Raw genomic sequence first — 55,485 nt, 5'->3', positions numbered from 1 at the left:
ACGGAGATAGTGCGAGGCAGCTCTTTGTCGCGGAGGGCGGGCCCGCGTATCCTGGTTAGACGTAGGCGACGAAGGACATCATTCCCGATGCAATGTGATAGAAGTGATGGCAGTCAGCGGCCCGGATTGCTGGCGTCGAACACGACGCTCACGCTCCCCATCGGTGGCACGAGAACGGTGTCCCGCACCGCGCCGTTGAAGGCCTTTCCGCCTATGTCGACGACCTGAAAATGATACCCGTGGAGATGCATCGGGTGCGACATCATCGACATGTTGCGACTTCGACCCTTTCACCTTCGCGGATGCCGGCCGTCCGCACGATCAGAGGCGCGGCAAGCTTCGTGGGCGATGCCTTGGGACACTCCCTGCGGATGCTGTTCTTCGAAGTCGACTTCCGTTGAAAAAGAAAGCCTGGCTCCGATGCATCAGCGACAGGCTATATCGGGACGCGATACCCGGCGATGCGCTTGGGAGGAACGGCATCGCATAACTGTCGTATAATGCACAATTGCCCAAAAATAAAGCATAATCACACGTGCATAATCAGTCGGCAAGAAGCCTGCCAGGTCGCAGCCGGAGGTAGGTGAGTGATTGCAGCCGGTAATTCCATCTAACTGGGATTGTTTTTGGAATCCCGACCTAGCACAGGCGAAAGAACACTCAAGTTTGGGGCGCGCGCGGACGAAACAACCATTGCAGACAATTTGCCACCTTCACTTTGTGCTGCTCCGCCGCTCGATATCAGCGGTCACTGCGGCCGCCTCCCTACCGATCTCCCTGAGCAGGCCGGTGACCGGATTGTGGAAACCGACGAGATAAAGGCCGAGCTCGGCGGATTGGCGAGTGATGCCGCTCTTGCCGGGCCGCAATGCCGCCGGCAGGAACTTCTCGAAACCCGGCCGGTAGCCGGTGGCGAGGATGACGCTGTCGAACTCCGCGTGCCTGCCGGAAACGAAAATGGCACCGCGCTCGGTGAAACGCTTGATGTCTGGTGCCACCTTGATGTCCCCGGACTTGATCGCTCTCACCGTGCCGACATCGATGACCGGGATGCGTCCGGCGTTGACCTGCTCAAGAATGCCCTGCTGCGGCCTGGCGATGCCGTATTTTTCGAGCTTGCCCAGCGCGAGGTCGAGGATGATGGGGAACAATCTGTCGTTCACCGCTTGCGGCAGCGATTGGGTGGCGATAGCGATGTTCTGGATCGGCACGCCGAACAGCTGGCGCGGCACGATGTGGATGCCGTTTCGTACCGACAGCGTCGGGCGAGCGCCGCACTCGGCAAGGTCGAGCGCAATCTCGGCGCCGGTGTTACCCATCCCGACAACCAGCACCGACTGGCCGGTGAAGGGCGCGGCCTCGCTGTAATCAGCGCTATGCAGCCGCCTGCCCTTGAAAGCCTCGATCTCGGGCAGGCTGGGAACGAAGGGCTCAGAATTTTTGCCGCTCGCGACCACAACGTGGCGCGCGGGGAAAGTGTCCCTTTCGGTCTCGACCAGGTAGCCGCCGTCCTCGCGGCGGATGGAGTTGACTTTTTCCCCGAAGCGCGGTCGGAGCTCGAAACGCTCGGCATAGTCGTCGAGATAGGTGACCAGCTTTTCGCGCGGCACGTAGCGCGGATAGTCTTTCGGGAATGGCACGTGCGGCAGTGAGGAGGACGCCTTCACCGTATGCAGGTGCAGCCGCCGGTAATGGCGCCGCCAGGCAGGCGCGATCTCATGCGCCTTCTCAAGGATTAAGAAATCGAGCCCCGCCCGTCTTAGGCAGGCGCCGACCGCGAGGCCAGCCGGCCCGGCGCCGACAATGACGACATTGGTATCCACTCGATGCTCGCTCCCAGGATGGAGGCTATTTCGACACTGGCTCGGTGACAAGTGGACGGACGCGCCACATTAACTCGACCGTCTGCGCCGGCCAGCGGGTTTCCATGTTTTCGCCGAAGTTTTTTTTAGCGCGGCGACCGCCGCCTCGTAAGCGCCGCCTCTTTTAAGCGGTACTGATTTCCTGCGCGGCATAGTTAGTGGAGGATCATGACCGACGGCTTCTTGAGAGGTGGCCTCGCGACCAGCGCCACTTAGCCCTCGCCTTGTTCGGGATGGATGGAAGGGTCGGTGGGAATACACTTGGGGAAACTTAGGAATGTAAATTAGCGGCACGGAGACCCCCGCCACAAAAACCCATGCATAAACGACAATGGCAAGGTTGGGCATGCTCACTAGTTCCGCCTACAGGTGCGGATCTGTGCCGCACGGTGTTGGTCAGCAACCAGGAATTCACCGGCCAGCGTCGGCGTCGGCATTCGACCAGAATGACGGGGTGGCCATGGCGGCCAGCGAGGCGGTTCTGGTTCAGGCGAGCGCCGCGACCAAAGTCCACCCCGTCATGAAAATCAGGAGGAGCGAGCCGACTGTCCAGAGCTTGGCGCGCATGTCGTGAGTCTGTGCCGAATAGTAGGCCGCGAAGTGCAGTAATCTGGAGACGACATAGCCGTAGAGCAGCAGCCGCGCCAGCCACAGTGAAGGTTCGGTCAGCACGAAGAGAAAACCGGCGACCAGGAAGAAGGGGATGTTCTCCAGATCGTTCTGGTGTATGCGCCGGATACGCTCGACCCGCTCGTTGGGCTCAAGCTGCCTCGGGTCCGGATTGGGGTTGAGCGGTGTCTTGCGTAGATCCTCAGGCGAGCGGAAGCCGCCCTTTTCCCGCATCATGCGCCAGACCGTCAGCCACGACATGGCGACCGCCTTCAGGATCATCAGGCTGGCCGCGGTGGCGTAGGTCGCCAGTAGCGGATTTTCTAGGTTCGGCAAATCCATCAAGGCTCTCCGTCGCGACAGTGCTGGTCATCCAAGCCGCTTACCCGTCAGCGCTCAAGGCGGCATAAAGGGCGGTCAATGGTGGCCTGATCATCCGCGCAATGACGCGGCGTTCATCCAACTCAAGTGTACAAAAAGAGCGGCCTCCTTGGCCAATTTGTCTCTATTGTATTTGAAAATGGAACCTTCACGTCAGAGCAGGAAACGGTCGTTCGCGAAGACGTGAAAAAGAAGCCGATTGCTTCGGTCATTCTCCCAGGAGTGAAGCTGAATGTCGGCTCGACGGTTCCCGAGATAGTGGAACTGCACACGATCGACGCGCCGGACATCACCTACCGCTATGTCGTCGTTGACAACCGGCCAGTGCTGGCGGACCCAAGTACCCGCACTGTGCGGGTTCTCAACTAGCCCTGTCAACGCCGTCACTCCATTTGGGAAGGGACAGCCGCCCACCGCTCGAACCTACCGTGGCTGCAGCGGTCACACCCAAGCGGGCAGCAAGACTGGCGCCACCCGTAGCGACCTCACGCAACCACGAGATAAATAGGCACTCGTTGGCAATTCCTGCCCGCCGCGAGTGCGGGCCGACGCCCCTCGCTCCACGCCAAGCTCCCATAGGAACCGAGGGTTTACAGCTCCTTGAAGTCGGGGTTCGTCGAACAATCCGAACTGCGCCCGTATCAAAGGAACAAGGATCATATTCGCTGGTTTGAAGTTCAATGGATCGGGCTCGCGTCTGATCGAAGAGGAGGCGCAAATGATCGACGACCCAAAGGACCGCAGACCACAACAACAGGAAGGTTTCTCACCGTCCGAGGAGGGCGGTCGATACTCGGAAGGTCTTGGAAACCGCTCTGCCGGGTGCCTGGATGAAAGCCAGACGAATGAAAACTCAGCCGGTGATGAGCAAGCCAATCAAGCGAAAACAGCCGCAATGCGGGCCGTGGATGAAGAAAAGAGCGCGCTGGCCCGCCAACTGCGCGGTCTAGCAGGCGCCATGGAAAAGGTCGGATCCGAGCTTCGCCAGTCGGAACAACCGGCGCTTGGGCGGTACACGCAGCACATTGGGCAGTCGATCGGACGGTTGGCGCGCGATTGTGAAAACCGAGAACTGGGCGAAATAGCGGCTATGGCGGAAGATTTCGGGCGAAAGCAGCCTCTGGCCTTTCTCGGAATCGCAGCAATTGCTGGACTGGCGGCAAGCCGATTCCTGTCTGCCTCGGCCGAACGATCCCACATCACCCCGAATGTTGCCCAACCGAATTCCACCGCGACACACGGCAAGGAAGGCGACTGGGACTTTGAAAAGGAATTGCGCGATGCTTGACCCTCGTGATGACCGCTCCTTATCCGACCTCATGACAGGATTGGTGACAGACATAGCCGGGCTTTTTCGAAAGGAAATCGATCTCGCGAAGGCCGAGGCAGGCGAGAATCTAAATCGGGCTATCGGCAGCATCGAGACGCTTGTCGTTGGGCTTATCTTCGCAATAGCGGCCGTGGGTGTACTCTTGGGCGCGGTCGTGCAAGGGCTGGGCGCCTTCCTCATTGCGCAAGGAATGCAGGAAGCGAACGCTGATGCCCTATCAGCGGCCGTCGTCGGTCTCGTCGTGGGTCTTCTCGCATGGGTGATGATCTCGCGTAGCCTCGCCAGGCTCGGAAACCGCAGCGTGCGCTTCGACAAAACGACGGCGTCCCTCCATCGTGACCTCGAAGTGGCTAAGGAGACAGTACGATGACCGTGGACACGCATTCGCCTGCTGAGTTGCAGCGCGAGATCGAAGCCGATCGCCAAAGGATCGAAGAAAAGCTTCACGCCATCCAGGAACGGATGTCGCCTGGCGAATTGATGGATGAGTTTCTTGACTATGCGAGGAGGAGCGGAGGAGCGGAATTTCTCAAGAACCTCGGCGGCGCGATGAAGTCGAACCCCATTCCGGTAGCCCTGACGGGCATCGGCCTTGCGTGGCTGCTTGCGGATCCTGCGTCCCGTGCACCTCAAGCTTCGGCCCCCGATAACGGTGTAGACAGCTATCCACTCGCTTCCGTGAGCGGAAGTCTTCGGCGTATTGGGCCGGTCGAGGCAAGTTTTGGAGAACGATACAGCCATTTCGAAGATCAGGGAGGCAGTCGCTTTCGCGCCCGAACCGATGCGGCCGGCTACAGGGCCGGTCATTTCGTGGATCCGAGTGGCGCCGTCTATCGCGGCTTCGCCGACGCATCCGGATCACCGATCGAGGACATCCGTGATGAAACGGGAAGGTTGTTCGACGAAGCCTCCGGCTGGGGGTCGGCTACCTGGCGAGAGATGAAGGGCGCAGCAAGCGGCATTTCCGAAACGATTGCAGAAGCCGGCCGCTCGGCGGCGGACAGTGCTCGAGGTGTCCGCCAGATCGCTCAAACTCAAGGAGCACAGCTGAACGCTGCCATTCTCAAGAACTTTCGCGACCAGCCTCTCGTGGGTGGCGCGCTTGCGTTTGCGATCGGTGCAGCCATTGGAGCAGCGCTGCCTGCAACGGCGCTGGAGGATGTTACCGCCGGTGCGGCCTCGGACCGCGTGCGCGACCATCTCGCGGCTACGGCGGACGCCGCCGCCGAAGGCGCGATCGAAGGTGCCAAGGGAGCCTTGGACGAGACCCGCAGAACGACGCCAGGCGAGACGCCTGATGGATGAAGCCCGACCGGGTCATCCGGCCGGCCCATTTCGATGATGACGAGATAGGTGCTGCTGGAAGGGGCCACCGAAGAAGCGCCGAAAATTCGGACCGGCAACGCTCAGCTCGTACTGCTCACGCTCTTGCGGCAACCGTGGCCGGAGTGCACAGGCGGCCCATATATTCCTCAGATCCAATCGGGCTAGGATACCATTTCGCACCCATGGCGTTCGCAGCGGTTGCGATGATTGCATTATAACGCAGAGCTGAACGCCATCCCTGGCAGTTACATGCATGTCGTGGCACGACGAAAGGGGAGAAAGAATGCGCTTTCTCAGGGATAACGGGCTCTCCATTGTCTTGATCGCTCTGTGGCTCGCCACAGTCGCGGGAATGCTAATCACCGGATGGAGCGTTTATGCACGCGAGCTCGCCGATCACAGTTCGGCTCAGATCGGGCTGGCCGCTTACGCAAAATCTGGGCACTTCTTCTCATCGCTTTTTGAAAACTGGGAATCGGAGTTCCTGCAAATGTCGGCCTATGTGATGCTGACCGCTTTCCTGTTTCAGCGCGGCTCAGCCGAATCGAAGGACCCCGACGAGCAGGCGGAACAGGACGAAGACCCTGAACTGAAACAGGATGACAAGGAAGCTCCGTGGCCGGTTCGCGTCGGCGGTTTCGCAAAGTGGTTATATTCCTACTCATTGGGCCTTGCTCTCGGTCTCCTTTTCCTCCTGACCTTCGTCCTCCATCTCCTCTACAGCAGCGAGGCTGCAAATGCCGAAGCCTTGATGCATGGACAGCCAGCAGCCTCGGTTGCCGAGCATCTCGTCAGCGCGCAGTTCTGGTTCGAGTCTTTCCAGAACTGGCAAAGTGAGTTCCTTTCGACAGCCGTTATCGTCGTGTTCTCGATCTTTCTGAGATTCCGGGGCTCACCCGAATCGAAACCGGTCGCTGCGCCCCACGCGAAAACGGGGTGAGCAACCTCGCAAGAGCAAGATGAAGTCGTTGAGGCTGTTGCTGTAGATCGCAACGATCACCGGAACAGACGCATTCGTATAGGCGTGATTGTAATCGATCATGAGCAGAGCACCCTTCGGAAGATTAAACGCCCAGCAAAAAGCCGAAGCGATCGCTTGCCGCGCGGACTTCGCCCTCGCCCGGTTGGCCTGTTCATCACCGGTTTTGGTTGCCGTGATACAATTCGCAAGTCGGATGCATCCAAGAGGAGCCAAGCATGAGCCGAAATACCGTCCTTGGGATAATTCTTGCCGTGGTGGTCATCATCCTCATCGTCCTTCTCATACCAAAGAAGGAAACGACCCCCGAGACCGCAACACCGCCGGCGACCACGACTGAGCCGACGACATCTCAACCGTCGACGACCACGCCATCGACAACTACCCCCTCGACGACAGCACCGTCGACTGCTGAGCCGTCAACCACGACACCGTCGACTACTCAGCCGTCTACGACGCAGCCTTCAACGACGACGCCTGCTCAATAGAGCTTTCTAGGGTCGCGACCACCCTGCGCCCGGACAGCGGTCCCTGGGTGGTCGCGCTTACCCAGTCTGGACGACCCATCTGAAGAGCGCCTCGCCGGGGTACCTTGGAAGAATGATTGAAGTCGCAAGGCGCGGAGAAGCGGATATCGCGATGTTGGGCTCGAAAATCGCACAATGCATCCAATGACGCAGACTGCTGCTTCCGATCACGATGGTCCGGGCAACTCGCGGGGACCAGGCGCAACCTGATCACAAGACGCGTCGGTCCCCGCTACGTCCTCACAGAAATGCTAATCGAATGTTTCGAGGAGGTGCCGGCCCCTGTGAACGTCGGTCGCTAAGTGCTGCAGGCCGAGAGGATAGCGCCACTGCGGTTTAAGCAAGCACGAAGCTTCGCCTCCCGATCCCAGAACCGCTTTGAAGCCGCCTCTACGAAATGGGCTCGAGCGGCACCACACCTGCGTCGCTCACAATCCCGGCCTCCGTGTGTCCGATCGCCTCCAGATGGCTGAACGCGTCCATACCCCAGTGGATAGCCGCAGCCTCGTTGACGAGGATGTCGGCGCCATCCTTGAGAGGGGAGCCGGCGAGTTGGCCGTCGGCTTTCACCGCCTTGCCGTCGGATAGCTTTACGTTGCCGATCTTCGAGGCGACGACAAACGGCACACCTCCGGCCTTTGGTGATTGCGTCTTTCGGCTTTTTTGAGCGCAGCCGCGTCCAACTGAGGATTGTATCTTTTCCGCAACGTGTTGATGGTTTTCGCCGCTGTGACCACGTTCGGTGTCAAATGTCGTCTTGTCGGCCACTTCTAGATCCTTTTCTTACGCGCCGCCAAGAACCTGACGGGAGCACTGCCGAAAGGCGGCAGCGAATGGTTTCGCGCACGCCAAATGGATTATTTGTGCGTGTCGGGAGACTCCGCCCGGCCTGTGGAGATGGAGCTGCCAGCGGCGGAAGGTGGATCGCTGGCGGGGAAGGAGCTCTTCAAACCTTCGTCGAGTTGCTCCTCCAACGTACCGGTGTCCTTGGCGCTACGGGCACTACGCAGTGATTCAACGGCCGGAGAACCTGTAGCATCACGTGTGTTGGCGCTAACGGTCTCGACCTCTCCGAACGTGGCCACTTGCACCATCAGGGCCTTCGCTTTTGCCACCGCGGCATCCACGCCGAGATCGTCAGGGCAGCTTTCCAGACGAATAGAAATCACGTCGCCACCTTCCGCGATCCATTCGACTGTCATGATGCCACCGGGGTCAGTTAAGACCTGCTGCCCGATAATGTTCATTTTAGCTGCCTCCATTGACGATCCATACAGAACCCGCCCGAGTAACGGTTGTTCCAAGACATGACCGGACGGAAAGAGGATGGCCTCGCGAAGGAGACCATCCTTTTTGCTTAAATGGGGCTAACGGTGCTTCTTTTGCTGAGCCTCAACCTTCTTGGGTGGTCACGACTTCGGAAGAAATCCGCCATTTCTTACAAGCGCGGGGTTGGCTGGTCGTCACCCTGCAATAGGAACAGCGCTAGCGCTGATATGAGCATTTCTACCACCAGCGGATTACTTCGGAGACGTCGGTCCAAAAGATACTTGGCAACCTATCCCGATAGTGCCCGCGAAGCGTAGAATCTCCTTGCGCAGGCACGGCTCCGCGACGCCCGGCCTCCCGATATTCGAACCAGACAAGTCGGCGCTCGCCTTTCTCGGGAAAATTTCTCCGCAGGCGAGCAACGTTCGTCGCATAAATATGAACCTTGCAGGAAATCTTCAGGCCAATGTCTAACTTCTTCCTGCAGACGTAGTGGCCAAGTGGAGTCCCCTGACATCTTCCTTTGACGCCGGCCCGCAACTCGCGATGAGAAGTATTTTCAGGGAATGCCCAATCCGGGCCCGGTAGAACACGGCCGCTACTGCAATCTCGGCGGACGGCGAAGCATTAACTGCACGTCGGCAAGAACCCTGTGCAGGAATTACATGGAACGTGTCTCCATTGGCACGTATCGGAGCTCAGCAGGACTAAAAGGATCGGTGGAGCCCGTCGTTAGGTTCCGCCGAATTGTTGCACCGGAACCTGAAACGAATCGACGAGTTTAACGGATAATCGTCAAATGAGGATTTTCCAATGACCGATCGTCTGACTATGCAGGACCCCCGAACGCAATATCCCTCACCACCCTTCGACCCTCAGCCGCAAGCCATGCCAGGTCTCGTTGGCAGGATGCGCCCCAAGCCCGATCATGGCGAAAAAACCTACAAAGGGGCAGGTCGGCTGAAAGGGCGCAAGGCCCTCATCACGGGGGGAGATTCCGGTATTGGACGGGCCGCAGCGATTGCGTTTGCGCGGGAGGGTGCGGACGTCGCCATATGTTTCCTGCCGGAGGAGGAACCGGACGCGAAAGAGGTTGTCGCGTTGATCGAGGCCGAGGGTAGGAAGGCCCTAGCCTTGCCAGGCGACGTGAAGGATGAAGACTGGTGCCGCGAGTTGGTGTCGCGAACACTGCGTGAACTTGGCGGGATTGACATCTTGGTGATCAATGCGGCTCGCCAACAGTTTCGCAAGGATGTGTCGCTTGTGACATCGGAGGATTTTGATGCCACGTTGAAGACCAACCTTTACGCTTTGCACTGGATTGCTCAGGCCGCCGAGCCTCATTTGCCCCCCGGAGCTTCGGTCATCACAACTGCGTCCATTCAAGCATATCAACCCTCTCCAATTCTGCTTGACTACGCCACAACCAAAGCTGGCATTGTCGCTTATACCAAGGCGCTTGCAAAGCAACTCATCAAAAAAGGTGTTCGGGCCAACGTCGTTGCCCCGGGCCCATTCTGGACGGTTTTACAGCCGAGCGGCGGTCAGCCTGACGAGAAGGTGAAGAATTTCGGGAAGGATAGCGATTTCGGCCGGCCCGGCCAGCCAGTTGAGTTAGCTCCCATCTACGTATTCCTCGCCTCTCAGGAAGCAAGTTTCGTCAATGGCGAAGTTTACGGCGCGACAGGCGGCAAAGGCGTTGACTGATGTAGAGACCACTTTCGGCGCGGCCAGCGTTCGAACAGACAATCCGGACCTGCGGGAGGGCGAATTTTGCTCGACTATCTGCGCAATGATCTAATGGCTACGGCAGTCGCCCCACTATCACCGCGAGCCCGACCCGGTGCGACGGTATCGATGCCTCTCACATGGACGCAGGTGAGGTCCGATCTCGACCCGAAGCGTTTCACCTTGCGCTCGCTGCCGGCGCTGCTTGCGAAGACCGTCGCATGTAAAGACTACTGCGACCGCGAACGGTCCCTCGAGCAGGCTATAAAGCGGCTTGCAAGGGCCAAGCCGGCAGCGTGATCTGTCATGAACAAGAAAGACGATGCCAAGCCGTCAGAAGGCGCCCGGATAGGCGCAACCACCGACCTGCCGCACGACCGCATAACCATCGAACGGTTTCGCGAGGCGTTTCCGCGGGCGCGGTGGAGCGACCGACTGAATGCCTGGTTTGTGCCAGGCCGCACGGCTGAGCGACGGATCGATCGCTGGCGTGCGGAGATGGAGGCGCAGCAAGACATTTTCGCCGACGAGAAGGGCAGGGACGCGTTCGTATTCGAGCCAATCGAAAGCCGATATCTTAACGCAGGCGCCACGGCATTGGAGATCCGCACACCTTACTCACGGTCTATCGTCAACGAGATCCGCGAGATACCTTATGCGCGATGGGATGCGGATCGCCGCCTTTGGACCGTACCCTATCGTTCGCTCTTTGAACTGCGTCAACGCTGGGCGGACATTGAAGCCGAGGCCGAGCGCAGCGAACCTGAAGCAAGGAAAGCGCGTCGAGACGCGTTGAAAGGTACGGAAGAGGAAGAGGACTCGAAGGCAAGGGCGAGGGAAAGGCGTCGCAAGCGCTACCCGATATCCTTGGGTCACAGCCCGCCCTTTGAGCGCGCGATCGCCACGCATGTTGGGGTGGTCTTCTTCACCGGGACCAACGGTGAGCTTGCGGATCCCGGAACCGTCAGCGATTTCTATTTTCCGGCCGGGGATGACGATTTGTTTGTCTGGGCTACGTGGCGGCGGGGGTCACTGGAGGAGCTTGTAAGAACCTGGCCCGAAAGAATGCCACCCACATCAGCCGACCTTAAGCGCGGGTGGTGGTTTCCGACGCTTGATGAGTTGCGACAGGCACGCCGCGAAGCCCGATCAAAGACGAAAGCCAGGCGGCGCAATAGCGAGAAGAGCCAATCCGGTGGATGACCAGCAACGGGCAGTGGAGCGATTTTGCCAGCTGTCACCTCTCGAACCATATGAACTCGAGGGCCTCTGGATGGGCCGGGGAATACCGACTGGTCATCCCTTCGACGGCGTGCTGGAGAACCTTGGCTGGTTCGGCAAACGGTTTAATTCAGATCTGCGGGCAGACGCATTGCTCTTTCGCGCAGGAGGTCGAAGGCTCCGGGCCATCGATCCGAAATGGGTACCGCTGAACCTTGCGCTTCGCTTTCATAAGTTCGGAAGAACGCGGCTTGCCCGCACGCTTTTTTCTTGGGTCCAGCGCGGCTTTCAAGCCAAAGGCCCTGTCGCATCGCTCGAAACGCTCACCTTTGAGGGTGCGGCAAGTGCGGCCCTGATCTATGACGATCAGCCGATCATCGACCATTTTCGCAGGATCGATCAAAACGCAATCATGGGACTGATGGCCATACGAAATGACGATCGCCTTTTTGCCTTTGAGCTGCAGCGAATGACCTGAAAGGTCCTCGGTTCGGGGCCTGTGGCGAAGCGAGCAAGCGCAGCGTGGAACCGCTTGGAGTTCCGGTCGTTGTAGCTTCATGACCGGCAAACTCGAAACCCATGAGCGGAAGCTGGTTGCAATTCTGCGCGCTTCCGCCAGTTTGCATTTTGCTGACGCCGACAAGGCAGACGCCGAAGTCGAGCGGGTGCTGCGCTTAGCAATCAGAGAAGCCGAAGCTGGGCGCTCCCGACTTGATAAGAAACGGTGGCTTCTCCGCATGATGCACATGCCATCGTGAGCTGAATTAACGATCAGGTCGCTCCTGGTTCGGCATCTTCCTGGGCAGTCGAATAGCAAATTCGTAAGGAACGGGAGCCATTTCATTCGCGCGCGCCTTCCCCAGGAAACGTTTCGAGCGGTCGCAAGCCGCGCAAGCGGTCAGCCGGATGCCGAACCTACAGGGCGGGCATTGGCTGCTCGAAACCCACCTCGACGAGGTCGCCGCGTTGGTTGGAGGCTTCCTCGCGCGCTTTCTCTCGGCGTAAGGTTGTCCATCGAAATTCCTCAAGTTGGTGTCCAGAGGTGTAGGAAGCGAAACGATGCAACGCGGTCCCGGTTCCCCAAACCTTGCATCGCCTGGCTACCTGTACGGATCGGGAGCAAGCCTTCCGGGCCTGGTTGGTGCCAGGGTTGAGGAATTGTGAGTGGAACAAAGGTCAGCTCAGTCTGTTCGGCGCCTACAGCGACACGAATGCCAGAGGAGAAGGCTGATGACCAAGGCTGAAACGACCCAGGATCATGACGAAATTCGACATTGGGCAGAGGCACGCAACGGGCGGCCAACCCGAGTGAAGGGCGCCGGTGAAGGTGGGATTTTACGGATTGATTTTGGCGAACAGGATGACCAACTGGAGCCGATTTCATGGGAGGAGTTTTTCAGGATATTCGACCACAACCGATTGTTTTTTTTGCACCAGGACAAAGTCGCCGACGGCAGCTTGAGCCGGTTTAACAAGTTTGTTGATCGCGCCTAGGTCAGATAAGAGCCGGCCTTTTGAACCGGGACCGGCTGTGCAGGCTTCCGCGCCCACAAATAAAAAAATCGGCCCCGAGCGGGGCCGAAGTCGAGTTTAAGGGCTGGGTAATAAACGCTTTTGTAGCCTCCCGGTTCCAGTCAAAACCTGTAGCGGAGACGCTCTTTCTCGATCTCCTCGGGAGTGTAGGGATCGAGGTTTTCGTCGAAGCGTGTCCAGCCCTGCTCGTGGTAAGCCGCGCGGCGTTGGTCAGGATCTACCCAGCTGCCCCGGCGTAGGATGGCCTGGGCGTCCGCGTATAGGCTCTCGTCAACCCGGGCGGTGACAACAGCTCCGCCGCGGCGCACGCCCTCGGCATAGACATGGGCATGTTCCTCTGGGACGCCGGATTCGGTCATCGCGCCGATCAGTCCGCCCGCAGCGCCGCCGGCGACTGCGCCAGCTGCTGCACCTGCTGCCGTTGCGGCAAGCCAGCCCGCCGCCACCACAGGACCGACGCCTGGAATGGCCATTACGCCAAGCCCGGTCAAGAGGCCCCCGATACCACCAACTGCAGCACCTAGACCTGCGCCTGTGCCTGCGCCCTCGGCAGCATTGCTATCTTTGGAGTACCAGTCACCGACATTGTTGGAAACGATACTGATATCGTCAGACGGCACGCCGCGATCCTCAAGCGCGCTCACTGCCGCGCGGGCATCGGAATAATCGTCAAAAAGTCCACTAACCGTTTTCATTGGGGTTCCTCGCTGCTGGGATTAGTTGGCGACCACGTTGCCCTGGTAGTCGACTGCGATCTGGACAGACTTTCCGTCCTTCATGGCGCTGCCTCGCCAGACGCCCTCGCTGTCGAGTTTGAGGCCGGCAACGTCGGTGTAACCGGCGTCAACGATGCGTTTCTTGGCCTGTTCTTCGGTAAAGCTGTTTGCCCCGGCGACCGGGGCGGTGGGATTGGTGGAGTCCGGCGTCGCGACGGCCGGCGTGTCACCGTTCGTAGTGGCCGGAGGCGTAGAAGTCTGCGCGAGCGCGCCAAAGGTCGATACGCCGAGGAATACCGCGGCGAGCAGCAGTTTTTTCATGATGTCTACATCCTTGTTTTCAGCCCGTGGAAGACACTACCCTCAAACTTTGCTCGAGTTGTTTGGTTCCCGAGTTTTTTACCGTTCACGCAGGGGTTTCGACTTTTCGAAAAATACGTGCCGGCCTCCTAGGGGTGGACGCGATGTTCATGTTCCACCCCATCGCCACATTCCATGATGCGGCTCTAGCGGCTGTGCTCCGGTCATGAGTCCAGGTGCTCTGGCATTTCCTTGAGCTGATCCTTCGTCCAGGTGGTGATAGCATGAACGTCGCCGTCATCGTCGCGCATGAAGTCGAGATCCGCCAACGGCACGGCGACCGGTTTTGCGCCAATCCCGACGAAGCCGCCAACATCAATGATCGCAGTGCTGCCGTGAAGGTGATCAACCGTTCCGACCTTGTCATCGTCTGCGCCGTAAACGGTCGCGCCTTCGAGGTTTGCCGGTATCAGTTCCGAAGGATCAAGGCGCACGTGATTGGTATGGTCCATCTGTTTGGTCTCCGGTTAAGTCCGAATGAAAGAACCGGCTCAGCGGTAAACAGTTCCATTGATGAAGCAGGTATCTGTCGGCCGGCCTCACAGAGGTCTCCTCTGCTGCGATCGCTCACAAGGCGATTACGGAGGTGACCCAAGTCCAAGACGAAGTCGCGCGATCTCAGCGAAACGCGAATATTTCGCTATCCGGATCCTCGTGCCCCAATATTGCTGACGACACGATCTCCGCGGCGATCTGGCTGTAGGTGATGCCGTTTCCGCCATATCCCATCACAGCATGAACGTTGTTGAGCCCTGGAACCCGACCGATGATCGGAAGCCCGTCGGCGGTCACGCCGAAGGCCGCTGCCCATTGGTAGGCTGGCTCGGCGATCGGTATTTTCAGGAGCGCCGACAACTTCGCCCGCAAGGTCTCGGATTTGGACTTGAGTTTGAGGGGGTCCTGAAATGCTGTGGGGCTTTCTTCGTCCTCACCTCCGACGATGAGCCGGCCATCCGCAGTCGAGCGGAAATAGAGGTAGGGATCAGATCCCTCCCATAGCACATAGTCCTTGAGCCAACGCGGCCTCGGATGATGTGACCTGGTTGCGAGCGCCCAGGTGGAGAAGATCCGATGCTCTTGGTTGGCCACGACATCGAGGAACTCGTAGCCGGTGCAAAAGACGACATGCCTGGCCTGTATGATTTCTCCTTTTGATGTTGCGGCGGCGTTCCAGTCATCAAGGCTGCGAATGTCGGTGATCTCAGTGTCTCCCACGATCGCTACACCGTCTGCCTGCGCCTTGCGCCATAGGCCGGCGGTTAATTGTGCGGGATTTGCGGACGCGGAGACGGCGGACACGATCGCAGCGGTCCGCTCCAGTCCAAACCTTTCGCGCAGTTGCGCGGCATTGAAAAACGTTGCTGAAATGCCAGCCTTTTTGCGTGCCTCAACCTCTGTGCCGAGCGCTCTTGCGCCATAGGCATTTCCAGCGAGATAGAGCGAATTCTTCCGCTCGAGATGGCAGTCGATCCCAAGATTGTCGACAAGCGAGGTCAGCGTTTCCACGGCCTTGGCGGAGCGTTGCCAAGCGCGCTGGGCTTTATCTTGCCCAAGCTTCGCCGTGAGCCTATGCAGCGGCACATCGATCTCATGCTGGATCATCGCGGTGCTGGCCAGAGTGCTGCCTTGCACCGGTTGCCGTCGATCGACAACGAGGATTGTCATGTTTCGTTTGGCAAGGGACAGGGCCATCAGCGCCCCTCCAATGCCGGCGCCAACAATCAGCACGTCGACGACGTTGGCAGGGATGCGCTGTTGAGCCGCGACCTGGAGCTTCCGCGTGCTTGCCCACAATGGCTGGAAGGACCGCAGGTTGCGCTTGCGCGTAATTGTCTCCAACTCGTGGCTCTCCTATGTGCATTTTACTTCGGGCAACAAGCGGCCATGATCAGCCATGAACTCTCCCCCATGCCGCGTCAGGTAGCGGAGACATGAAAAGGACATGGGCGGGGTGGTCGACTAGTCAAGGTGCTCAGTGCGGGCCGAACCCGGCAGAGCTCCGAATGAGGCACCCCACCCTAAGCCTTTGCAAATCGGGTGAGGCGCACGGGAAAAATCTCATGAGTTGCCTCGTCGGATCTCGTTTCTCGCGCGTTAAGCGATGCGGGCGACGTTGCAAGAGGTGTTTGGCATGCGGCTCTACCAATGCGATATCAGCGGGTTTCCGCTCTATTTCGACAATCATTTCAGCGTCGGGGCCAACAATGCGCCGGTCGGGTTTGTTGCAGACACATTGACGCTGCACACTCTCTTGGAAGCACGCGAGGGTTTGTGGAGCATTCCCTCACGGCCTGGCGAAACCTGGCGGTTCTGTGCCAACGCAGCCATAGACGGGAGTAACTGGTTGGTTGCGGCCGACGATCCAATTCCTCTGGCAATTCCTGCACGTTACAATCGGCTCATCCCCAACACCAATACCCCGGAGGGCCTCGCAAGGTTTCATAGAATAGGCGCGGCCCAGCGCCATCTGTTCTATTCCATTCTTCGCTTTGGCCTTCCGTGTCCCGGAAGAGACGTCGACCCGGAGGGCGGTCTGGTCTTCGACTTTCTGGAAGATGCGATCAATGAAGGCGGCGGTGTCAGCCCTGCGATGACCGGGCACCGGAGCGGTCTGATCAGTCTTCGAGCTGCCGAGGCCGATGACATCGTTCGCGAGACCGTTCGTGTTTCGATGGGAGAGCCCTACCGAACCCTGCTTGGACACTTTCGCCACGAGATCGGCCACTTTTATTTTCAGCAATTGGTGCGAAAGGGCGCTTTGCTTGAAGAGGCACGTGCTCTCTTTGGTGACGAGCGCGAAGACTACGCAGCAGCGCTCCAAAAAAGCTACGACAACGGGCCAGTTGCGGACTGGCAGGATACCTTCATTTCCGCTTACGCAAGCAGCCACCCGTCTGAAGATTTTGCCGAATGCTGGGCCCACCTGTTTCACATTGTCGATACGCTGGAGACGACAAGATCATTCGGGCTATCCATAGAGCCGTTAAGTCACCACGCCCTTGAGGTCGAGGTCGATTTCGACCCTTATCGGGCGGAGAATGCTCAGCAACTGATGGACGCCTGGGTTCCGATCAGCCTGGCCCTTAACTCCTTCCAGCGATCCATGGGCGAACGGGACATTTATCCGTTCGTTCTTTCGCCGCCGGTCATAGCCAAACTCGATTTTATCAATCGGCTGATTGCGGACGCGCGGCTTCAAACAGGTCGCCTTTAACCCGGATGCAAGTGGCGACGGGATCGGGATTTTTCTTGTCTGCGTCACCATCCCGATACCTGATCTGCAGCGCGCGGACTTTGATCAGCAGGAGGCCAGGTGTATCCACCCCTTGCGGCCTGCGTTCGAGATCGCTCACCCCAGTGCTTCTTGAACATCTCTTGGTCCTTGACGAGAGAGGCGTTCCCTTCAATTTCAATGAATGTGCCGGGCTTGCCGAGCAGGCTTGGACGGGCAGTATAGGTGAGACCAACCTGGGTTCCTGAACAATGTCGCCAAAAGCTACGGTTCGCTAAAGCCGGTGGCAAAAATCCGGGATCGCCCCGCAGGCTCGTTGCGAAAGATCAATCCAGCACGCGTCCTTGAATGCATTGGGACATAGTCGAGTGTAATCTCAACCGTTTCGACAACAGTGTTTCCGGCGGTGATCTCGCCACGCACGACGACGTCGGCGGCAGTCCGGTCGGCCGCGTTTTCGACGTCGAACATGACAAGATATCCGCCGTCCCGGCTTGCGCTGCTGATCGTCTTGACTGACAGGTCCGGCGCTCCATCGCTCTGCGTCGCAGCTTCGAAGCCGACCCACCCGATCAGGGCTATCACACCGATGGCTGAGACCGACCCGGTAAGCCATTCGATCCAGTGACCTTTGCCACTTTCGATCGAGCGGGATTTCGACGGTTTTGCCATAGATCACCTAGAGAATGAGCCGCGCTGCCGCGGCGCCGATTGCGCTTGGAAATGCAAGCACCACCGTGCTCATGATCGCCTGGGTCAGTTCGATGCCGTCCAGCCGATGAAACGTCCAGAGACAGTAGAAGCTGATCGCAAAGGCGACGGCGTAGCCGGGGAGGGTGAAGCGGATAAGGGCATGCCAAAGGGGAGTGCCTTCTTCCAGTTCGTGTCCGCCCGAAAACGACAGCGCGTAGACAAAACCATGCATCAGCACGATGGACGAAACGATAAGTGCGATTGCGTGCCAGGGTGACATCTTGAAGGAAATCAGGATCATTTCCTCGGTCGGGGCGACATTCAGTCCGAGAAACAAGGCGCCGACGGCCATCATGAAGAGCTCGCCGCCGTAGCCACTTTGCGCATCATCGTCGACGGGGTCCTGTGCGTCCTCGTCATCATCGTCGCGCCCGCCCAATTCGCTGCGACCAAGCAATGCACCGATGCTGGCCGGAACCGTCTGAATGGCGATCATGCCTGCCGCCTCGGGTAGAGCCTGCCCGATGCTCAAAACGCCTAGGGCAGACAGCACGAAGGCGCTGGCCAAGAGACCCAGGAAATAGGCAATGCTGGCATCGCGCACTGCCTCATGCCAGGTCGAAATGTTTTCAAATCCGATCCGGCGCGCCAGAATGACGAGTAAGGGGAGGTTGACGAGGAGCAACAGAAGGAGCCTTGATCGGTCGATATAGAGCCCGAGTTCCCACATCTCCATCGTCAGGAACATAGGCAGCGCAAAGAGCAGTGCGCCAGCCAATCCGCGCGCCAGGCCCTTGGAAAATCGACTGTGGTCGAAATTGACATGCGTTTGCTCGATCGCCATTCCGGTCCCCCTTTCGGCTGCCCTCTAAACGTCGACAAGCTCCGCAAGTTCCTGGTCTTGGCGGGGCGGACCCCTTTTGCGGCCGAAGCTGAAAGGATGCGGTTGCTCAGCGCGCTACGATCCGTTTTCCTGATATGGACCTTGTTCTCCAGCGAATCCAGGATGTCATCGCAGAATTCGACATCACAAAGTTTCACCAATGGTCTGAAGCCCGCCGGGTGTAAACTGATCTCCAGCAACTCGCCCCGACGATATCGAAGCCGACCAGGAACGTGCCGTCCTCAACGAGCTTCTGGTGCAGAGTTTCCGCGATTGTCAGCATCTCTTTCGGGACGTTGTTGACGAGAAGGGCGATGCGCACGGCTGCTCCTAGCTAGGGTCGGTCATTCCCGGATCGCGCCGGCTCAGCCGGCATACCAAGCCCGTGGAACATCGCACCAATCAGAGTGTTGGGTGCAGGAAAGGAGGAGGCTGGCGATGGTCTTGATCCTACCGGAGTTCGATTGCCGAGGCGGCGAGGGAGCCGACATCTCGGGCCTCGTTGCTTCTATCAAATGTGCCTTGAATGCGGAGGCATTCTTGGAGACGCGAAACCTCACATTCAGGGTGCTTGGAAACAGCGTCATTATTGAAGGGGCAGTCGATCTGCCAGGCGGCGCAGACGTTGTTCAGCGGCTTGCTGAAAGTCTCGCCGACCCCGGCCGCGTCATCGTCAGGATCAGTTGTCTGCGCGATTGAGCCGCGGCGGCTGACATTCGAGCGGCGAGTGCTGCTGGGCAGAGCCCGGCCGCCTTTGCAATGAAAGTTACCGGTCGAAGGCCTCCTCAAAAAATGGCCCCCAAGGGAGGCCATTGGAGCGATGTACGTCAAACCAGACTTCGCCGCCCTGGTTCCCACCGGCGGCGTGTGGAGGGCCAGCAAGGGAACGTTTGATCGGCGCGCCGGTTGGACGGGGCCTCAAGAGAAGGAGATACGCCATGCCCCGCGGAGATAAATCGAAGTACACCGACAAACAGGAACGCAAAGCGGACCATATCGCCGAAGGCTACGAACAACGTGGCGTGTCGGAGAAGGAGGCGGAGCGCCGTGCCTGGGCCACTGTGAACAAGGACAGCGGCGGTGGCAACAAGTCCGGTTCGGGCCGCGGCCAGCCCGACACCAACGAATCCGCGAAAAAGGGCGGGCACGTCGGCGGTCGGGCTGCCGCGGCACGCCCTAAAGCTGAGCGCTCAGCATCCGCAAAGAAGGCCGCCGCAACGCGCAAGCGAAACGAGCACAGCACCTCGCATTAGTGCCACTGGGGCTCAGCTTGCCGCAATCGTGAAGTCATCGTTGACGCAATCGTCAATAGGGATTTTGGACGCAACCGTGCGTACGGCTCTAAGGTAAGCCCCTTTCCAATCAGCCGACCCCGCAAAGCAAAACCGAATAGGCGCTCGGCTGCGTTGGTTCTCATTCATTTTTCCTCGGGCGCGATCGACGCCCCGCCTGAACCTGTGCCGAGCGAAGGTCGTGCGCGTACGAGCCAAGTCTTCCAAACGCATTTCGTTCCCGTTCGGAACCATTGCAGCTGGGCGATGTTGGGGCGGCACCACCACATCGTAAAGGAGGTTGCCATGCCAGAGAAGACGCTTGAAACGCTGTTTCATGATGGCCTGAAGGACATCTACTACGCTGAACGGCAGATCCTGAAAGCGCTGCCGAAGATGGCGCGCGCGGCGCAACTGCCGGACAGCAAGGCAGCGTTCGAAAAGCACCGGGACGAAACCGAAGTCCATGTGGAACGCTTGCAACAGGTCTTTGAAATTTTCGGCAAGCGCGCCCAGGGAAAGACCTGCGAGGCCATTGAGGGAATTATTGCAGAGGGCGAGGAGATCATGGAGGAATTCAAGGGGAGCCCCGCACTTGATGCTGGCCTTATCTCGTCGGCCCAGGCGGTCGAGCACTACGAAATTTCTCGCTATGGCACGCTGAAGACCTGGGCTAAGCAGCTCGGGCTGCAAGAGGCGGTATCGCTCCTCGATCAGACCCTGCAGGAAGAAGGCGCCACCGACAAGGCCCTTAGCAAGCTTGCGGTGACGGCAGCGAACATCAAGGCTGCCGCCTGATGGCGTTTGGATGCTTGAGGGCGCCGTCGCCTCCAAGCGTCCATGCCGCTTCTTCGAATGTCAGTTTCAACTCTGTAGACCGCTAAGGCGTAGTGATGAAGCGCGTGGTCCTATGAGGTCATCGAAAGTGACGAACAAGCGCGACCTCGCAACGAATTTCAGGACGAAGATGGCTTCCGGCAAGAAGAGGAGCGACGACGCCGCGAATAGATTGGCGACGGACCCCACGGGCGATCACGTTGGTGCCGGGTACGCGGAAATCGACGATATACCGGATCGTCTGCTGATAGTCGCAAACAGGCTGCAAAAAGCCCTCGATTCGCGTCGAGTTGTGGCCAATGCCCAACGCCCAAGCTTCAAGGGGGTTCGAGGCGACCAGTGAAGCGGATCGAGGATGAGAAATGATACGGGACTTGCAGCAACTGCGGGTACTGGTTTGCCGAGCATGAATTCATCGTCGCAAACGATATTTCGCCCCGGGCGACACCACCGATTTCGTTCACCCACAAGACGGGGCGAAACGGTTATGCTGGATTGTGGTATCCTGATCCGAAGTATTGTCCGTTCTGTTTAACGAAGCGGCCGGGGCAATTTCAGGGAATCGGAACGCCGCTCATCCGGTAGGCAAGCTCGTCGCGCGCTCGGCTGAGCCTGCTCTTGATGGTGCCGACTGCACAGTCGCAGATGTCGGCGGCTTCCTTAAGCTCAGACCATATCCAGCAACGAGGATCAGCACCTGGCGATGGTCGGGCGCCATGGTGTCGAGCGCGCTGCGCAGTTCGACGGTCAAGACGCACCAGTCCTGCCGTGCCGGCATCGGGATCGGCAGCTCGGCGCAGTTAACGAGGCCCGTCGACGCAGCTTGTACTGAGTCCGGAAAGCGTTGTGCATGATGGTGAAAAGCCAGGACTTGATATTGGTTCCCGGTAGATGCGCGCAAAGGCCCTAAGCGCCGGAATGAGATCAACAACCTGGCTCCCCAGCGGCCGAGACCGCTGGACCGTTTTCGGGCATTGCTAACTGCCTTTCGCACCCGCTACAGTGCAGCGGGCGGAAGTGACAGGGCGCCCTTGCGTCCCGCATTCAGCGGACAACTGCCATCGGCCGTGACGGTTGTTCCGCCGACACCGCGCCCGTGGGGTAGGCGAGAGACGGGGCTTCATGCGGGAGGCGCGGGTGCCCGCCGCAGAATTAGGCTTTCGCATTGAGCGTCATCTCGACCATCGTCGGGCGAAAGCCCGCTGCAGCAAACAGCCGCTGAGCAGCTTCGTTTCGGTGCGCTGTGGAGAGCACGACAAGGTCTGCGCCTCGCCCTTGCAGCTCTGCGATAACCGCGTCGAGCAGCATCCGGCCGACGCCCTGATTGCGCTTCTCCGGATCTACGAAAAGATCATGAACGACGCCTGCTGGTCGTCGAAGCGCCATATAGTCATACCCCTCGAGCGCGGCATACGCGTAACCAACGATCATTTCTTCCTGCTCTGCGGCGAGGACTACAACATCAGGCTTTTCAAGCTGGCTTCGCAGCCACCTGGCATAGGAAGCCTTCGTACCGGTTCCCGTCGCGATGAAGCGATTGGGATCCCATTGATGATGAAGCGCCATCAGGTCGGACCCGTACTTGCCGAGCACAGGCACATCTTCATCGCGGGCAGCTCTGATCGTAATCGTTGTTGGCATTTTGCGGCATGATCCATCGATGATGGGTTCGTTGAGACAGCCGGCTTTACCGCCTCGGCATGTATTACCTCCGGCCGAGCGCGAGCTCCGCTACTGGGCGCACAAGCTGGCTCGACGTCCTGTGCCCTATGGCGAACCTCCCGGTGGCAGCGATGACATTGAGGCGATGCTGATTTTCCTCTGTTCCAACGGCCGCCTGCAATCAACGAAAATCGACCGCCTGGAACAAGCCTACTGGGAAGATCAGGAACACGTGCACGAAGTCGGGTAAATTCGCACGCCATAACCGGGGGCGGAGCGGATCGTGGTGCAACGGGCGCCAATGCCGGGGGCTCGATGACTAGGAGCCCCCGCTTTCCTGCTCGTCGGTGCGCTGCGGTTGTCAGATTAATGGCTTGTGGCTGTGAGGTCCCGAGCGCGCATGATAATGAGCCGCAATCGCTGACGTTGCCATGCCAACCTCCAAGCACGCGCCGATGAAGGCCTCGCGCGCGACTGCAGATGGAACCGAGTGGTTCAACGCACCCCGGCACGTCACGACGGCTCGTTCATAGCCTTGCCCGTGCCGTATCGGCCATTCATGTTCTAGAAAATCCAGTGCGTCGTAGACGGATGCGAATATGCGGTTCGTTCCTGACTGTAAGCGAACAGATAATGGAACCGCCCAAACTACCTCAGGAAGGCGCATGATGTCCCCCCGTATTGCCTAACGGTTTGAAAAAATTAAAATAAACTATAAATGGAACTATACAGCGAGAAGCCCCGCCCATCAACGTTGATACGGTAGTCATCTCGGGTGGGCAGGGCTAGTACATTCGCCGTACGGATTGCGAGAACGCGGTGAGAACCTAGTCCCGGCCTCCGGCCATGGCTATCGCGAGGTGTCCGCGGTAGACTTCGGAACAACGACGATGGAGCTTGTCTGATCGCTGCAGCGCAAACCGCCTTCGACCCGCAGGTAGGCAGAGATCAGGAATACTGCGCGCTTTTGTGGCAGGCACCGAGCATCAAGAGATCCGGGGTTATCATTTGAACAGGCTGATATATTAGCAACGCCGTACCGGAATTGCCGAAAGCGACCTTCCTTGCGGGGGGCTTTGTTCGTATCTGAGTGCATCGGCTTGGGCCGATGGAGTTTCTTCCCCGCGTTCAGAGACCATCTGGATGCGAACCTTGCCCCGCCTTCCCCGGCGGGGCTTTCTTTTCAATTTCCGCTTGGCGATTGTCGGAGCGCGAAGATTTTCGCCTCGGTCGGCAGCGCCAAGGCGCGAGGAACCTGATCAACCGCGAGGCGTGAAAAAGTATGAGAAAGCTGGTCGCAGGGAAGCTCCATGGCATTTACGTCACCGAGGCGAACCTCAACTATCATGGGTCGATCACTCTTGACCCGGATCACTGTGAGGAGGCCGGCATCTTGCCGATGGAGTTCGTCGAGATCTGGAACAAGAATTCCGGAGCGCGTATCTCACGTCATCCTGGGTGAACGCGGATCCAGGTGCTGCATCCTCAATGGTGCGGTCGCACGGACCTGCCAGCCCGGCGACCAGATCATCATATGCAACTCGGTCTACCTCGAGGAAGGCCGGCTTACCTTGTTGAAGCCGAAGGTGCTGACCTTCGACGAAAACAACCAAGTGCAAGATCGCCTCAGCTACTCGGTTGGGGTCGATGCGTCTGGCAAGTATACCTTCGAAATCCTTGACGTTGCCCATACCGCTCATGGTGTCCGGCAGCTGATGGTCGCCGAGAGTCCGCAGCATGTTACGGTCGCTGGCGCGGCCGGCCCTTTGCGTCTTCGTCAAAGCGCTAATGAGAACTGCGGCGCGCTTTCGAGTTTGGCTGGTTCAAGCGACGACAGGATCACGCCCAGCAACCGGATGCCTTTCGGAGCAGGGAAGAGCGGAGACAACAGCATCGTCATGACCGCGGCAAGCTCGGTGGCACTGGCGATCGGTGTTGCAGTTGTCTTGCTCCTGGTGACCTGCGTGAAATCCGCCCATTTCACCTTGAGCGTTGCGGTCTTGGCGCGGATGCCGCTCGCCTCGCAATAGCGCCAGACCTTTTCGATCAGCGGTTCGAGGCCCGCCTGGGCGGTTTCAAAATCATGGACGTCCACGGAGAACGTGTCTTCCGCACCGACGGACTTGCGCACCCGGTCGGCCTTCACCTGGCGCTCGTCGATACCGCGGGCGATCCAGTAGAAATAGGGTCCTGATTTGCCGAAGTGCTGTTGCAGGAAGGCGATATCGTGGGCCTTCAGGTCGGCACCCGTTTCAATCCCGAGTTTGTGCATGCGCTCGGCGGTTGCCGGGCCGACGCCATGGAACTTCTTGACGGGCAGCGCCTCGACGAAAGCCGGACCGTTCTTCGGGGTGATGACGAAGAGGCCGTCCGGTTTCCTCTGGTCGGACGCCATTTTGGCGAGGAACTTGTTGTAGGAAACGCCGGCCGAAGCGGTCAGGCCTGTCCTTGCCTTGATCTTTGCGCGGATCTCCTCGGCGATCTCGGTCGCAACTTCCATTCCCTTGAGGTTCTCGGTAACGTCAAGATAGGCCTCGTCGAGCGAGAGCGGTTCGATCAGGGGCGTGTACTCGGCAAAGACCGCGTGGATCTGCTCAGACACCGCGCGATAGGCATCAAAGCGCGGCCTCACGAAAATCAGCTCCGGGCATTTCCGCTTGGCAGTGACTGACGGCATGGCCGAATGGACGCCGTATTTGCGCGCCTCATAGCTTGCGGCTGCCACGACGCCGCGGGCCTCGCCAAAGCCAACGGCGATCGGAAGCCCGCGAAGCTCGGGATTGTCCCGTTGCTCCACCGAAGCGTAGAAGGCATCCATATCGACGTGGATGATCTTGCGCAACTGCCTGAGTGTGTCTGTCACGGCTCGCTCACAGCAATAGTTCCTCGCCCGGCGATGGCGCAGGCGGCTCGACGACAACGAGCATGTTGCCAGGAAGCGGCCGCTGCAGGTGCTTCACCTCGTCCCAGGATCCCGTGAGCCACAAGTCGACCTCTTCAGGTGTGGTCAGGATCACCGGCATGGCCTTTTGATGGATCGGCGCGACGATCTCATTTGGGGATGTGGTGAGGAAGCCGAAGAGCTCGTATTCGCGCTCACCATCGCGCACACGCCTGACACCCTTCCATGGTGTCCAGAAGCCGGCGAAGAACATCAGCGGTCGCTCGTTGTTGCCGGCAAACCAGGCGTTCGGGATTTTCCCGCCGGGATCTTTGCTTGCCGGATCCGGCTCGGCAAAGGAGGTGACGGGCACGACGCAGCGACTGGTCGGCCCAAGCCAGCGTCTCCAGTGCGGAGAGGTGACGTTTCGGATGTTGGTAACACCAGGATCGTAGTTCTTCACGAAAGCCGGCGGCGAGGGCATGCCCCAGGTAACACGCGTAATCTCGCGTTGACCGTCGTCGCCGACGCGAACAACTGGCGCCTGGTACCCAGGATAAACGTCATAGGATGGCTGGTTCCAACCGGCCTTGTCGCGGAAGGCCTTGGTGAATGCGATCACGGCATCGCGTGTCGTCGTGATATTGTAGAGATTGCACAAGGCCTTGGATCCTCCGCTTTTCTTCTCCCGGTCTTTCATACCTGCGTTCGCGCGCCTCTGTCGCCGTTCCCCGGCGGCCGACGCATTCCGTTTGCGCGAGGCCGCGTATCCGCGTTGGCGTTTGGATAACAATCAACAGGCTCTTTTTCCGAAGGTCGTTGACACGCAACGCAAATAAGAACAAATACAGAACATATCAACAGGAAGCGCTAATGCATAGCCCTGAGGAGTCGTTCCTTCCAATATGCCCCGTCCAGTCGACAACATCGTCGTCTCAGAACTTCGCGAGCGCATCCAGCGCCTCGAAGGCACAAGCGGCCGTGGACGCCAGGTCCTTTCGTTTGGTGTTGCCGAGATTGATCGGCGCTTGCCGGGCGACGGGCTTGCACTCGGTTCGTTGCATGAGGTCGCGGGCGGCGGCAACGGTGCGATCGACGGCGCGGCGGCCGCACTCTTTTCGGCGGGTATTGCTGCACCTCGAAGGGCAAGGTGCTCTGGTGCGTGACGCGGCCCGATCTCTTCGCACCGGCGCTGGCCCGGGTGGGGCTGGCGCCAAGCCGCGTCATCTATGTGGAGGCCGGCGACGAAAAGGCGCTTCTCTCCTGCAGAAGAGGGCCTTCGCCACGGCGGACTGGGGGCCGTCGTTGGCGAGCTCGCACGTCTTCCGATGACCGCCTCGCGCCGCCTGCAGCTTGCGGCCGAAAGTTCCGGCACGATGGGCATCGCGATCCGCCGCTGGCGGCGCCAGGCCGAGGCCTCGGATTTCGGACAGCCGACGGCATCGGTCACGCGCTGGCGGGTGTCCGTCCTGCCGTCCGCCCCTTTGCCGGTTCCAGGCGTCGGCCGCGCGCGTTGGCTCGTCGAGCTCATCCGCTGCCGCGCCGGCGAAAGTGCCGATTTCGAAGTGGAGGCCCCAGATGCCAAGGGTCGTATCGCTCTTCCTTCCGAGCTGGTCCACGGATCGCCTGAGGCGCAAGCTTGGTGACGCTAAGGCCGCCCTCATTTTTTCTTTCCGAGCCCTTGAAACTGAACTTTTGCCAAACCAAATCGCTTATCGCCAGCCGCTAGAATCAGGGCTGGACTTGCTGGAAGTGTCATCTTTCGGCGCTTTCAATATCCATGTTGCTCAAGGAGGATATGGCTATGGCAACAACTTACGACTACGCACCGCTTTTCCGATCGACCGTCGGGTTCGACCGGCTCTTCAGTCTGCTCGAAAACGCCCAGCGGGCCCGTTCGATGAGCGATTGGCCGCCCTACGACATCGTCAAGACCGGTGACGATAGCTATCGGATCTCGATTGCGGTCGCCGGTTTTACGCGAGACGATCTCGACATCACGTTTCAAACCAACCTTCTGACGGTCGTTGGCAAGGAGCAGGAATCCTCGTCAGAAGCCTATCTGCACCGCGGGATCGCCGGGAGACCGTTCGAACACCGGTTCGAGCTTGCCGACCACGTGCGGGTGATCGGCGCTGACCTGAACAACGGTCTCCTGGAGATCGATCTCCTGCGGGAAATCCCGGAAGAGATGAAGCCACGCAAAATCGCGATCGAAAGTGCTACGGTGTTCGAACAGTCACCAACTCCGACGCAAATCGAAGCACCGAATGCCGCATAAGTGATCTCGACGAACTGGGCGCCGTTCGCCTGGCGCCCATTTAGAACCCGGGTTGGAAAGGTAGGCTGCCGTTATGCACCCCCCACCAGCGAAGATGGCATCTTCGACATGGAGCCTCGAGATGGAACAACTGGGTAAACAAGTGGCTCCCGACACCACAATTCAAATCACACCACCCAAGCATTACAACTGGAGCGCGCCGGATATGGTCACCTGCCTCTGTTGTCGAAAGAAGCGCCCGGCCACGAGCATGGATGCAGATGGCTGTGGCATCTGTGAAGAGTGCCTGGCGCCCTGACGACGGTGCAACACGCGGTCGTCTCCATCGCAAGTCGTTCGCTCGACAAGCGGGCTTCGCGCTGGCGGCGTCGTTCGTCGAACCCTGCAAGCAATGCGATGTCGTGTTTCGAAGATCGCTCTTGAAAAGTGGGTCGGCGTTTGCCGTTTCCCTGATCGATCGCGGGCACTATCTCACAGATTTAGCAGCTTGTTGCTGGCCAAGTACTCGCGCCAATGCCGATCCTTTAGATCGCGGCGCGATCCCCATACTGATGTCGAAGAATTCCCAATACAGAACTTCGGCCTCTGAGATCATGGCCTTCAGGTCGGCCACGGTAGCGACCTTCCGGCGGTGGCCAGACGGTGTAGACTTTCAAACTCACGTCGCCGACGGCGACAGGGTTCGCATGAGCGTGGACACGCGTACACCGAACAAATGTAGCCACGGCTGGATCTAAGGAACCTCACTGTCGATACTTGCACTGTTGGAGAGAGCCTGATCTCCGAAGGCCGGACGGTTTGGTTTGCGAAGCCTTGCCCGTGATGCAGGTGACACGCTCGGGAATGAGAAACGAGCTGACAGCAGAGCTCAGGGAATGGCGGAATCCACGGCAACAACGCACGACTACGCACCGCTTTCGTTCGACTGTCGGCTTCGACCGGCTCTTTCAATCTGCTCGAAAACGCCCAGCGCCCGGACCGCATGGTGACCACGGTCTCAATGACGGAGGAGCCTGTTTCCTTGCGTCGGTCGGGCGCTCTCGATCTCGACTTCGCGACCGCTGGCTCAGCCGTCGTTCGCACGAAATCCCGACAAGCAAAACCGCAGCCCCGGGTCCTTGGGGCTGCGGTCCTGCGCGCCAGTTGTGAGGTGCAGGGACAATGGCGACGACCACAGATTGCAGGTGCCGAAGTTAATTTAGTGTTGCGTCATGGATACGGATTTTCATCCGTGAAATCGTTCAAAGCCGCACGTCGGTCGGGTCCTCATTTATCGCCAGTAGCCCCGCCCGCTATTGACAGATGACCTTCCCAAAACATAGCCGATGGTGAAGGCGAGGGCGCCAATAATCACTCCCAGAGTGGTGGCGGTGTGAGGATGTTCTGCTGCTGCGGTCGCCACCGCGCTTGTCTCTCGCCTCACTGCTTCAGTGGCTGTTTGGGCAGCCTTACGGACGCCGGCGAGAGGTTCATCGGGTGTGCCGGTGAAGCCCGCTTTTAAATCGTCGTCTTTGGCCATGCTTGTATCTCCTGTCGGGTGCGCAAGACAAACGGATGACGGCGCCATCGGTTCCGAAGCGCCACCTATCCAGGGTCTCTGTCCGGTGTTCTCGCGGAACCAAACAATTTTCCGGTTGTCAGCGGTCATATCGTGGAGGGTGTCATGGCCAGAAGAGCATCCCGAAGAAGGTTGCTGGTTACAAAGTCCCCAAACCTTTCCGGAAGTCGGGAGTCGTAAAAGGGCTTCTGGCAAGCGATATCGGTAGGAATGTGCTGCCAAAGCCCTGAAGGCCGCAGCGGCCGCCGTGCTTGTCGAGGAACAAGGCGACATAGCCGATGCCGCCGGCAAGGGCGCCCGCTGGAGCAAACGGGCACTGGGGATTGCCGGGAGTGCTGTCAGCCACGCGACGGAGGCGGCGATCGACGTTATCCGGAAGTCTGCGCGAGATGTACTTCCAGAGAAGCTGAGACCGGATGCCAAAGAACGCCTTCGCCAAGGCGCGGTTCATTAGAAGCCGCGCCGGCCCACCAAGAAGCAAGCGGCGCGGGACATGGAACGATATCTGACAGGTCGGCTCGGGCGGCACGGCATGGAAAAGGCGGCTGCGGCCGGAGTGGCCTTCGCGGCCCTCTCGGCTCGCCGCGAAAGTCGGTTAGAGCTTCATGCTGCAGGCGTCGTTTGCGCAAACGCAGCGGCGGTTACAGCGCTCAACAGCGCCGCCGCAACGATGGTCATGGGGGTTCATGAACGTGGCCTCTGCTTGTAAATCGGATTGATCCCGCTCTCGAACCCTGAGGGTGCGATTTGGTTCCGGCGCAGAGGCACTCGGGGATCATCGAACGGGATTACCACTCAATCGCGCTTGAACGCAACTTGGCCTTCGACCTCCAGTATGGGGCGCTGTAGCCTGTCTGAGCGTCATCCGATGTGCCGACTTGTTAACGAAAAATATAAGCATATTCTAATTAACGATCGTCTGCCGCAGTCTCGCCGGCTGCGGATGTCGCTTGGGCGATCAGCCGTCCTGACTGAGCCTCCGACCAATTTGGCGGAGGCTCTTTTCAGGGATCGAGGGCGGCACGTGTCTCGGGTGGCGCCCTCGCCCGCGCGCGAACGCAATCTCCGACAGCGGGACGTCCACCGTCATATCATTCCAAACTCGCAGCCGTGTCGACCATAGTCTGGCTTGCCGGGACAACCAGTTCAACCAGCGGGCGTTTCAACAAGTCTCTCGTGGTGGCGCGAACTCGAACGGCGCGAGTTTCGGTACTCGCCGGCGACCGTCAGCAGCCTTCCTTTTAGACATGAAACCCGAAACCAAAGCATCGCTGAGAATTTATCCTCAGGCGGATCTTGGCGATCGCTTGGCAGGTGAGGTGGAAGATTTTCATCTTCCAGGATTTTGTTTCTCTCCCGCGCTTCTGCCGTCAGAGCTCCTCGATCGTTCCTCGAAGCGTTCTTCCCCTTTGGCCAAGGGACTTCCTTTCTGGCATTCGATCCGTCGCTCTTCTCTTTCAGCGCTCTCTTGCAAGCCCCGCGCTGACTCGCGGCCCTCAAACGCCGGTCCCTTTGCTGTTTCAGTGGAGGCAGGATCGGAAGACACCGTTTGCCTGGGGTCCGGGCTAAGTTCAGGCCCTTCTGCATTCGAGCTCGCGACCGCATTGCCCGACCGAATACCATTCAAAGCCGCGCGTATCTCGTCTTCATCCCATCCGGCCTGGACCGCGGCAGTGATCAAATCGGTGTCGAAATCTCGCAAAGCACCTGTCGGGTCGTGAGTTGAAAGTGTGGACGAAACGCACTGGTAGCAGTCGGCAAGCCGCTCCGCAGTACCTTTCTGGGTTCTGGGGGATGCAACATATGTCATGATCTTGCCTCGCCTCGGGCTCATTTCTGCAGGAGCGATCGTACAGCTGAAGCACTAACGCCTGCTTTGTTGTTACTGCCGTGCAAACTTCCGGTCCTGCGAAATGTTCCTCAGCCGGCAGCTTCCCACCGGAGATCGGGGCGCGGGATTTTCACTTGGTGCCCGCGGACAGCCGCTTAGACAACGCCGCCAGGACAATCCATGGCCGAACCTACCCTGCATCATCTCTATCGCGGTCTTAGCTCTGAGCCCGACTCTTCCGCTGCCCGCCTCTCGAAGGCGCTAAGGGATGTAGCGTCCGTGAACGTTGTTTGGCAATGGACACATCCTCAACTCTCCGATCGCTGTCGAGCCGGGCTTTCCGCCGCGCCGATTTGCGAAAGGCCCTCAGGCCGGCCACTCGAGGGAAGGGAACTTTCCGTTCAAACTAATGTCTCTGACTCAACGACGAAAGAGATGACGATGTCCAACAATGCGAAATATGGTGACGAGGTGAAGTCCACCGGCGAAAGCCACACGGAATTTGGCAGATCGGTGGAAAGCAAGGCTCAAATTGCCGACGCATGCCGAGCCTCAAGCGATTCTGGCGCTGAAACACTGAACGTCTACCGCTTGGTGCCGATCGCCGCAAAATCCGATCCTCGATGGCAGAGCGCACTTAACCAGGGCGAAGTTGTGGTCGCTGCCCGCACGTCTGGGGACGCCCGCATCGTCGCGTCCGCGTGCGAACTCGACTATATGGAGGTCGACGCCGCCCCTGCCGAAGGTGTCAGCACCTCGGATGCGAGCGCGTTTCGGGACGAAAAACTATACACGGTCATCGAAGTCGAACATGCAAAAGCAGGACTGGTACGCGGCCTGTTGGAAGGTGAGATATCGGTCGTCACGATCAAGCCGGTGCAGATCTGACTATAACAAGGCTCGATCTTGTCAACGTGTCTCTGGGCCAATTGCGGGATCACGTGCGTGGTGAGATGCAGATGACAGCAATGTCGACGTCGAAGGACGAAGGCGGTAACCGCGCTGCGAATATGCGCTCCCCCCTGTTTCAGCGCGTTTATTGGTGCACGAGCCAGCGACTGAACGATATCGGGAACACGATTCTGTTTTGGCGATTTGGAGACGTTCGAGAAGGAGAACGTCATGGCAGAGGATCGTTGGGAACGCGAGGAACGGTACGGACGCGATATAGAGAAGGCAGGGGGCAAACAACCGGCACCCTGGAATGAAAGTGTCGTGATCTGTCTGCCCGATGCACACCACCACTTGTTGGTTGGATCGGCCAGTCAAGCGGCAGCGGTTTTGCAGAACAATTGGACTGGATCCAAGTCCGATCCCGCATATCAGGCGGCTTTGACCGCCTGTCTCGAAGCTGTCAATGGTGATTTGCCTGGTTACATGGCCCGGTTGGCGTTCGAGAAAGCCGCCCGTGATGCAGGGGTTTTGCGCTGAAGCCAGCAACGATTGGTGGAAATGGTCGTTAGCAGGCTTTCTAATGATGCTCTTGCACAGCCGCTGACGCCGCGGGAGGCCATCTGGGGTCTTCCACGGTGGCTACTGGTTGACATTGTTTGTTTGACGAAGCCTCCCGCAAAAACCGCCGAGGAACGGCAAGCGAACGCCGCATTGGGACGATGCCCAGGCGGCACGCGTTAGCTATGATTCCGTCTCGCCTGATCGCCAAGTGGGTGCGAAGCCCGCAAATCTGCTCCACTGGCAAAGGAGCCGGCCCAAACGTTGAAGGGACTCGCGCAAGGGGCCGATTTCGTCGAACTCATGCTAATCCATCCTTTGTTCGGGAACACCCCGGTTTGCGTTCGGAATTGTTTCGAGCACTAATCTATTTCAACCAACAGGACATGTTGCTGGTCGAGGACTTGAATGCCAATCATAGAAATGGGTCCTGGGGAGGCCGTTTCTTGGTGCAATCGATGAGATGCCTACGCCGTCGCACCTGGTTCCTCCATAGTAACGTCTACGCGTTCGTTTCCTTCTCCAAGAAAATGAACAGTTACCATTCCCGAGTCTCGGCTAATTATAGTGCCAATATGTTGCATACCTCTACCTCCATAATATATCTGCAGAACTGCAGCTTTGAGCCGATATTCCCGCCTTGGCGAAATCACCGGGGTTACCTCGCTGAGGGACGAGGCGGCCCCCAGTCCTTTTTGTAGCCGCCAGTCCATCAGGCTCGCTGACCTCGAAGACGTTCCTCGATACAGCGGTGTAATTGCGCTAAAATGACATATGCAGGGGTGACGCAACGTCCGCGCACGGACGTTCGTGATGAAACGCCATCGTGCAACAACGGACAGGCGTGCCATGGAAAGAAACTCAATTGTTAGGAGTGACGGTACGGGGCACGCAGGGACGGCGATCGACCATGCGCGCGAGCGCGATCTCATCGCTACGCAGAACATTCCCGTCGTCGGCATTGGCGCGTCGGCCGGCGGGCTCGAGGCGCTGGTAAGCTTCTTCGACGCCATGCCGGCCGGCAGCGAATGCGCATTCGTCGTGGTGATGCATCTCGACCCGAACCGCGAAAGCGAAATCGCCCGCATTCTGGGCAGCCACACTAAAATGTCGGTGGTGCAGGTCGAGGACGCTCTGGCGCTCGCACCCAACCACGTTTACGTCATCGCTCCCGAAACTGATCTCAAACTGGAAGCGGGTGGATTGAAAGTGTCGCGGCCGGCAGAGCCTCGCGGGCAGCGGCATCCGATCGACGTGCTGTTCGGCTCGATCGCGGCAGAACGCCGCGAGCGCTCGGTTGGGATCGTGCTTTCGGGGACCGGAAGCGACGGCACCCAAGGCCTGAAGGAGATCCGGGCCGAAGGAGGAATGAGCATCGTTCAGGCGCCGGAGACGGCCAAATTCGATGGCATGCCCCGAAGCGCCATCACGGCCGGTCTTGCCGATCACGTGCTGGCGCCGGACAAGATGCCGGCAACCCTGATCGCCTATGTCAACCATGGCTACGTTTCCGACCCCGCCGGGCGGGAGCCCGATCGTGTGAACGGGGAGGCGATCATCGAGCAGATTCTGGAGGTCGTGCGTGCTCGAAACGGGCACGATCTCGGCAGCTACAAGCGCAACACGCTGCGGCGGCGCATCCATCGCCGCATGGGGCTCCGGAACATCGCCACGACCGTGCGCTATCTCGAGCATCTCGGAGGCAATCCGGAGGAGGCGGCCGCTTTGGCGTCGGACCTGATGATCAGCGTGACCGAGTTCTTCCGCGATCCGGAAGCATGGACGGCGCTCGCCAGCCTTGTGATCGCGCCACTCGTTGCAGAACGCGAGAGCGGCAATGAGATCCGCGTCTGGGTTCCGGCCTGCGCCACGGGAGAAGAGGCCTATTCCACCGCCATGTTGATAACCGAGGAGGCGGAGGCTGCCGGAAAGCGGTTTGACCTGAAAGTCTTCGCTACGGACGCACTGGAAGACAATCTGCGCAAGGCCCGTGACGGCATTTATCCGGTGGCCGCACTCGCGGACTTTCCGCACGACCGTATCCGTCGCTTCTTCGAAAAGCTTGACGGCTCCTTCCAGGTCAGGAAGGAGCTTCGCGACACTGTCGTGTTCGCGGCACACAACGTGCTTCACGATCCGCCGTTCTCGCGGCTCGACCTCGTTTCCTGTCGCAATTTCCTGATCTATCTGGAACCCGAGGCGCAGCAGCGCGTCATCGCCCAATACCATTTCGCGCTTCGTCCGGGCGGGCATCTGTTTCTCGGCAATGCCGAGACGATCGGACGGCATGACGAACTTTTCGACACCGTCTCGAAGAAGTGGCGCATCTATGCCCGCACCGGACCAACCCGCCACGATCTCATCGATTATCGGCTGCCCCGCGGATCGGCTGGCGCGGGAACTGCGGGCGAGCCGCTCGCGACGCCAGCAGAAGCGGCGACGCTGGCCGAGACTGCGCGTCGCGCCCTGCTGGAGCGCTACGCGCCTGTGTCCGTGCTAATCGACCACAGGGGCCGTGTCCTCTATTTCCATGGGTCGACTGGCGACTACCTGGAACAACCTTCGGGCGAGCCCACCAGAGACCTCCTCGCCATGACACGGGACGGGCTGGGTTTCAAGCTGCGCGGTGCTCTGCGACAAGCAACGAAAAGCGACAAGTCCGTCACGGTTCACGCGCGTGTGCGGCAAAACGGATCGTCGCGAAGGGTCGCAATGAGCGTGATGCCGCTGCCGGTCTCGCCACTGGGCGGCAAACTGGTTCTCGTGAGCTTCGCGCCGTATGAAACGCCCGCCGGCTCCGGCGATGCGGCCGTCCACGACGTCTTCGAAACGACGTCCGGCGAGCGCGCGCTTCAGGAAGAGCTGATGTCAATGCGCGCCGAGTTACGCAACACCATCGAGCACCTCGGGACCGCCAACGAGGAATTGAAGGCCTCGAACGAGGAAGCAATCTCGATGAACGAGGAGCTTCAGTCGACCAACGAGGAGCTCGAAACCTCCAAGGAAGAGTTGCAGTCCTTCAACGAGGAGCTGAACACCGTCAACAGCCAGCTCCAGCAAAAGATCTTGGAGCTGGAGCGCACCACCGATGATCTGAACAACCTGCTGGCGGGCTCGGAGACGGCAACGCTGTTTCTCGACGAAAGGTTGGCAATCACCTGGTTCGCACCGGCGATGAAGGAGCTTTTCGACCTCGTGTCGTCCGACATCGGTCGGCCGATCGCCCACTTTGCACGCAAGTTCTCCGACGAGAACCTACTCGCAGACGCGCAGAAGGTTCTCAACAAACTCACGACCATCGAGGCCGAGATTCCCGCCGACACCGGTCGCTGGTACCTCAGGCGTATGCTCCCCTACCGTGCGCGAAACCGCATCGCCGGCGTGGTAATCACCTTCAGCGATATTACCGAGCGGCGGGCAGCCGCTCAGGCGGTCGACGCGGCGCGGCTCTACGCCGAAGCGATCGTCAGGACGGTTCGGCAGCCATTGATCGTTCTCGACGCCGAACTGCGCGTGGTCTCGGCCAATCCCGCCTTCTATGATCTGTTCAAGGTGTCGCGGAAAGATACGGAAGGCAGGCGGCTCTATGCGCTTGGCGACGGGCAATGGGACATTCCCGCCCTCAGGACACTGCTGGAAGAGGTGCTGTCGAAGGATCACGAGATCTGCGACTACGAGGTCGAACACGAATTCCGCGATCTTGGCCCGCGCTGTATGATGCTCAACGCTCGCAAGCTCTCCGAAGGATACGGCCGCGACGAACTGATCCTGCTCGCCATCGAGGACATTACCGAACGCAGAGAGGCCGATGGTGCCATTCGTGGCAGCGAACAGCGCCTGAAGGATCTTATCGGATCGCTGCCGGGCGCAGTTTACACCACCGACGCCGCGGGCCGGATCACCTCCTACAACCCGGCTGCCGCTGAACTGTGGGGACGCCATCCGGATCTCGGCACGGATGCGTGGTGCGGTTCCTGGCGCTTGTATCGACCCGACGGCAACCCCTTGCCGCATGATGAGTGCCCTATGGCGGTTGCCCTGAGGGAGAAAAGGCCGATTCATGGTGCCGAAGCGGTGGCCGAGCGAGCGGACGGCGTGCGCGTGCCCTTCCTCGCTTATCCGACGCCCTTGCGCGATGCGTCAGGCAAGGTCATCGGGGCCGTTAACATGCTGGTGGATATCAGCGAGCGCAAGCAGGCTGAGGCGGTGGCGCAACGCCTCGCCGCGATCGTCGAGTCATCGGACGACGCGATCATCAGCAAGTCGCTCGAGGGCATCGTCAAAAGCTGGAACATCGGCGCAGAGCGGCTGTTCGGCTTTCCTGCTGACGAAATCGTCGGTCAGTCGATCATGACCCTGGTGCCGCCGGACCGTAATGACGAGGAACTGGATATCCTCGCGCGCGTCCGGCAGGGCGAGCACATTCAGCACTACGAAACGCTGCGCCGACGCAAGGACGGAAGTGAGGTCTGGGTTTCGCTGACCATATCGCCGCTGAAAGCTGTCGCAGGCATCGTCATCGGCGCCTCGACGATCGCGCGGGACATGACCGAGCGCCAACGCGCCGATGAGCACCGTAAAACGCTGATGGGCGAGCTCAACCATCGCGTCAAGAACACGATGGCCGTCATTCAATCCATCGCGGCGCAGACGCTTGGCCACGCATCGACGCTGGAAGAAGCGCGGGAGGCTTTCGGGTCACGGCTGATCAATCTGTCCAAGGCCCACGATGTCCTGACGCGAGAGAGTTGGCAAAGCGCGGACCTGCGCGAAATCGTCGCCGATACCGTCAGGCCCCATGCCGGGGGAGAAAACCGCTTCCAGATCGGAGGCCCGAGCATTCGGCTTTCGCCGAGTGCCGCACTGGCGGTTGCCATGGCATTGCACGAGCTCAGCACAAATGCTGCTAAATACGGCGCGCTGACCTCAGAGAGCGGCCGCATCCTGATCGCCTGGCAAATCCAAGGCGATGGCGCCGATCGGCAACTCGTTCTGCGTTGGCAAGAAAGCGGCGGGCCTCCGGTTGTTCAGCCAACCCGCAAAGGGTTTGGCTCGCTTCTGATCGAACGGGCGCTGGCTTCGGAGCTTCGAGGAGAGGTTCGCGTTGGGTACGAGACCTCCGGCCTTGAGTGCACGATCATCGCACCCATCTCCGCTGGTGAAGAGTTCCTGGGAGGACGAGGTGGCCAGAGCGGAGGCGCGGCGAATCCTGATCGTGGAGGATCAAGTTGAGGATGCTGCACGAGATCGGGACGCGGGTGGGTAGACTGGCCCTAAACATTTAGATGCCACGTTTTCACGTTTTCAATGAAACGCCCTTTCATTTTGTCTCCCAGCAGCGTGCTCTTCCACCATTTCGCTGATGATTTCGTCCAATGCTTCGAAGCGGGCCTTTGAGCTTGCGATGCGCCTCGATCCACTCGGTCTCCGCCTTGAGGCCGCGTTTCCAAGCTTGCAGGTGTCGACAATCAAGGCGTTCTCCCGCACCTCAGTGGCTTTCACGCCCAATACTTCGACGAAAATTGCCGTCACTCGATCGGTAATGTCGGCTCGCATGATTTCCATGGCTTCCTCCTCTTAGATCGTAGCCTGGCACTGAGTGGCAGGCCTGGCTTTAGGCCGATCGGCCCACCTTTCTTGCAACTTCCCGCAGTATCTGATCGACGACCTGTGGCTCGCAGTGATCAGGGGTGGCGCCGCCAGACTCGAAAGCCCCGAAATTCTGGCCACAGATGACGCGTCTGTGAAGTCGAACGCTCAGACGAAGGGCCCCGGGTTCAACCCGTTTCGAACCTGGGGCCTTTTGATGTCAGATCACTCTGCTAAAGACGTGCGCCGCGACAAAGACAGGCAAGGCCGCCAGAGCGAAATCACTGAAGGAAGGTCGGCTAATGGGCCTCGCCGCTTGGATCGGCCTTTGGGCAACTCACCCTTACCAGAACGCGACCCTCGCCGGCTATGTCTTCCGCCACCCGCCGCGTATATTCGTCGGCGTCGGGAGCGTCGACCAGCCCTTCGATGACAACGGTGTTGCCGCAGGCTCGAAGGGTGAAGGCACAGACGATCGCCTCCGCCTCTACTAACCAAAAGTCCCGGCGATCAGCCGGCACCAGTGTTCTCCGGCAATGCCGTTGAAGAAGCCTTGTCCGTCCCGGCAGGCCTGGACGATCGCGGGGTCACGGGAGTGGAGTACTGTTGAGTAAACATGAACGAAGGCAATCCGACGTCCGAGCATCGCTTCCATAAGTGCCGGCTGTGTCCGTCCCCGTAGGCCCGGAAGTCCGCGCTTGGCGGCATGATCGACAAGACAGTCGATGACCGGGCCGGCCTGGCCCGGCAGCGCCAATACCTGCAGCACCCGTCCGATCGCGCCCGCCTTGGCGTAATAGGCGAACGCGCCAACGAGCGTGCCGGTGCGCGCCGCAACCACAGCGTAGACGAGCTCGCCTTGTTCGGGCTTTTGCTCCGCATCGCCGAGAATGTAGTCGAGCTGCCCTTCAGCCCATTCGGGGCGCAGCGGAAATTGCGCGATGAAACGATCGACCACGGCGGCAAAACCGTCGCGATCGGTTTCCTGTGCCGTGAAACCGGCCTGACCGATGCCGGCGGCAGACACGGCGGACCAGCGTTGTTCGCCCGGCGCCATCCGCTTGCGGTAGGCACTGTCGATGGCCCGCGCGAAAGGTGCGGCAAGCCGCGCCGGCTTGATGCGGTTGGATGCAACACTCAGGCTGAAGGAAGCGGGCTGGATGACGCGCACCCAATCGAGGCTGTATTGCGGCAGAACGACGCCACGAAGCCGTGTCCACATCTGCACCGAGACGTCGCTTGCGGTTTCGCTGAAGGAAAGATCCTGTGGTCCGGCCAGAAAGGCCTTGAGGATGCGCGCTCCGGCCAGGGGGTCGCTCTCGCGATCCTCGACCATCAGCGAGCCGCAGATGGCCGCGCGCAGCCGGCGGCCATTCAGCACCATGGGCAGGACGTTGACGCCGACAAATCCGGAAATGACGCCCTTGTCGTTTACGTGCACGAGCGGGCGTATCTGCGGATCGCAGCCGGGCGCATCGAGGTAAAGCTGTTGCATGTAATCGGCAAGTGCCGGCGGCGGTGTGCTCTGGTCGTTGCGGAACACCCGCTGGAACATGCCTGCGATCGCTGGGATGTCCGCGCGTTCAAGCGAACGGATTTCGCTCATTTTCACCCGTTTCCGGCCGCAAAAAGATAATCATACCAAGTCGACTTTCTATCGGTCCCGCCACATTGTTTATGAATCTAGTACTTTCGGCCCAAGGCGGACAATAGCTTTGCGCCGACTGACTGTTGATATAACCGCGAAACCTTACTTCATGGGGCTTCAACGTTGGACTAGGCGACCTCCTCTATTCATAGCCTGCGCGTGCCAAGCCACTTCACCATTGCTGGATCGCGATGATCGAAGAGGCTGCTGGCCTTCTGGTCAAGATCGGGCTCGGGGTTGCTTGGAACAAGGAAGACCCAACGGCGTCGCGGGACGACATTATCGACATTGCCCGCTCGCTGCGCGCCCGGGCAGGTGAGGCGCGCCTGATATTCGAGCGCTGCTGGAAGCCAAAACACTATCATCGTGCTGCTTAAAATGATTGAGCCTCCGCAGCGGGCAGAGGCTCAATCAAGGTGCGCGTTCGTAAAATTGAGGCGCGCGCTCTGCTCCACCCTCACAGCGGCGGCTTTGAGCGTTCATCAAGCTATCTGCTCTTTTTCGGCTTCGACGGGAGCAGGCCTTCGCGTTGCATTTGCTTGCGAGCATTCTTGCGCTGGCGGCTCACGGCCTCGGCTTTCTCGCGCGCTCTCTTAACCGAGGGCTTTTCAAAAGCCTCGCGCATCCGCATTTCACGAAAAATGCCCTCGCGCTGGAGTTTCTTCTTCAGAACGCGGAGCGCCTGATCGACATTGTTATCACGTACTAGAACCTGCATTGGCCGCTCGTAGATTGGAAAAGGTCGCTCAACTTACAAGTTTTCGCGCTGAATTCTAGTTCATACTTCCCAGGAATTCGAGCTTTCCAATATGTACCGCCCGCACGACACATTACCAAGTATCAAGGCCATGATTCGGCTTGGGGCTTTCGCGGGCATGCTCTGCCGAGAGGAGTTCCGGCCGATGACGCTTGCGATGATTTCGTCCGATTAAAGTCGCATACCGTATCGTCGGAAACTCACGGCTTCCTTGAAGCGATTAGGTGCAAGGCAGAATTCCCACCGGTCACCGCCGCCGTTGACAGCTTGCGATCGAACGTCGCTAAGCGTCGGGACCTCGCCGTTTTCCCTGAGATCTACAGCCTCGCCAAGAGGGGCCGCCGCGATTGTGCGATGTCCTGAGGTTGGGCCGGTGAGCTCGCGCCTTCGCGGGTGTCTCCAGCGCCGTTTGTCCGTGTCGCGTCCACGCCGCTCTTCCCTTTATAGAACTCAGCCATATTTACACCGTCACTGCCGGAAGGCGGTTCCTTCAAACGGACCTAGGGCATGTCCATCATAATCAGCATCCTGATCACGGCCCTTGTCATCGCCTTGGCGCTGTACCTCGTGCAAAAACTTCCGATTGACTCGACGATGAAGCAGATGGCTCAGATTGTCGTTATAGTCGTCGGCATCGTCTTGTTGCTCAGCTACCTGGACCTATTTTGATCAGTGCACGGGCTTGCCACTATGGAGGGAAGCGTGGGTGCCAGAACCGCTTGCGAGGATCAGCCGAGCCCGGACGTTTTCTGAAGCGAAGATCCGTCAACTTCAATCCCTTGAATCGGCTTCCAAGTGGCCAGCCGCACCAGAAGGCGACGCCGGTAGCTTACGTTCTTCGAGTTCCGTCCCGACCCACTCTAGAAAGAGGTTGTAGGGCACCGCCAGTAAGGTCGGCCCGAGAAAAGCCCGATTAATCCAAAGGTGAGGACGCCGCCAACAAGCCCGAACAGGCCAAGCAGCACGGGCAGATTGATGTTCTGGCTAAGCAGATATGGGCGTAGGAAGTTGTCAATACTGCTGACGAGAAGCAGGGCCCCACAAAGCGATGAAGAGGCCCCACCAAACTGATCCCTGCATGAGAAGCCAGAGCGCAACGGGACCCCAGACAAACGGTGGTCCTGCGGGCATAAACGAGAGCAAGTATGTCAGGCAACTCAGTAATAGCGACTGCGGCGCGCCGGCGATCCAGAAGCCGATGCCGGCCAACAGCCCTTGGGCAAGTGCCGTTCCGATCATTCCCTAAACGACACCTTTCACGGTCATGCCAATGACCGTGAGCAGCCTTCTGGCGCGAGCGCCGGCAATCCGCTCACCGATTTGACGCATGAAACTGATCATGCGTCGGCCGTGCAGGAACAGGAAAAAGGTGATGAATATCCTTAGCCCGGGTTCGAGTAGGCCGACGCCGAACGCGACGCCGCCAGCGAGGGCAATATCGGTGATAGGGCCGGTCAGCTTTTTGAGCTCGAGGATGAAGGCCGGAGCGTCATGAGTAAAGTTTTCCCAGTAAGAGCGGCGGCAACTGCCAGTATGCTTTGTCTCCGGGTCGTGGCGATCGTTCTGCTCATTCTGGCTTGCTGACGCCACGTGAACCTGAAATCGGAATTGAAACGACGCTTGCGCTAAACGGGCGGCCAAAACCACAGGATCAGAGGCACGCCCATTAAGACGACAATGAACGAGAGCGGCAGCCCCAACTTCCAATAGTCGCCAAAACGATAACCGCCGGGCCCCAACACCAAGGTGTTGCATTGGTGTCCAACAGGCGTGAGAAAGTCACAAGCCGCCCCCACCGCGACTGCCATCAGAAACGCATCCGGATTGTAGCCAAGGCGCTGAGCAAGGGTGACCGCGATCGGCGCGACTACGAGAACGGTGGCTGCATTGTTCAGAAACGGTGTTGCTGCCATTGCGACGACCATGATCATTGCAAGGGCCCCATAGGGGGGCAAGGTGGTAGCAAGGTGAGCGAGGCCGCCGGCGATAAGGTCGGCACCACCGGTCGCACGGATCGACTCGCTGACCGGAATGAGAGCGCCGAGCATTATCAGGATGGGCCAATCGACAGCCTCGTAAGCTTCCCGAAGCGAAAGTGAACCGAGCATTACCGTCAGCACAGCAGCCGTAAAAAAGGCTGTGGCGACGGGCAGCAGGCCGAATGCCGTTAGCACCATGGCACCAGCCAGGACCACCACAGGTATCAGGCCTTTTCGGGGGGTCCCCAAGCGGATTTCGCGTCCGGCCAACGGAAGAAGGCCGAGTTCCATCAACATGGTTGGGAGAAGCACGAGATCGCCTTTCAAAACGAGAACGTCGCCTGGTCTTAACACGATGTCGCGCAATCGATCAGTGAAGCGCTCGCTGCTTCGGCTTACCGCGAGCAGATTGATATTGAAGCGATCATGCAGCGCCAAACGTTTGGCGGTTTCCCCGATCAAGACTGATTTCGGGCCGATCACTGCCTCAATTCCGGCAATCTCCTCGTCGGCTCCCTTCGCTTTCGTGGGGCGGTCGTGCCCCTCCAGTTCCAGCCGCGCACGACTGATGCCTCGTTCGAGCGCATGAGGGTCTCCTTCCAAAAGAACGATATCACCTTGACGGAGGACGACGTTTGGCAGCGGCCTCAGTGGTTCGACTCGATTGCGAATGAGGCCAGTGACCAGGACCTCCTCGTCCAACAAGATCGACAGGTGACGGATCGACTTGCCGACGACGGACGAAGTCGCAGTAACGCGGGCTTCGGTCATGTAGTCCTTGATGTCCAGCGCCTTCTCCATTGTCGCGACCGCTTTGCGCTCCTTGGGAAGCAGCCGGTAGCCAAGTGTCAGAAAAACTACTCCCGCGGCGGCAAGCCCTATACCGACGGGGGTGAAATCGAACATGTTGAAAGGGCGGCCTGTCAGTTCCTCGCGCATCCGGGAGACGACGATGTTCGGCGATGTGCCGACGAGGGTTGTGAGCCCGCCAAGCAAGGAACCGAACGCCATCGGCATGAGAAAAGATGAAGGGGAAGCTTTCGACCGGCGCGCCATCTGGAATGCGACCGGAATCATCATCGCCAGCGCGCCGATGTTCTTGATGAAGACGGAGAGAAGCGAAACAGTCGTCACGAGCATAACAACCTGCCCCTGCACGGAGGTCAGGCTAGGCGCCGCCCGATGGAGGAATGCCTCTATGACACCACTGCGCTCAATCGCGGCACTGACGATCAGCGCGCTGGCTACAATGATGACGATGTCGTCCCCGAAGCCGGAGAACGCTGCTTTGTGCGGCACGATGCCGGTGAAAACTGCGGCAAGCAACGCGAGAACCGCAATGAGGTCGTAGCGGAGGCGTCCCCATATGAAAGCGACCATCAGGCCGATCAAAATGGTGAAGGCGAAAGCCTGAGCTTGTGTCATTTGATAAAGTCCCGACCAACTCTTCCCAATGCCAAGTCCAATTTACGCGCCTGAAAGAGCTAATGTCGGGATAACTTACAAGCTTCATTCAACGGCGCGGTACCCCGAACGTCCGTCCAGGATGTTTTCCAGCGATCTCCTATTTTCCGTTCTGGTTGGTCTACTCATTACGCGGCGTTTGCCGCGCTTCAGGATAGTGAGCGGCTGCAGCTCGTGCTGACCTTGCCGAGGACGTCCGCTGGAATTTTGATATCGGCCATAATGGCTGCTACGAGTTCGTCACGTTTCGCACGATTGTCGTAGCCCTTAAGCGTCGCGAGATCCGTGCTGTTGGCAGTCGCCATTCGTCCTGCAGCACTTGAACAAATGCCGGAAAGCGCGTCCACTCTAGCCGTCTCTGTCGCCAGAGTGCTGGCAGTCGTGGTGGTAATCCATCCCGCATTGAAGCCGATGATCGGCGCGGCAATAAGCCCGACAACTAAACCAATCGCATAGGGCTTTGTCCGCTCAAGGACTTGATCGAATGTCATGATTTCATTCCCTTTAATCAGGTTGATTATCGGGATCGTTGCGGGCTCGCGCTCGGACCAGGGAGCCAATGGCAATCCGGATTTTCTACAGTGCGCTTTAAAAGAATTAATGTAAACAACCAATTACAATGTCCATACAAAAGTACGTTTCAAATAATGACTGTAAATGATCTTGGAACGAAAACGACAAATATCGATTTATCAGTACGACTATATTTATAAAATCCGAACATTTTTTTCGATAAAACATATTCTCAATCAATAAACATAGTAAAGCCGTATTCAAGGCATACAGATTTACGATGGTTTTGAGGCGAGCTTGGCTTTTTGCTTCATCAGAGGCAGTAAGCCCGCCAAACTCACCAATCTCGATTCCGTGCGGTGCCGTCGTTATGAGCTTCGTCCGATGAGGCCGTAGCGACGGGAGCTGTTGGCGCTGTTATTGGCGCCAAACAGCCTGGCTGAATCTCGCCCACGTATGCCACAGAAAAGGAGGGCAGCATGTTTGCCCGGACGAAACATCGAACAGTCCATTTCGACCAACCATTCTGGATGCCAGACCTCGGTGAGATAGTGTCGCCTGGCGACTACCAAGTCGATGAGGACGAGGAGTTGATCGAAGGCATCTCGTGGCTCGCCTATCGCCGTGTGGCGACCTTTATCACGCTACCAGCCACGGCCGCGAACGAATACCGAAAGCGTCTGATAGCAATCGATCCTGAGGAGCTTGAACGCCTGATAGCCGTCGATCGCCGCGAAGCCGCAATCTCGCCGTCATCCTAACCGTAATGGCAACATCAACGCGTAACCATCGATTCCCGATCGGTCTGTCAGTGCGCCTTTCGCGCAAATATTTCACCCCTAGCGGCGGAAACGATCATGTCGTCGCCAAACTCGCCTTCAGGGACAACTCGCCTCAGTATCGCATCCGCAATGATGAACTCGGCCAAGAGCGAGTGAGCAACGAAGTTATCTGCATCCGATTGAACGGGGCATGACGCCCGATAAGTGAGCAGCGTCGCCAGTCGGGGGCACAGGCGACCGCCGCAAGGAGGGCTGCAGATGAAGAGTAAACACGAAGAACACGCGCTCGTCATCAGCGCATGGGAATCCGAAGGGGGCGCGCCGAACAGATCCGGACAGCTCGATCAGTATGGTCGCCGTTTCGACGGAAACGGAACCTATTCGATCTATCACGTCTTCACGGGAGAGACTGCAGAAATAGGCCCTTGGAAGATGGAGGGGCTCAGCCCTAAAAATGCAGCGCGGGCGCTGTGTATTCTCAATACCCCCAAGCGGGCCGGCGATCGCCTCCACCTGTGAACAACCACTGTAGCGCCTTTTTTTGACGGGCCCCGCGGTACGGCGCCTCCTCAACATACCGTCGGCTGAAGCCCAATTATGTCGGAGATCGCTACTCCATGTTGCAGAGCCGCATTCTTAGGAATGCTTGGTCTCTCATCCCGGCGACCGCAACGGCTGATGGCTCAATACCAGCGACCGCGACCGTACCAGCCGCCGCTAAGCAAGAGCACAATGACAACGATCAAGATGATGCACGATGCTATTTCTTGCTGCACTCCAACGTAGGATGTGACGCGCCAGTCGTGTCTCCGTTCCGGCCTGGAGAGGAGGGCGGCCAGAAACCCGCCCACCAACATTACGGACAGTACATGGGCGGCGGAGCCCAAACAGCAACCGACTCGAACGCCCAGCGTTTCGAGAGCTACCAGCCACCCACGACATTTCTCGTATGGGCCTGCGTCGCCACGATGATCATCGGATTCGGTGGGCGGTTGGGTGACGGGCGGCACGTCACGCGCAGCGTGGCCGATCTTGCAGATCTCCTCCATTTCGGGACAGGTACAGGCGTCTTCCTCGATCTCGTCGGAACTATGACCTTTCGTGTATCCAAGGCACCAGTAGCCTCCAATTATCGAGAAACTGAAGTGTGATCGCGGTTTGGGCGGGCCATATCAGTTTCGCCGAGATCTGACCGCTGATGGCGCTGATGGGGGCGAACAAGAGTGCTGGCTGGAAAGCCGGATAGTGCGATGGCGAACTGGCTGCTAAGCTATGACGATTACGAGAGGAGCAAAGCATGCCGTCTGAGCCTCGATCGCCACGCCTTGCGGTCCTCATCGACGCCGACAACACCTCGGCAAAGATCGCCGACGGGTTGTTCGAAGAGGTTGCAAAGATCGGGGAGGCAAGCGTCCGCCGCATTTACGGCGATTTCTCGGGCACGCGTTCCAAGGCATGGGCGGATGTGCTTGCGAAACACGCGATCATTCCGCAGCAGCAATTCGCCTACACGACCGGCAAGAACGCCTCAGATATCACGCTGGTGATCGACGCCATGGATTTGCTGCATAGTGGTCGTTTTGATGGCTTCTGCCTCGTTTCGTCCGATAGCGATTTCACGCGTTTGGCCGCCCGTATTCGCGAGCAGGGCATCGACGTTTTTGGCTTTGGCGAACAAAAGACTCCAGAAAGCTTCCGGCAGGCCTGCCGCCGATTCATCTACACTGAAAACCTGCTTGCAGGCGCAGGGAAAGACGAACAGGATGCCGCATCAGCCGCAAAGTCCTTGCAACCGGTGAGCGCCGCCGTGCCGTTGATAAAAAAAGTTCTTGCCCAAGAAGAAACCGAGGAAGGGTGGGTGAATCTGGGTACCGTTGGCAAGCAACTGCTCAACTTGGCACCCGACTTTGATCCGCGTACTTTCGGGTTTCGAAAGCTCAGCGACCTCATCCGGAAGACAAACAAGTTCGAGGTTCAGCAGGCGGAGGGTAGACCCGTCAGTATTCGCCTGAAGCAAGGAACCGGCAGTCCTCGGACCTAAACTCGCCTGGGCGGACACTGTACTTCCTGGACAGGGGGGTGTGTGCGCTCCTCATTGCGGTCACGCACATCCCCCCTAATGCGAACGTGCCGTCGGAGGATACCGTGCAGCCGCCGCGGCGATCATGACGATGCTCGTCGTCGTCGCTTTGGCACCGCCGCTTGCGTTCCTCGTGAGTGTCGCTTGTGGACGACATAAAGAACGTCGCTCAAGCGATTACGCGCGTCTTGGAGGAGGGGCCTTCGTCGCTACCCGCCTGGGTTAAGGGTCTGCCGATCATTGGCGAGGGTTGTGGCCGCCTATTGGGAGAACCTTGTTCATGATGCCCCAGCGTTCATGGCTGAGTTCAAGAAACTAACGGGAGCTTGCTCTCAGCATGTCCATCACCTTCTTTTGGTTCCTCTCCATGGCCCTCGGGGCAAAAGGCTGCTGACGGTCATCGGTGCGACCGTGAAGGGGGTCGTCTACGGGATGATCGGAACCGCCCTTGCGCAGGGCCTGCTGGGCGGTACCGGTTTCTGGATCGCCGGTGTGCCGAGCCCTTATTGTTGGACTGCCTGACTTGGCAGTGGCAGCCCCGCACGCATGCCTGTCGAGGAGACAACGGCGCCAACGTCAGGAGATCTTTGCTTCGGATCAGGTGCCGGCAGAACCGGGCGAGGCCTGGGCGTTCCGGACGAATGTTGCGGAAATTGATTGCCAATGCGATCAACGAATTGCAGTCGGACTGCAGCGCACGCGTTCTCGTTCCCACGATCAGATCTTGAAAGCCCACCGGCGCCTTGGACGCGCGCGGCCCTCACAATGCTGTCCGCGTCCCCTGGCAGATGTCCAATTGGCCACAAATTGCAACGATCACTCCAGTTGTAGGCTTTGATACACTTCCCGTGATTTGCGAAACATCGTGGATACCCAGGGTTCCTAGGCTCTTCCAGTCGGGACGTCGAATGACGCCGCGGCAAACGTGAAAACCACAGGAGCTATTTTGATGACCAAACACAGAAGGGATACGATGGGTCTTCGGCGAGACGGTCGCGCGATCGCGTTTGTTCTGGGAGCAATGCTGTTGCAAACCGCTTATCCGCTACCCGCGAACGCAGCCGATGGAAACTCTGCGGCAACTGATGCGAGTGGCGTCAACGACGAAACGATTCGTCCTTTTCAGATCCAAGTTCCTCAGGCGCAGCTTGACGACCTCCGTCGACGCATTGCCGCGACTAGGTGGCCGGACAAGGAGACGGTTAGCGACGCCTCTCAGGGGATCCAGCTAACGCGAGTTCAAGAGCTCGTCGAATACTGGCGCTCGAAATATGACTGGCGCAAAGCTGAAGCGGAACTAAACGCCCTGCCACAGTTCATAACGAAGATTGACGGTGTCGATATCCAGTTCATCCACGTCCGTTCGAAAAACCCTAATGCCCTCCCAGTTATTCTGACCCACGGTTGGCCTGGGTCGATGTTTGAGTTCATCAAGACGATTGGGCCCCTGACCGACCCGGTGGCTTATGGAGGCAAGCCGGAAGACGCGTTTGACGTAGTCATACCGTCCATACCGGGCCACGGATTTTCAGGACGTCCAACTGACCTAGGTTGGGGGCCGGACCGAGTGGCACGTGCATGGGATGTCTTGATGGAGCGTCTCGGCTACGACCATTACGTATCCCAGGGAGGCGACCACGGTTCGGTTATTTCTGATGCGCTGGCTCGCCAAGCTCCGAAGGGCCTACTAGCAATCCATCTCAACATGCCTGCAACGGTCCCCGGTGATGTCATGGAGGCTATCAATAGCGGGGATCCGGCTCCTGCAAGCTTGGCACCCCCTGAAAAGGAAGCGTATGACTCCTTGAGCACCTTCTTCGGCCGCAATGCTGCATATGGCGCGATGATGGTCACCCGCCCACAGACCATCGGGTACTCGCTTTCTGACTCACCTTCTGGGTTAGCTTCATGGATCTATGAAAAATTTGCTCAGTGGAGCGACAGCGACGGCGTTCCCGAACGGGTGTTTTCCAGGGACGAGATGCTGAACGACATCACGCTCTATTGGTTGACAAATACTGGCGCGTCATCGTCGCGATTCTACTGGGAAAACAACAACAATAACTTCAGCTCTGACGCGCAAAAGACGAAGGACATCAAAGTCCCCGTCGCTATCACTGTTTTCCCCAAAGAAATCTACCGCGCGCCAGAAAGTTGGAGCAAACTGGCGTATCCCTCGCTCAACTACTACCACCAGGTCGAAAAAGGCGGGCATTTTGCTGCGTGGGAGCAGCCGCTGATATTTGCGGAGGAGCTAAGAGCGGCATTCAAGGCCGTTCGTTAGTCGGCGCCATAGTGATCAACAAACCGGTGTAGTTAATCGGCCAGATTCTATCGTGCGGCAAGGCGCTTCTGCCGACTGGGAGAGGCGTCTCATTTTGCCGGGTATCGCAATCGGGGTTCGCAGGACGGCGAGGGCTGCGGACGAGACGCCCACGACCGCTTCTGCCTATTGGCGATATCATCGCTCAGAACCTTGGTACAAAGGCGTGGTGACTTTTGACCCAGGCCGAAGTCTTGGAGGCAAAACGGGCTGCAGTTCGTGCGTCCCCCGAGCCGCGGATACCGTAGTCAGCGTTCAGCCGCGCTTTCCCACGAAGATGCTCCGGCCACGAGCCGCACGTTATATGGGGGCTTCCCGTCGCTGCCATCATTCCTCGGTAGGTGCGGAGTGCGTTTCGTGGCGCGCTAACGATGCGACAAGCTTGGAGACGGCATCGCGCTGAGAAGACGACGCAATCTTGTCGAACTGGCCCGCCAACTTGAGAGCCGCAGAGCTGACATTGGGAATCGGGAGAGTATTTGTGCTGGCGTCAACGTCGGTGAAGAACTGGCCGATACTGCAGTCAAGCGCATGCGACATGGCAACCAACTTGCTTGCCGAAATCCGGTTGATTCCCTTCTCGTACTTCTGAACCTGCTGAAACGTTAAACCGAGCTTCGCGCCGAGAGCTTCCTGGGACATGCCGAGCATATTGCGGATGCGTCTGACATTGCGACCAACGGTTGCGTCGACTTCGTTTGGGGACTTAGGATTAGGCATGAGGCGCTCCTTCGATCCAGAGTCGCGTTCGGGGAAGGCCATGTTGGCGGAGCGCTGCGTGTTCTCAGAGCTAGTGATCTCCTGCCAGCGAATGGCAGCGCACACACGTCATTTTGGCGGGTGCGTGCGATACCGCCACCTACGAACCATCTGCAATTATATTAGGGATTATTCATATAAACATCAAGTTGAGAGATGAGGACGCCGATCGGCTGAGCCCGGCCTTGTATTGGGTTCTTCCAGGTCCTGCGCAGCCTTGATGACAGCATCTGCGAAGTGCTCCGATATGCTCTGTCCCTCTTCGAGAAGCTTGACCTTCTCAATATCACTCTGACGGGACTCGTCGCGGCGGATTTGGGACTTCACGAGGCCCGTGGCGAGCTCTTCTGGACTGCGCGCGCCGAAAAGCACGCGATCCAGCTGTTGGTCCTCGCGTCGCGCTTCAGAATATTCCTCGATCTGCTCGGTCAGAAAATTCGTGTGATGAACTCTGTGCAATACCTGATTGAGTTCCTTCACTTTTGAGTCGGTCAAGTTGAACGCGGTGCGTCCTTCGTTGAACGTGCGTTAAGGTAGTCGCCGGTGATGGATCCATGGAAGACGAGGTGACATGACCATCGCGTCTAACCCGGTCGATGCCCAAAAGCTTGTCAATTTTGCGGGAAGGTGTGTTCCGACTGTTCCTGGGACACCGCTATGTTTCGGGCGTTCATCGCATTTGCCAGATCGAGCCTGCGGGGGCCGACCTTCGCAAAGATTTCGCGCGCGGCAAGCGGTGACAGGCGATAGGCCAGAATGAACTCTTCGAGATCGTAGACTGCGCCCCAGCCACGAAGCAGGGCCTCTTTGTCATACTTGAAATGCCTGGTCATAGGAACGCTCCCGCGTGCTGGATAGTGCTCGGCGCAAAGACAGCCATTTGTCAGGCGGCAGAGGAAGCGTCAGGGGTAGAGGGGGGATATGGTCTCTAATAGCTAAACGGGGTGGAGCGCATATGGTTCCGGTGGCCGTCGGGGTCTCGTACCTCATAACATTCGTGCATCAGCGGGGTCGACTGTTCGTTTCTCAACGAGGCGAGAGTTTCGTATACGGCCTTGGCTCAGAGACGTCCGCCATGCTTAGCGCCCGCATGTACGTGAGGATTGCGCGAGTGGCTTCTTTGGTCCGTCAATTCTTTTGCGTGCCACAGGTCGAACTAAGTTCCATCCGCTGTTTTGGTGCGCAGCCCGTGACCGCGATCGTCTGGCCGCCCGACCGGCCCGCCAACCCACTGAAATGGTGCTCATAGTTTTCGCGAGAGGCTTGATCGACAACGGCGACCGGAGCGGCGAGGATCAAACCCGCAGCGCTGCCCGCCGCTGCCGCCACTCCCGTCGTTCCAGCGATAAGGTGATCTCCAAGCCCCATCTTGCTGTCCGTCAACGTCTGGCCCTCGGAAATCCGGGCGCCGATCAGTTGGACCACCTCGGGCGATTCTGCGAATTTTCCGTGGTGCATGCTGTCTCCGGCCTTGACCTTCGTCAGATCAATGACGGTGATATCGTGGTTCGCCAACTCTTGCTTGTAAGGGGCCTGCTCCGGATCGATCGATCCCAGCCGGGGAATGTCACCCCAGACCCTGCGCGAGAAAGCGAGCGCCCGGTCGTCCTGCGATACGAAGAGGGTGAACCGTGGGCGTTGATCTCCCATGTCCTCGATCTGCGATCGGAACACGTCGACGTCGACGTCGGGGGCAGCGAGCATTACGTTTTTGAATTTTGCCGGTAGGCGGTCGTTACGGATCGCCATCTGGCGGAGCGCCTCCAGCGTGAGCCAGTTCCCCATCGAATGAGCAAGGATCGAGACTTCTTTCACCTCCTCGTCCGCAGCCAGATATTGGAACAGCGATTCCAACGCGTTGCGGGTGTAGTTGGTGCTTTCACGGTCATAGCCATAGGCCAACAGACTGCCCCGCGAGGGCCAGGTCACCAGAACGGGCGCGCTCTTGACGCCGGAATCATGGACGATCTGGGCAAAGCGGTAGACGGAGTCTTCGAAGCGGTTGTTGAACCCGTGGATGAAGACGAGCACGCTTCGGTCGGCGCTCTTCCTGGCTGAAGTGTTTAGCCAAGCCTTAGCTTCAGTCTTTGTCAGTTCGCCCGCTTTGAGGGTTGCGAAGTCGGTGGCCGGATTGGGAGGCAGTTTCTTCGGCCACGCGACATCCCCAACCTTGCGCACCGGAGGAATAGAGACGGTGATGTCCGCAAACGCCGGCGCACGTGCTCGCTCGCCTGTGAACATTTCTCCCGGTACTTCCGAGCGGGCACGCGTGGTCGCGATTAACATCTCCACCCGGCTTACATCGGCTGACGTCTCAGCGACGGGCGTCAGCACACCCTTCGGGTGGCCGCCGCATCCGGAAACGGTGACGAGCGTCAGACAAAGGATCATCCATCGCAAGCGGCTCGAGGATGGAGTAACGCTTCCATCGTTAGTGTTAGAATGGGTCAACGCTTCCAACTTTTCTTTGATATTTGGGTCCTAGCGGCAATAGACGCCGACGGCGCAGCGTCGCACGGTTCGCCGAGCGACGCCCACGACGCTGACAGGCGTCAACGGGCGACCCACGCGAGCCTGGGCGGCCTTCGAAAAACCGGCGATCCCAAGGATCGACACCTGAACGCGGCTGTTGAAAGGGCGGTTTTCGTATTCCAGCGGATCATCGGCCTATGCCTCGTGGTGCTTGGATGCCTCAGTCGCCGGCTGGCGCCTGACATCGACGAACTGTAGACACCGCCGAGAATGAACACCCGTAACGTCTGGTAAGCTCTGTGCGAGGAGACTGTAGGATCTGTTTGCCACGGAAGCCCTCAGGGGATTTTGGATGCAGCGGAGGCAAATGTTTTCGCCTCGACTTCCTCTGCGCTCGGCACAGGAAGGCCCGCCTTGCGCAGCGAGGCGATCATTCGGAGGTTGTCCTTTGGATCGATGTTGCGCTTCCTGTGTTCTTCGATGATGTTCGGGATGTAATCCGGGCGCATTTTCATGAATATCTCTCCCTCGCGCCTCGCATCGTCCAACAATCCAGCGTCGGCGAAGATGGCGGCTGCGACCAGATGAAACATCGGGAACTTTTGTAGATTCGTCTTGCGGATGAGACTCACCGCTTTATCCTGATCGTTCAGCATATAGGCCGCGAGCGCTCGTGCTCCGTGGTAGTAGCTTGCTCCACCGGGGTTGAGCGCAAGAGCTCGGTCAAGGAGATCCGCGCCACGCTGCCACTGGCCACAGATTGCGAGCCGCGTTCCGAATTCGCCCAACAGCTCCGTGTCGTTCGGGTTTAATGCCAGCGCCTCCTCGCCGGCCTCAAGCGCCTCGGTGAGTTGTTGGTTGAAGAAAAGCGCGATCATCAGGGATTGAAGCGCCCGGGTATTTCCTGGTTCCAGTTCGATTGCGCGTCGGGCCGAGTGCAGCGCCCGCTCAAGTGGCGCCGGCTGGCCACTCCTGAGGTTGAAGCGGAAGCGATCCTCATCGAGGTATAAGATGGACGACATTGCCCATGCCGTCGCGTAACTGGGGTAACGTGCCACGACGCTTTCAAGACACTCTCGGGCCTTGAGGTGAGTCTCCGGGCTCAGTTCCGAACGATACGCGTAAAAGCGGAGTGTGCAGTTGTAGACCCCGAGGTCTTCTGGGGGCGGGCTTGCTGTCGCAGCCTGCGCGATGACGCCGTACGGCTGGGCTACAGCGGCCGCAACCTTGCTCGCGACGTCGGATTGGATGACGAAAAGTTCCCGGCTTGTTAGGTCATCGTCGTAGGTCTGGGACCACAGGATTGCGCCGTCGGATGTGTCCAATAGGCGCGCCGTCACTCGGACCTTAGGACCAGACACCCTGACGGCGCCTGCAAGCAGATAGCGAGCACCGAGCCCACCACGAATTTCGGAAGCCTCAACCTGGGGGGAGAGAGACTTCGACGTCTCGCGGCCAAAAACCATGATCTCCTTGAACCGTGGCAGGGCGGTAAGCAGTTCCTCTGTCAGCCCTGATGTGTAAAGTTGAGCCTGCGGGCCGTCACCGAGATTGGCAAAAGGTGCGATCACCAGCGTCGGCTCGTCAGGCGAGATTGCGGTTCCGCTCCGCTTCGCGGCCTCAACTATGCGCTCGCTTCCCCAGTATGTCAGTGCCGCAAGTGCGAGAACGCCGAAAAGGCCGAGCATTAGCCACCCACGACGCGGCCATGAGTGATCGAGCTGTTTGCGCTCCTCCTCGACAGAGGCAAAGATGGGGGCCGCTGAGATCGGAGCGTTCCAGGTGAACGAAGGCGCGTAGCGTCCTTTTGGAATATCTATCCTGACGGGGTCGTCCTGTCCCGCCACGAGATAGTAGCGCTCGAGCGCCCGTCTCAGCCGTCCGGCCTCGATGCGGACGACCGGGTCATCCTGGGTGAAGTCTTCGCTCCGCTTGAATACCTCAACCGCGATTGTGTAGCCTTTTAGGCGAAGCGCTCGCCCCGCAAGGGCCTCCTCGACGACGAAACTGAGAAAGGCCGGGCCGCGGCCTCCTTTTGGAAACTCGGCACTCGAAATGATGCGCGCAAGTTGGTCACGAATATCTGCTGGACTTGGCACAGATCCTGACGATTCCGCCATGTCCTCCGATCCGCGTGCCACCAAGGTGTCCATCAATCGCCCCCTTACCCGCTCAGCTGCGACAATCGCTGATTTAGTTACCGTCCCTTTATGTAACCTACGTTGTCAAGGTCTGCTCGTCCAGAAATCATACCGGACCACCACCTCGATTTTTGTGGCTCCTAGAGTTCGCCAGGCCAGTGGTAAGCGTCGGTGTCGAAGCACCTCCGGGCGGAAGAGGATGAGCCAATTCTTCCGGCGGATTCGCAGGAAAAATTTGAAGGAGTTTCGCGGTTGCCACGGTCAGTGACGGGCGCGCGCGGCCGTGCCGGCGCTGCACCAGCCCGGTAAAAAGACATCTCAGGGTCTCTGCTGCCGCTCAGTTGCGGCTCATGGAATCGTAACGATGCCTAGGCATGCGATGATGACGAATGCTCATTGGTGACCTTCGCGGCGCCGACCCACCTTCCGGCGGTCGATGGTACCTCACGCTCACGCTCCGCCGGGGACATGGAGATGGCAAACAGCCGCCGAGACGGGATGTCGGCAGCGCTCGCCATCGTGCAGCCTCCGCGCTGCGAAATGCCGACGTAACCGT

55 protein-coding genes and 9 pseudogenes are annotated in these 55,485 nt (G+C 58.9%); 31 read left to right on the top strand and 33 right to left on the bottom strand.

Annotation, left to right across the window (positions count from 1 at the left end; all coding sequences use genetic code 11):
• Nucleotides 1-55: 55 nt before the first annotated feature.
• From ACTJKE_RS30575 to ACTJKE_RS30565, 3 genes and pseudogenes are all read right to left on the bottom strand, one after another.
• Nucleotides 56-275 (bottom strand): annotated as a pseudogene (locus tag ACTJKE_RS30575) (multicopper oxidase domain-containing protein); the annotation flags it as partial.
• A 438-nt stretch (nt 276-713) separates the two neighbouring features.
• Complete coding sequence (locus ACTJKE_RS30570) at nt 714-1,823, bottom strand: flavin-containing monooxygenase (protein ID WP_058329484.1); 1,110 nt, start codon at nt 1,821-1,823, stop codon at nt 714-716.
• A gap of 525 nt (nt 1,824-2,348) precedes the next feature.
• On the bottom strand, nt 2,349-2,813 hold the full coding sequence (locus ACTJKE_RS30565; protein WP_058329483.1) for an MAPEG family protein: 465 nt from the start codon (nt 2,811-2,813) through the stop codon (nt 2,349-2,351).
• 165 nt (nt 2,814-2,978) lie between these two features.
• Here ACTJKE_RS30565 and ACTJKE_RS30560 point away from each other — a divergent pair, with 165 nt between their 5' ends.
• From ACTJKE_RS30560 to ACTJKE_RS30540, 5 genes are all read left to right on the top strand, one after another.
• Nucleotides 2,979-3,221, top strand: coding sequence for a DUF1236 domain-containing protein (locus ACTJKE_RS30560; RefSeq protein ID WP_440693412.1), 243 nt, complete (start codon nt 2,979-2,981; stop codon nt 3,219-3,221).
• 349 nt (nt 3,222-3,570) lie between these two features.
• Entirely contained in the window at nt 3,571-4,140 is a 570-nt protein-coding gene (locus tag ACTJKE_RS30555) for a hypothetical protein (RefSeq protein ID WP_058329502.1), read from the top strand.
• A complete protein-coding gene (locus tag ACTJKE_RS30550) occupies nt 4,133-4,552 on the top strand; it encodes a phage holin family protein (protein WP_113515017.1) in 420 nt (139 codons plus the stop codon). Before ACTJKE_RS30555 ends, ACTJKE_RS30550 begins: the two co-directional genes overlap by 8 nt.
• Nucleotides 4,549-5,487 (top strand): DUF3618 domain-containing protein, encoded by a 939-nt coding sequence (locus tag ACTJKE_RS30545; protein WP_440637376.1) that lies wholly within the window; start codon nt 4,549-4,551, stop codon nt 5,485-5,487. Before ACTJKE_RS30550 ends, ACTJKE_RS30545 begins: the two co-directional genes overlap by 4 nt.
• Before the next feature lie 304 nt (nt 5,488-5,791).
• Nucleotides 5,792-6,448: a DUF6766 family protein gene (locus ACTJKE_RS30540; RefSeq protein ID WP_058329479.1), complete on the top strand. Its 657-nt coding sequence runs from the start codon at nt 5,792-5,794 to the stop codon at nt 6,446-6,448.
• Between the two features lie 956 nt (nt 6,449-7,404).
• Here the strand turns inward: ACTJKE_RS30540 and ACTJKE_RS30535 are convergent.
• Both ACTJKE_RS30535 and ACTJKE_RS30530 read right to left on the bottom strand, forming a co-directional pair.
• Complete coding sequence (locus ACTJKE_RS30535; RefSeq protein WP_156436781.1) at nt 7,405-7,782, bottom strand: hypothetical protein; 378 nt, start codon at nt 7,780-7,782, stop codon at nt 7,405-7,407.
• Between the two features lie 89 nt (nt 7,783-7,871).
• Nucleotides 7,872-8,261: a hypothetical protein gene (locus ACTJKE_RS30530; RefSeq protein WP_063893304.1), complete on the bottom strand. Its 390-nt coding sequence runs from the start codon at nt 8,259-8,261 to the stop codon at nt 7,872-7,874.
• An 835-nt stretch (nt 8,262-9,096) separates the two neighbouring features.
• On the opposite strand from ACTJKE_RS30530, the gene ACTJKE_RS30525 reads away from it, so the two are divergent.
• From ACTJKE_RS30525 to ACTJKE_RS30500, 6 genes and pseudogenes are all read left to right on the top strand, one after another.
• On the top strand, nt 9,097-9,990 hold the full coding sequence (locus ACTJKE_RS30525; RefSeq protein WP_058329296.1) for an SDR family oxidoreductase: 894 nt from the start codon (nt 9,097-9,099) through the stop codon (nt 9,988-9,990).
• Nucleotides 9,991-10,044: 54 nt separating this feature from the next.
• Nucleotides 10,045-10,311, top strand: a pseudogene (gene ligD, locus ACTJKE_RS30520) (non-homologous end-joining DNA ligase LigD); the annotation flags it as partial.
• A 6-nt stretch (nt 10,312-10,317) separates the two neighbouring features.
• The gene (locus tag ACTJKE_RS30515) at nt 10,318-11,214 is read left to right on the top strand and encodes a hypothetical protein (RefSeq protein ID WP_058329295.1); all 897 of its coding nucleotides are present in this window, start codon (nt 10,318-10,320) and stop codon (nt 11,212-11,214) included.
• Entirely contained in the window at nt 11,207-11,710 is a 504-nt protein-coding gene (locus tag ACTJKE_RS30510) for a DUF4334 domain-containing protein (protein ID WP_440639565.1), read from the top strand. Before ACTJKE_RS30515 ends, ACTJKE_RS30510 begins: the two co-directional genes overlap by 8 nt.
• A gap of 79 nt (nt 11,711-11,789) precedes the next feature.
• The gene (locus ACTJKE_RS30505) at nt 11,790-11,990 is read left to right on the top strand and encodes a hypothetical protein (RefSeq protein WP_058329294.1); all 201 of its coding nucleotides are present in this window, start codon (nt 11,790-11,792) and stop codon (nt 11,988-11,990) included.
• A gap of 472 nt (nt 11,991-12,462) precedes the next feature.
• Nucleotides 12,463-12,726: a hypothetical protein gene (locus ACTJKE_RS30500; protein WP_058329293.1), complete on the top strand. Its 264-nt coding sequence runs from the start codon at nt 12,463-12,465 to the stop codon at nt 12,724-12,726.
• A gap of 140 nt (nt 12,727-12,866) precedes the next feature.
• Here the strand turns inward: ACTJKE_RS30500 and ACTJKE_RS30495 are convergent, their stop codons facing one another.
• From ACTJKE_RS30495 to ACTJKE_RS30480, 4 genes are all read right to left on the bottom strand, one after another.
• Entirely contained in the window at nt 12,867-13,460 is a 594-nt protein-coding gene (locus ACTJKE_RS30495) for a general stress protein (RefSeq protein ID WP_058329292.1), read from the bottom strand.
• A 21-nt stretch (nt 13,461-13,481) separates the two neighbouring features.
• Complete coding sequence (locus ACTJKE_RS30490; RefSeq protein WP_058329291.1) at nt 13,482-13,802, bottom strand: PepSY domain-containing protein; 321 nt, start codon at nt 13,800-13,802, stop codon at nt 13,482-13,484.
• 203 nt (nt 13,803-14,005) lie between these two features.
• The gene (locus ACTJKE_RS30485) at nt 14,006-14,293 is read right to left on the bottom strand and encodes a PRC-barrel domain-containing protein (protein ID WP_440693406.1); all 288 of its coding nucleotides are present in this window, start codon (nt 14,291-14,293) and stop codon (nt 14,006-14,008) included.
• 166 nt (nt 14,294-14,459) lie between these two features.
• A complete protein-coding gene (locus ACTJKE_RS30480) occupies nt 14,460-15,680 on the bottom strand; it encodes an NAD(P)/FAD-dependent oxidoreductase (protein ID WP_058329289.1) in 1,221 nt (406 codons plus the stop codon).
• A 292-nt stretch (nt 15,681-15,972) separates the two neighbouring features.
• Between ACTJKE_RS30480 and ACTJKE_RS30475 the strand changes: the two genes are divergently transcribed.
• Nucleotides 15,973-17,055 carry a zinc-binding metallopeptidase family protein gene (locus ACTJKE_RS30475; protein WP_440639569.1) on the top strand — a complete coding sequence of 361 codons (1,083 nt, stop codon included), beginning with the start codon at nt 15,973-15,975 and terminating at the stop codon, nt 17,053-17,055.
• A 282-nt stretch (nt 17,056-17,337) separates the two neighbouring features.
• On the opposite strand, the gene ACTJKE_RS30470 is transcribed toward ACTJKE_RS30475, so the two are convergent.
• The 3 genes from ACTJKE_RS30470 to ACTJKE_RS30460 form a co-directional block, all read right to left on the bottom strand.
• Nucleotides 17,338-17,544, bottom strand: coding sequence for a hypothetical protein (locus ACTJKE_RS30470; RefSeq protein ID WP_162764787.1), 207 nt, complete (start codon nt 17,542-17,544; stop codon nt 17,338-17,340).
• A gap of 208 nt (nt 17,545-17,752) precedes the next feature.
• On the bottom strand, nt 17,753-18,610 hold the full coding sequence (locus ACTJKE_RS30465) for a TIGR02587 family membrane protein (RefSeq protein WP_058329287.1): 858 nt from the start codon (nt 18,608-18,610) through the stop codon (nt 17,753-17,755).
• A gap of 193 nt (nt 18,611-18,803) precedes the next feature.
• The gene (locus ACTJKE_RS30460; RefSeq protein ID WP_440639572.1) at nt 18,804-18,971 is read right to left on the bottom strand and encodes a hypothetical protein; all 168 of its coding nucleotides are present in this window, start codon (nt 18,969-18,971) and stop codon (nt 18,804-18,806) included.
• Nucleotides 18,972-19,587: 616 nt separating this feature from the next.
• On the opposite strand from ACTJKE_RS30460, the gene ACTJKE_RS30455 reads away from it, so the two are divergent.
• Both ACTJKE_RS30455 and ACTJKE_RS30450 read left to right on the top strand, forming a co-directional pair.
• Nucleotides 19,588-19,902: a hypothetical protein gene (locus tag ACTJKE_RS30455; RefSeq protein ID WP_058329285.1), complete on the top strand. Its 315-nt coding sequence runs from the start codon at nt 19,588-19,590 to the stop codon at nt 19,900-19,902.
• 324 nt (nt 19,903-20,226) lie between these two features.
• Entirely contained in the window at nt 20,227-20,718 is a 492-nt protein-coding gene (locus ACTJKE_RS30450) for a YciE/YciF ferroxidase family protein (protein WP_058329284.1), read from the top strand.
• A 118-nt stretch (nt 20,719-20,836) separates the two neighbouring features.
• On the opposite strand, the gene ACTJKE_RS30445 is transcribed toward ACTJKE_RS30450, so the two are convergent.
• The 3 genes and pseudogenes from ACTJKE_RS30445 to ACTJKE_RS30435 form a co-directional block, all read right to left on the bottom strand.
• A complete protein-coding gene (locus ACTJKE_RS30445; protein ID WP_156437073.1) occupies nt 20,837-21,064 on the bottom strand; it encodes a hypothetical protein in 228 nt (75 codons plus the stop codon).
• A gap of 280 nt (nt 21,065-21,344) precedes the next feature.
• A pseudogene (locus ACTJKE_RS30440) lies at nt 21,345-21,424 on the bottom strand (sigma factor-like helix-turn-helix DNA-binding protein); the annotation flags it as partial.
• A gap of 485 nt (nt 21,425-21,909) precedes the next feature.
• Entirely contained in the window at nt 21,910-22,398 is a 489-nt protein-coding gene (locus ACTJKE_RS30435) for a GNAT family N-acetyltransferase (protein ID WP_058329282.1), read from the bottom strand.
• 19 nt (nt 22,399-22,417) lie between these two features.
• On the opposite strand from ACTJKE_RS30435, the gene ACTJKE_RS30430 reads away from it, so the two are divergent.
• Nucleotides 22,418-22,669, top strand: coding sequence for a hypothetical protein (locus ACTJKE_RS30430; RefSeq protein ID WP_440639577.1), 252 nt, complete (start codon nt 22,418-22,420; stop codon nt 22,667-22,669).
• 111 nt (nt 22,670-22,780) lie between these two features.
• Here ACTJKE_RS30430 and ACTJKE_RS30425 read toward each other — a convergent pair whose 3' ends face one another.
• Entirely contained in the window at nt 22,781-23,086 is a 306-nt protein-coding gene (locus ACTJKE_RS30425) for a DUF982 domain-containing protein (RefSeq protein ID WP_082663711.1), read from the bottom strand.
• Nucleotides 23,087-23,701: 615 nt separating this feature from the next.
• Here ACTJKE_RS30425 and panD point away from each other — a divergent pair.
• Nucleotides 23,702-24,101 (top strand): annotated as a pseudogene (gene panD / locus ACTJKE_RS30420) (aspartate 1-decarboxylase); the annotation flags it as partial.
• A 95-nt stretch (nt 24,102-24,196) separates the two neighbouring features.
• Here panD and dinB read toward each other — a convergent pair.
• Together dinB and ACTJKE_RS30410 are read right to left on the bottom strand one after the other, a co-directional pair.
• Nucleotides 24,197-25,282 carry a DNA polymerase IV gene (gene dinB, locus ACTJKE_RS30415; protein WP_058329281.1) on the bottom strand — a complete coding sequence of 362 codons (1,086 nt, stop codon included), beginning with the start codon at nt 25,280-25,282 and terminating at the stop codon, nt 24,197-24,199.
• A 7-nt stretch (nt 25,283-25,289) separates the two neighbouring features.
• Entirely contained in the window at nt 25,290-25,961 is a 672-nt protein-coding gene (locus tag ACTJKE_RS30410) for an SOS response-associated peptidase (RefSeq protein WP_058329298.1), read from the bottom strand.
• A gap of 244 nt (nt 25,962-26,205) precedes the next feature.
• Between ACTJKE_RS30410 and ACTJKE_RS30405 the strand changes: the two are divergent.
• Both ACTJKE_RS30405 and ACTJKE_RS30400 read left to right on the top strand, forming a co-directional pair.
• Nucleotides 26,206-26,946 (top strand): annotated as a pseudogene (locus ACTJKE_RS30405) (ImuA family protein).
• Between the two features lie 158 nt (nt 26,947-27,104).
• A complete protein-coding gene (locus ACTJKE_RS30400; RefSeq protein ID WP_440639580.1) occupies nt 27,105-27,581 on the top strand; it encodes an Hsp20 family protein in 477 nt (158 codons plus the stop codon).
• Nucleotides 27,582-28,851: 1,270 nt separating this feature from the next.
• On the opposite strand, the gene ACTJKE_RS30395 is transcribed toward ACTJKE_RS30400, so the two are convergent.
• Together ACTJKE_RS30395 and ACTJKE_RS30390 are read right to left on the bottom strand one after the other, a co-directional pair.
• Nucleotides 28,852-29,100, bottom strand: coding sequence for a hypothetical protein (locus ACTJKE_RS30395; RefSeq protein WP_058329279.1), 249 nt, complete (start codon nt 29,098-29,100; stop codon nt 28,852-28,854).
• A gap of 1,369 nt (nt 29,101-30,469) precedes the next feature.
• Nucleotides 30,470-30,685: a hypothetical protein gene (locus ACTJKE_RS30390; protein WP_082663714.1), complete on the bottom strand. Its 216-nt coding sequence runs from the start codon at nt 30,683-30,685 to the stop codon at nt 30,470-30,472.
• 726 nt (nt 30,686-31,411) lie between these two features.
• On the opposite strand from ACTJKE_RS30390, the gene ACTJKE_RS30385 reads away from it, so the two are divergent.
• From ACTJKE_RS30385 to ACTJKE_RS30375, 3 genes are all read left to right on the top strand, one after another.
• The gene (locus ACTJKE_RS30385; RefSeq protein WP_440639582.1) at nt 31,412-31,858 is read left to right on the top strand and encodes a hypothetical protein; all 447 of its coding nucleotides are present in this window, start codon (nt 31,412-31,414) and stop codon (nt 31,856-31,858) included.
• Between the two features lie 234 nt (nt 31,859-32,092).
• Nucleotides 32,093-32,401, top strand: coding sequence for a DUF982 domain-containing protein (locus ACTJKE_RS30380; RefSeq protein ID WP_440639583.1), 309 nt, complete (start codon nt 32,093-32,095; stop codon nt 32,399-32,401).
• A gap of 870 nt (nt 32,402-33,271) precedes the next feature.
• Nucleotides 33,272-37,654, top strand: coding sequence for a PAS domain-containing protein (locus ACTJKE_RS30375; protein ID WP_440639585.1), 4,383 nt, complete (start codon nt 33,272-33,274; stop codon nt 37,652-37,654).
• Between the two features lie 72 nt (nt 37,655-37,726).
• Here ACTJKE_RS30375 and ACTJKE_RS30370 read toward each other — a convergent pair whose 3' ends face one another.
• Nucleotides 37,727-37,987 carry a hypothetical protein gene (locus ACTJKE_RS30370; RefSeq protein WP_440639587.1) on the bottom strand — a complete coding sequence of 87 codons (261 nt, stop codon included), beginning with the start codon at nt 37,985-37,987 and terminating at the stop codon, nt 37,727-37,729.
• A 326-nt stretch (nt 37,988-38,313) separates the two neighbouring features.
• On the opposite strand from ACTJKE_RS30370, the gene ACTJKE_RS30365 reads away from it, so the two are divergent.
• Nucleotides 38,314-38,505, top strand: coding sequence for a hypothetical protein (locus ACTJKE_RS30365; RefSeq protein WP_058329275.1), 192 nt, complete (start codon nt 38,314-38,316; stop codon nt 38,503-38,505).
• On the opposite strand, the gene ACTJKE_RS30360 is transcribed toward ACTJKE_RS30365, so the two are convergent.
• Nucleotides 38,502-39,617: a hypothetical protein gene (locus ACTJKE_RS30360; RefSeq protein ID WP_440693404.1), complete on the bottom strand. Its 1,116-nt coding sequence runs from the start codon at nt 39,615-39,617 to the stop codon at nt 38,502-38,504. The two genes, ACTJKE_RS30365 and ACTJKE_RS30360, sit on opposite strands and share 4 nt — an antisense overlap.
• A 233-nt stretch (nt 39,618-39,850) precedes the next feature.
• On the opposite strand from ACTJKE_RS30360, the gene ACTJKE_RS30355 reads away from it, so the two are divergent.
• Nucleotides 39,851-40,036 carry a hypothetical protein gene (locus ACTJKE_RS30355; RefSeq protein ID WP_058329896.1) on the top strand — a complete coding sequence of 62 codons (186 nt, stop codon included), beginning with the start codon at nt 39,851-39,853 and terminating at the stop codon, nt 40,034-40,036.
• 110 nt (nt 40,037-40,146) lie between these two features.
• Here the strand turns inward: ACTJKE_RS30355 and rpsU are convergent, their stop codons facing one another.
• The gene (rpsU, locus tag ACTJKE_RS30350; RefSeq protein WP_057249963.1) at nt 40,147-40,377 is read right to left on the bottom strand and encodes a 30S ribosomal protein S21; all 231 of its coding nucleotides are present in this window, start codon (nt 40,375-40,377) and stop codon (nt 40,147-40,149) included.
• Nucleotides 40,378-40,616: 239 nt separating this feature from the next.
• A pseudogene (locus tag ACTJKE_RS30345) lies at nt 40,617-40,715 on the bottom strand (TA system VapC family ribonuclease toxin); the annotation flags it as partial.
• Between the two features lie 208 nt (nt 40,716-40,923).
• Between ACTJKE_RS30345 and ACTJKE_RS30340 the strand changes: the two are divergent.
• A complete protein-coding gene (locus ACTJKE_RS30340) occupies nt 40,924-41,085 on the top strand; it encodes a Thivi_2564 family membrane protein (protein ID WP_197423545.1) in 162 nt (53 codons plus the stop codon).
• Between the two features lie 102 nt (nt 41,086-41,187).
• On the opposite strand, the pseudogene ACTJKE_RS30335 reads toward ACTJKE_RS30340, so the two are convergent.
• The 3 genes and pseudogenes from ACTJKE_RS30335 to ACTJKE_RS30325 form a co-directional block, all read right to left on the bottom strand.
• Nucleotides 41,188-41,931: pseudogene (locus ACTJKE_RS30335) on the bottom strand (AI-2E family transporter); the annotation flags it as partial.
• A 110-nt stretch (nt 41,932-42,041) separates the two neighbouring features.
• Nucleotides 42,042-43,820: an SLC13 family permease gene (locus ACTJKE_RS30330; protein ID WP_440639731.1), complete on the bottom strand. Its 1,779-nt coding sequence runs from the start codon at nt 43,818-43,820 to the stop codon at nt 42,042-42,044.
• 188 nt (nt 43,821-44,008) lie between these two features.
• Complete coding sequence (locus ACTJKE_RS30325; protein ID WP_058329898.1) at nt 44,009-44,350, bottom strand: hypothetical protein; 342 nt, start codon at nt 44,348-44,350, stop codon at nt 44,009-44,011.
• A gap of 501 nt (nt 44,351-44,851) precedes the next feature.
• Here ACTJKE_RS30325 and ACTJKE_RS30320 point away from each other — a divergent pair.
• The 7 genes and pseudogenes from ACTJKE_RS30320 (at nt 44,852) to ACTJKE_RS30290 (ending at nt 49,518) form a co-directional block, all read left to right on the top strand.
• Nucleotides 44,852-45,133: a hypothetical protein gene (locus ACTJKE_RS30320; protein WP_058329894.1), complete on the top strand. Its 282-nt coding sequence runs from the start codon at nt 44,852-44,854 to the stop codon at nt 45,131-45,133.
• Between the two features lie 5 nt (nt 45,134-45,138).
• A pseudogene (locus ACTJKE_RS30315) lies at nt 45,139-45,362 on the top strand (hypothetical protein).
• A gap of 50 nt (nt 45,363-45,412) precedes the next feature.
• Entirely contained in the window at nt 45,413-45,673 is a 261-nt protein-coding gene (locus ACTJKE_RS30310) for a hypothetical protein (RefSeq protein ID WP_058329893.1), read from the top strand.
• Between the two features lie 98 nt (nt 45,674-45,771).
• Nucleotides 45,772-46,305, top strand: a complete 534-nt coding sequence (locus ACTJKE_RS30305; protein WP_440639735.1) for a hypothetical protein — start codon at nt 45,772-45,774, stop codon at nt 46,303-46,305.
• A gap of 146 nt (nt 46,306-46,451) precedes the next feature.
• The gene (locus tag ACTJKE_RS30300) at nt 46,452-47,195 is read left to right on the top strand and encodes an NYN domain-containing protein (RefSeq protein WP_440639728.1); all 744 of its coding nucleotides are present in this window, start codon (nt 46,452-46,454) and stop codon (nt 47,193-47,195) included.
• An 82-nt stretch (nt 47,196-47,277) separates the two neighbouring features.
• Nucleotides 47,278-47,761, top strand: a pseudogene (locus ACTJKE_RS30295) (AI-2E family transporter); the annotation flags it as partial.
• Nucleotides 47,762-48,207: 446 nt separating this feature from the next.
• A complete protein-coding gene (locus ACTJKE_RS30290; RefSeq protein ID WP_440693410.1) occupies nt 48,208-49,518 on the top strand; it encodes an epoxide hydrolase family protein in 1,311 nt (436 codons plus the stop codon).
• 366 nt (nt 49,519-49,884) lie between these two features.
• Here the strand turns inward: ACTJKE_RS30290 and ACTJKE_RS30285 are convergent, their stop codons facing one another.
• The 6 genes from ACTJKE_RS30285 to ACTJKE_RS30260 form a co-directional block, all read right to left on the bottom strand.
• Entirely contained in the window at nt 49,885-50,277 is a 393-nt protein-coding gene (locus tag ACTJKE_RS30285) for a helix-turn-helix domain-containing protein (protein ID WP_058329897.1), read from the bottom strand.
• 183 nt (nt 50,278-50,460) lie between these two features.
• Nucleotides 50,461-50,811 (bottom strand): hypothetical protein, encoded by a 351-nt coding sequence (locus tag ACTJKE_RS30280; protein WP_440693402.1) that lies wholly within the window; start codon nt 50,809-50,811, stop codon nt 50,461-50,463.
• 116 nt (nt 50,812-50,927) lie between these two features.
• Nucleotides 50,928-51,149 (bottom strand): hypothetical protein, encoded by a 222-nt coding sequence (locus ACTJKE_RS30275; protein ID WP_058329888.1) that lies wholly within the window; start codon nt 51,147-51,149, stop codon nt 50,928-50,930.
• Nucleotides 51,150-51,444: 295 nt separating this feature from the next.
• Nucleotides 51,445-52,707: an alpha/beta hydrolase gene (locus ACTJKE_RS30270; protein WP_113515355.1), complete on the bottom strand. Its 1,263-nt coding sequence runs from the start codon at nt 52,705-52,707 to the stop codon at nt 51,445-51,447.
• Nucleotides 52,708-53,126: 419 nt separating this feature from the next.
• Complete coding sequence (locus tag ACTJKE_RS30265) at nt 53,127-54,941, bottom strand: adenylate cyclase (RefSeq protein WP_440639723.1); 1,815 nt, start codon at nt 54,939-54,941, stop codon at nt 53,127-53,129.
• A 356-nt stretch (nt 54,942-55,297) separates the two neighbouring features.
• Nucleotides 55,298-55,485 (bottom strand): hypothetical protein (locus tag ACTJKE_RS30260; RefSeq protein ID WP_440693400.1); only part of this gene is annotated, 188 nt, incomplete at its 5' end.

The organism is Ensifer sp. 22521, assembly GCF_052044795.1.
Classification (GTDB): domain Bacteria; phylum Pseudomonadota; class Alphaproteobacteria; order Rhizobiales; family Rhizobiaceae; genus Ensifer.
This window is presented reverse-complemented; position numbering and strand designations above follow the sequence as displayed.

Excerpts from the sequence above, each read along its gene's own strand:
- ACTJKE_RS30565 (WP_058329483.1), bottom strand. The coding sequence starts at position 2,813 with ATGGATTTGCCGAACCTAGAAAATCCGCTACTGGCGACCTACGCCACC.
- ACTJKE_RS30555 (WP_058329502.1), top strand. The coding sequence starts at position 3,571 with ATGATCGACGACCCAAAGGACCGCAGACCACAACAACAGGAAGGTTTC.
- ACTJKE_RS30550 (WP_113515017.1), top strand. The coding sequence starts at position 4,133 with ATGCTTGACCCTCGTGATGACCGCTCCTTATCCGACCTCATGACAGGA.
- ACTJKE_RS30545 (WP_440637376.1), top strand. The coding sequence starts at position 4,549 with ATGACCGTGGACACGCATTCGCCTGCTGAGTTGCAGCGCGAGATCGAA.
- ACTJKE_RS30540 (WP_058329479.1), top strand. The coding sequence starts at position 5,792 with ATGCGCTTTCTCAGGGATAACGGGCTCTCCATTGTCTTGATCGCTCTG.
- ACTJKE_RS30530 (WP_063893304.1), bottom strand. The coding sequence starts at position 8,261 with ATGAACATTATCGGGCAGCAGGTCTTAACTGACCCCGGTGGCATCATG.
- ACTJKE_RS30525 (WP_058329296.1), top strand. The coding sequence starts at position 9,097 with ATGACCGATCGTCTGACTATGCAGGACCCCCGAACGCAATATCCCTCA.
- ACTJKE_RS30515 (WP_058329295.1), top strand. The coding sequence starts at position 10,318 with ATGAACAAGAAAGACGATGCCAAGCCGTCAGAAGGCGCCCGGATAGGC.
- ACTJKE_RS30505 (WP_058329294.1), top strand. The coding sequence starts at position 11,790 with ATGACCGGCAAACTCGAAACCCATGAGCGGAAGCTGGTTGCAATTCTG.
- ACTJKE_RS30500 (WP_058329293.1), top strand. The coding sequence starts at position 12,463 with ATGACCAAGGCTGAAACGACCCAGGATCATGACGAAATTCGACATTGG.
- ACTJKE_RS30495 (WP_058329292.1), bottom strand. The coding sequence starts at position 13,460 with ATGAAAACGGTTAGTGGACTTTTTGACGATTATTCCGATGCCCGCGCG.
- ACTJKE_RS30490 (WP_058329291.1), bottom strand. The coding sequence starts at position 13,802 with ATGAAAAAACTGCTGCTCGCCGCGGTATTCCTCGGCGTATCGACCTTT.
- ACTJKE_RS30485 (WP_440693406.1), bottom strand. The coding sequence starts at position 14,293 with ATGGACCATACCAATCACGTGCGCCTTGATCCTTCGGAACTGATACCG.
- ACTJKE_RS30475 (WP_440639569.1), top strand. The coding sequence starts at position 15,973 with ATGCGGCTCTACCAATGCGATATCAGCGGGTTTCCGCTCTATTTCGAC.
- ACTJKE_RS30470 (WP_162764787.1), bottom strand. The coding sequence starts at position 17,544 with ATGTTCGACGTCGAAAACGCGGCCGACCGGACTGCCGCCGACGTCGTC.
- ACTJKE_RS30465 (WP_058329287.1), bottom strand. The coding sequence starts at position 18,610 with ATGGCGATCGAGCAAACGCATGTCAATTTCGACCACAGTCGATTTTCC.
- ACTJKE_RS30455 (WP_058329285.1), top strand. The coding sequence starts at position 19,588 with ATGCCCCGCGGAGATAAATCGAAGTACACCGACAAACAGGAACGCAAA.
- ACTJKE_RS30450 (WP_058329284.1), top strand. The coding sequence starts at position 20,227 with ATGCCAGAGAAGACGCTTGAAACGCTGTTTCATGATGGCCTGAAGGAC.
- ACTJKE_RS30435 (WP_058329282.1), bottom strand. The coding sequence starts at position 22,398 with ATGCCAACAACGATTACGATCAGAGCTGCCCGCGATGAAGATGTGCCT.
- ACTJKE_RS30430 (WP_440639577.1), top strand. The coding sequence starts at position 22,418 with ATGATGGGTTCGTTGAGACAGCCGGCTTTACCGCCTCGGCATGTATTA.
- ACTJKE_RS30425 (WP_082663711.1), bottom strand. The coding sequence starts at position 23,086 with ATGCGCCTTCCTGAGGTAGTTTGGGCGGTTCCATTATCTGTTCGCTTA.
- ACTJKE_RS30400 (WP_440639580.1), top strand. The coding sequence starts at position 27,105 with ATGGCAACAACTTACGACTACGCACCGCTTTTCCGATCGACCGTCGGG.
- ACTJKE_RS30395 (WP_058329279.1), bottom strand. The coding sequence starts at position 29,100 with ATGGCCAAAGACGACGATTTAAAAGCGGGCTTCACCGGCACACCCGAT.
- ACTJKE_RS30385 (WP_440639582.1), top strand. The coding sequence starts at position 31,412 with ATGTCCAACAATGCGAAATATGGTGACGAGGTGAAGTCCACCGGCGAA.
- ACTJKE_RS30380 (WP_440639583.1), top strand. The coding sequence starts at position 32,093 with ATGGCAGAGGATCGTTGGGAACGCGAGGAACGGTACGGACGCGATATA.
- ACTJKE_RS30375 (WP_440639585.1), top strand. The coding sequence starts at position 33,272 with ATGGAAAGAAACTCAATTGTTAGGAGTGACGGTACGGGGCACGCAGGG.
- ACTJKE_RS30370 (WP_440639587.1), bottom strand. The coding sequence starts at position 37,987 with ATGGAAATCATGCGAGCCGACATTACCGATCGAGTGACGGCAATTTTC.
- ACTJKE_RS30365 (WP_058329275.1), top strand. The coding sequence starts at position 38,314 with ATGGGCCTCGCCGCTTGGATCGGCCTTTGGGCAACTCACCCTTACCAG.
- ACTJKE_RS30360 (WP_440693404.1), bottom strand. The coding sequence starts at position 39,617 with ATGAGCGAAATCCGTTCGCTTGAACGCGCGGACATCCCAGCGATCGCA.
- ACTJKE_RS30355 (WP_058329896.1), top strand. The coding sequence starts at position 39,851 with ATGATCGAAGAGGCTGCTGGCCTTCTGGTCAAGATCGGGCTCGGGGTT.
- rpsU (WP_057249963.1), bottom strand. The coding sequence starts at position 40,377 with ATGCAGGTTCTAGTACGTGATAACAATGTCGATCAGGCGCTCCGCGTT.
- ACTJKE_RS30340 (WP_197423545.1), top strand. The coding sequence starts at position 40,924 with ATGTCCATCATAATCAGCATCCTGATCACGGCCCTTGTCATCGCCTTG.
- ACTJKE_RS30330 (WP_440639731.1), bottom strand. The coding sequence starts at position 43,820 with ATGACACAAGCTCAGGCTTTCGCCTTCACCATTTTGATCGGCCTGATG.
- ACTJKE_RS30325 (WP_058329898.1), bottom strand. The coding sequence starts at position 44,350 with ATGACATTCGATCAAGTCCTTGAGCGGACAAAGCCCTATGCGATTGGT.
- ACTJKE_RS30320 (WP_058329894.1), top strand. The coding sequence starts at position 44,852 with ATGTTTGCCCGGACGAAACATCGAACAGTCCATTTCGACCAACCATTC.
- ACTJKE_RS30310 (WP_058329893.1), top strand. The coding sequence starts at position 45,413 with ATGAAGAGTAAACACGAAGAACACGCGCTCGTCATCAGCGCATGGGAA.
- ACTJKE_RS30305 (WP_440639735.1), top strand. The coding sequence starts at position 45,772 with ATGTTGCAGAGCCGCATTCTTAGGAATGCTTGGTCTCTCATCCCGGCG.
- ACTJKE_RS30300 (WP_440639728.1), top strand. The coding sequence starts at position 46,452 with ATGCCGTCTGAGCCTCGATCGCCACGCCTTGCGGTCCTCATCGACGCC.
- ACTJKE_RS30290 (WP_440693410.1), top strand. The coding sequence starts at position 48,208 with ATGGGTCTTCGGCGAGACGGTCGCGCGATCGCGTTTGTTCTGGGAGCA.
- ACTJKE_RS30285 (WP_058329897.1), bottom strand. The coding sequence starts at position 50,277 with ATGCCTAATCCTAAGTCCCCAAACGAAGTCGACGCAACCGTTGGTCGC.
- ACTJKE_RS30275 (WP_058329888.1), bottom strand. The coding sequence starts at position 51,149 with ATGACCAGGCATTTCAAGTATGACAAAGAGGCCCTGCTTCGTGGCTGG.
- ACTJKE_RS30270 (WP_113515355.1), bottom strand. The coding sequence starts at position 52,707 with ATGATCCTTTGTCTGACGCTCGTCACCGTTTCCGGATGCGGCGGCCAC.
- ACTJKE_RS30265 (WP_440639723.1), bottom strand. The coding sequence starts at position 54,941 with ATGGACACCTTGGTGGCACGCGGATCGGAGGACATGGCGGAATCGTCA.